At 37.8% G+C, this 57,671-nt stretch carries 60 protein-coding genes (1 of these 60 cut by a window edge); 37 read left to right on the top strand and 23 right to left on the bottom strand.

What is annotated here, in order from left to right:
- Window positions 1–131: 131 nt before the first annotated feature.
- The gene (locus V7161_RS13425; protein WP_335445623.1) at window positions 132–374 is read left to right on the top strand and encodes a hypothetical protein; all 243 of its coding nucleotides are present in this window, start codon (window positions 132–134) and stop codon (window positions 372–374) included.
- A 40-nt stretch (window positions 375–414) separates the two neighbouring features.
- Here the strand turns inward: V7161_RS13425 and V7161_RS13430 are convergent, their stop codons facing one another.
- From V7161_RS13430 to V7161_RS13465, 8 genes are all read right to left on the bottom strand, one after another.
- On the bottom strand, window positions 415–1,515 hold the full coding sequence (locus V7161_RS13430) for an ABC transporter ATP-binding protein (protein ID WP_335445625.1): 1,101 nt from the start codon (window positions 1,513–1,515) through the stop codon (window positions 415–417).
- Window positions 1,516–1,623: 108 nt separating this feature from the next.
- Entirely contained in the window at window positions 1,624–2,529 is a 906-nt protein-coding gene (locus V7161_RS13435; RefSeq protein ID WP_335445626.1) for a PucR family transcriptional regulator, read from the bottom strand.
- Window positions 2,530–2,645: 116 nt separating this feature from the next.
- Window positions 2,646–2,837, bottom strand: a complete 192-nt coding sequence (locus V7161_RS13440) for a hypothetical protein (RefSeq protein WP_223592967.1) — start codon at window positions 2,835–2,837, stop codon at window positions 2,646–2,648.
- A gap of 53 nt (window positions 2,838–2,890) precedes the next feature.
- A complete protein-coding gene (locus tag V7161_RS13445; RefSeq protein WP_335445627.1) occupies window positions 2,891–3,100 on the bottom strand; it encodes a YheE family protein in 210 nt (69 codons plus the stop codon).
- Window positions 3,101–3,175: 75 nt separating this feature from the next.
- A complete protein-coding gene (locus tag V7161_RS13450) occupies window positions 3,176–4,222 on the bottom strand; it encodes a YheC/YheD family endospore coat-associated protein (protein ID WP_335445629.1) in 1,047 nt (348 codons plus the stop codon).
- Window positions 4,219–5,583: a YheC/YheD family endospore coat-associated protein gene (locus V7161_RS13455; RefSeq protein ID WP_335445630.1), complete on the bottom strand. Its 1,365-nt coding sequence runs from the start codon at window positions 5,581–5,583 to the stop codon at window positions 4,219–4,221. Before V7161_RS13455 ends, V7161_RS13450 begins: the two co-directional genes overlap by 4 nt.
- Window positions 5,561–6,664 (bottom strand): YheC/YheD family endospore coat-associated protein, encoded by a 1,104-nt coding sequence (locus V7161_RS13460; protein WP_335445632.1) that lies wholly within the window; start codon window positions 6,662–6,664, stop codon window positions 5,561–5,563. Before V7161_RS13460 ends, V7161_RS13455 begins: the two co-directional genes overlap by 23 nt.
- Window position 6,665: 1 nt before the next feature.
- Window positions 6,666–8,045, bottom strand: coding sequence for a YheC/YheD family endospore coat-associated protein (locus V7161_RS13465; protein WP_335445634.1), 1,380 nt, complete (start codon window positions 8,043–8,045; stop codon window positions 6,666–6,668).
- A gap of 240 nt (window positions 8,046–8,285) precedes the next feature.
- Here V7161_RS13465 and V7161_RS13470 point away from each other — a divergent pair, with 240 nt between their 5' ends.
- The 5 genes from V7161_RS13470 (at window position 8,286) to V7161_RS13490 (ending at window position 13,960) form a co-directional block, all read left to right on the top strand.
- Window positions 8,286–8,636 carry a YlbF family regulator gene (locus tag V7161_RS13470; RefSeq protein WP_289982887.1) on the top strand — a complete coding sequence of 117 codons (351 nt, stop codon included), beginning with the start codon at window positions 8,286–8,288 and terminating at the stop codon, window positions 8,634–8,636.
- 127 nt (window positions 8,637–8,763) lie between these two features.
- Window positions 8,764–9,633 carry a Cof-type HAD-IIB family hydrolase gene (locus V7161_RS13475; protein ID WP_335445636.1) on the top strand — a complete coding sequence of 290 codons (870 nt, stop codon included), beginning with the start codon at window positions 8,764–8,766 and terminating at the stop codon, window positions 9,631–9,633.
- A gap of 128 nt (window positions 9,634–9,761) precedes the next feature.
- Window positions 9,762–11,273 (top strand): coproporphyrinogen III oxidase, encoded by a 1,512-nt coding sequence (locus V7161_RS13480; protein WP_335445638.1) that lies wholly within the window; start codon window positions 9,762–9,764, stop codon window positions 11,271–11,273.
- Between the two features lie 132 nt (window positions 11,274–11,405).
- A complete protein-coding gene (locus tag V7161_RS13485; RefSeq protein WP_335445640.1) occupies window positions 11,406–13,025 on the top strand; it encodes a long-chain fatty acid--CoA ligase in 1,620 nt (539 codons plus the stop codon).
- Window positions 13,026–13,174: 149 nt separating this feature from the next.
- Window positions 13,175–13,960, top strand: a complete 786-nt coding sequence (locus tag V7161_RS13490; RefSeq protein WP_335445745.1) for an enoyl-CoA hydratase — start codon at window positions 13,175–13,177, stop codon at window positions 13,958–13,960.
- A 34-nt stretch (window positions 13,961–13,994) separates the two neighbouring features.
- Here V7161_RS13490 and V7161_RS13495 read toward each other — a convergent pair whose 3' ends face one another.
- A complete protein-coding gene (locus V7161_RS13495) occupies window positions 13,995–14,180 on the bottom strand; it encodes a YhzD family protein (RefSeq protein ID WP_335445641.1) in 186 nt (61 codons plus the stop codon).
- A 124-nt stretch (window positions 14,181–14,304) separates the two neighbouring features.
- On the opposite strand from V7161_RS13495, the gene V7161_RS13500 reads away from it, so the two are divergent.
- The 6 genes from V7161_RS13500 (at window position 14,305) to V7161_RS13525 (ending at window position 22,083) form a co-directional block, all read left to right on the top strand.
- Entirely contained in the window at window positions 14,305–15,204 is a 900-nt protein-coding gene (locus tag V7161_RS13500) for an ABC transporter ATP-binding protein (protein ID WP_335445643.1), read from the top strand.
- Window positions 15,197–16,450 (top strand): ABC transporter permease, encoded by a 1,254-nt coding sequence (locus V7161_RS13505; protein WP_335445644.1) that lies wholly within the window; start codon window positions 15,197–15,199, stop codon window positions 16,448–16,450. Before V7161_RS13500 ends, V7161_RS13505 begins: the two co-directional genes overlap by 8 nt.
- A 115-nt stretch (window positions 16,451–16,565) precedes the next feature.
- Window positions 16,566–17,786: a metallophosphoesterase family protein gene (locus V7161_RS13510; protein WP_335445646.1), complete on the top strand. Its 1,221-nt coding sequence runs from the start codon at window positions 16,566–16,568 to the stop codon at window positions 17,784–17,786.
- Window positions 17,787–17,806: 20 nt separating this feature from the next.
- Window positions 17,807–20,809, top strand: a complete 3,003-nt coding sequence (locus V7161_RS13515) for an ATP-binding protein (protein ID WP_335445648.1) — start codon at window positions 17,807–17,809, stop codon at window positions 20,807–20,809.
- Between the two features lie 51 nt (window positions 20,810–20,860).
- Window positions 20,861–21,805 (top strand): 3'-5' exoribonuclease YhaM, encoded by a 945-nt coding sequence (yhaM, locus tag V7161_RS13520; protein WP_335445747.1) that lies wholly within the window; start codon window positions 20,861–20,863, stop codon window positions 21,803–21,805.
- Window positions 21,806–21,888: 83 nt separating this feature from the next.
- Entirely contained in the window at window positions 21,889–22,083 is a 195-nt protein-coding gene (locus tag V7161_RS13525; protein WP_420491622.1) for a sporulation YhaL family protein, read from the top strand.
- Between the two features lie 40 nt (window positions 22,084–22,123).
- Here the strand turns inward: V7161_RS13525 and V7161_RS13530 are convergent, their stop codons facing one another.
- Window positions 22,124–22,993: a peptidylprolyl isomerase gene (locus V7161_RS13530; RefSeq protein WP_335445650.1), complete on the bottom strand. Its 870-nt coding sequence runs from the start codon at window positions 22,991–22,993 to the stop codon at window positions 22,124–22,126.
- A 207-nt stretch (window positions 22,994–23,200) separates the two neighbouring features.
- Between V7161_RS13530 and V7161_RS13535 the strand changes: the two genes are divergently transcribed.
- Window positions 23,201–23,287 carry a YjcZ family sporulation protein gene (locus V7161_RS13535; protein WP_223593141.1) on the top strand — a complete coding sequence of 29 codons (87 nt, stop codon included), beginning with the start codon at window positions 23,201–23,203 and terminating at the stop codon, window positions 23,285–23,287.
- A 33-nt stretch (window positions 23,288–23,320) separates the two neighbouring features.
- Window positions 23,321–23,413 (top strand): YjcZ family sporulation protein, encoded by a 93-nt coding sequence (locus V7161_RS13540; RefSeq protein ID WP_223592945.1) that lies wholly within the window; start codon window positions 23,321–23,323, stop codon window positions 23,411–23,413.
- A gap of 106 nt (window positions 23,414–23,519) precedes the next feature.
- On the opposite strand, the gene V7161_RS13545 is transcribed toward V7161_RS13540, so the two are convergent.
- Window positions 23,520–23,699, bottom strand: coding sequence for a hypothetical protein (locus V7161_RS13545; protein WP_213116688.1), 180 nt, complete (start codon window positions 23,697–23,699; stop codon window positions 23,520–23,522).
- 209 nt (window positions 23,700–23,908) lie between these two features.
- On the opposite strand from V7161_RS13545, the gene V7161_RS13550 reads away from it, so the two are divergent.
- Window positions 23,909–24,247: a DUF1878 family protein gene (locus tag V7161_RS13550; RefSeq protein ID WP_335445652.1), complete on the top strand. Its 339-nt coding sequence runs from the start codon at window positions 23,909–23,911 to the stop codon at window positions 24,245–24,247.
- On the opposite strand, the gene V7161_RS13555 is transcribed toward V7161_RS13550, so the two are convergent.
- The gene (locus V7161_RS13555; RefSeq protein WP_335445654.1) at window positions 24,244–24,819 is read right to left on the bottom strand and encodes an HTH-type transcriptional regulator Hpr; all 576 of its coding nucleotides are present in this window, start codon (window positions 24,817–24,819) and stop codon (window positions 24,244–24,246) included. The genes V7161_RS13550 and V7161_RS13555 overlap by 4 nt on opposite strands.
- A gap of 221 nt (window positions 24,820–25,040) precedes the next feature.
- Here V7161_RS13555 and V7161_RS13560 point away from each other — a divergent pair, with 221 nt between their 5' ends.
- Window positions 25,041–25,232, top strand: a complete 192-nt coding sequence (locus V7161_RS13560; protein ID WP_335445656.1) for a hypothetical protein — start codon at window positions 25,041–25,043, stop codon at window positions 25,230–25,232.
- Window positions 25,233–25,300: 68 nt separating this feature from the next.
- Here the strand turns inward: V7161_RS13560 and V7161_RS13565 are convergent, their stop codons facing one another.
- Both V7161_RS13565 and V7161_RS13570 read right to left on the bottom strand, forming a co-directional pair.
- Window positions 25,301–25,828, bottom strand: a complete 528-nt coding sequence (locus V7161_RS13565) for a tryptophan transporter (protein WP_335445657.1) — start codon at window positions 25,826–25,828, stop codon at window positions 25,301–25,303.
- 136 nt (window positions 25,829–25,964) lie between these two features.
- Entirely contained in the window at window positions 25,965–26,384 is a 420-nt protein-coding gene (locus V7161_RS13570) for an HIT family protein (protein ID WP_223592936.1), read from the bottom strand.
- A gap of 595 nt (window positions 26,385–26,979) precedes the next feature.
- On the opposite strand from V7161_RS13570, the gene V7161_RS13575 reads away from it, so the two are divergent.
- The 3 genes from V7161_RS13575 to V7161_RS13585 all read left to right on the top strand — a co-directional run bounded on the left by V7161_RS13575 (window position 26,980) and on the right by V7161_RS13585 (window position 29,721).
- Window positions 26,980–27,720, top strand: a complete 741-nt coding sequence (locus V7161_RS13575) for an ABC transporter ATP-binding protein (protein ID WP_335445660.1) — start codon at window positions 26,980–26,982, stop codon at window positions 27,718–27,720.
- Window positions 27,713–28,936 (top strand): ABC transporter permease, encoded by a 1,224-nt coding sequence (locus V7161_RS13580; RefSeq protein ID WP_335445662.1) that lies wholly within the window; start codon window positions 27,713–27,715, stop codon window positions 28,934–28,936. Before V7161_RS13575 ends, V7161_RS13580 begins: the two co-directional genes overlap by 8 nt.
- Before the next feature lie 62 nt (window positions 28,937–28,998).
- Entirely contained in the window at window positions 28,999–29,721 is a 723-nt protein-coding gene (locus V7161_RS13585; RefSeq protein WP_335445664.1) for an EcsC family protein, read from the top strand.
- Window positions 29,722–29,742: 21 nt separating this feature from the next.
- Here V7161_RS13585 and V7161_RS13590 read toward each other — a convergent pair whose 3' ends face one another.
- Window positions 29,743–30,915, bottom strand: coding sequence for a M20 family metallopeptidase (locus V7161_RS13590; protein WP_335445666.1), 1,173 nt, complete (start codon window positions 30,913–30,915; stop codon window positions 29,743–29,745).
- Window positions 30,916–31,057: 142 nt separating this feature from the next.
- Here V7161_RS13590 and V7161_RS13595 point away from each other — a divergent pair, with 142 nt between their 5' ends.
- Window positions 31,058–31,693 carry a phosphatase PAP2 family protein gene (locus tag V7161_RS13595; RefSeq protein ID WP_335445668.1) on the top strand — a complete coding sequence of 212 codons (636 nt, stop codon included), beginning with the start codon at window positions 31,058–31,060 and terminating at the stop codon, window positions 31,691–31,693.
- 38 nt (window positions 31,694–31,731) lie between these two features.
- Here the strand turns inward: V7161_RS13595 and V7161_RS13600 are convergent, their stop codons facing one another.
- The gene (locus tag V7161_RS13600; RefSeq protein WP_335445669.1) at window positions 31,732–33,129 is read right to left on the bottom strand and encodes a hypothetical protein; all 1,398 of its coding nucleotides are present in this window, start codon (window positions 33,127–33,129) and stop codon (window positions 31,732–31,734) included.
- 480 nt (window positions 33,130–33,609) lie between these two features.
- Between V7161_RS13600 and hemE the strand changes: the two genes are divergently transcribed.
- The 11 genes from hemE to V7161_RS13655 all read left to right on the top strand — a co-directional run bounded on the left by hemE (window position 33,610) and on the right by V7161_RS13655 (window position 44,668).
- A complete protein-coding gene (gene hemE, locus V7161_RS13605) occupies window positions 33,610–34,656 on the top strand; it encodes a uroporphyrinogen decarboxylase (protein WP_335445670.1) in 1,047 nt (348 codons plus the stop codon).
- A 108-nt stretch (window positions 34,657–34,764) separates the two neighbouring features.
- The gene (gene hemH, locus V7161_RS13610; RefSeq protein WP_335445672.1) at window positions 34,765–35,697 is read left to right on the top strand and encodes a ferrochelatase; all 933 of its coding nucleotides are present in this window, start codon (window positions 34,765–34,767) and stop codon (window positions 35,695–35,697) included.
- A gap of 32 nt (window positions 35,698–35,729) precedes the next feature.
- Window positions 35,730–37,172, top strand: a complete 1,443-nt coding sequence (gene hemY / locus V7161_RS13615; RefSeq protein WP_335445674.1) for a protoporphyrinogen oxidase — start codon at window positions 35,730–35,732, stop codon at window positions 37,170–37,172.
- A gap of 115 nt (window positions 37,173–37,287) precedes the next feature.
- Window positions 37,288–38,022 carry an MBL fold metallo-hydrolase gene (locus V7161_RS13620; RefSeq protein ID WP_335445676.1) on the top strand — a complete coding sequence of 245 codons (735 nt, stop codon included), beginning with the start codon at window positions 37,288–37,290 and terminating at the stop codon, window positions 38,020–38,022.
- 16 nt (window positions 38,023–38,038) lie between these two features.
- A complete protein-coding gene (locus V7161_RS13625; RefSeq protein ID WP_335445677.1) occupies window positions 38,039–39,028 on the top strand; it encodes a lipoate--protein ligase in 990 nt (329 codons plus the stop codon).
- A gap of 143 nt (window positions 39,029–39,171) precedes the next feature.
- The gene (locus V7161_RS13630) at window positions 39,172–40,734 is read left to right on the top strand and encodes a fatty acid--CoA ligase family protein (RefSeq protein WP_335445678.1); all 1,563 of its coding nucleotides are present in this window, start codon (window positions 39,172–39,174) and stop codon (window positions 40,732–40,734) included.
- Between the two features lie 79 nt (window positions 40,735–40,813).
- Window positions 40,814–41,590 carry an enoyl-CoA hydratase-related protein gene (locus V7161_RS13635; RefSeq protein WP_335445679.1) on the top strand — a complete coding sequence of 259 codons (777 nt, stop codon included), beginning with the start codon at window positions 40,814–40,816 and terminating at the stop codon, window positions 41,588–41,590.
- A 303-nt stretch (window positions 41,591–41,893) separates the two neighbouring features.
- Window positions 41,894–42,625, top strand: coding sequence for an AzlC family ABC transporter permease (locus V7161_RS13640; RefSeq protein ID WP_335445681.1), 732 nt, complete (start codon window positions 41,894–41,896; stop codon window positions 42,623–42,625).
- Complete coding sequence (locus V7161_RS13645) at window positions 42,615–42,923, top strand: AzlD domain-containing protein (protein ID WP_335445682.1); 309 nt, start codon at window positions 42,615–42,617, stop codon at window positions 42,921–42,923. The genes V7161_RS13640 and V7161_RS13645 overlap by 11 nt, the downstream gene beginning before the upstream one ends.
- A 97-nt stretch (window positions 42,924–43,020) precedes the next feature.
- Window positions 43,021–44,289 (top strand): M48 family metallopeptidase, encoded by a 1,269-nt coding sequence (locus V7161_RS13650; RefSeq protein ID WP_335445684.1) that lies wholly within the window; start codon window positions 43,021–43,023, stop codon window positions 44,287–44,289.
- 139 nt (window positions 44,290–44,428) lie between these two features.
- Window positions 44,429–44,668 carry a hypothetical protein gene (locus V7161_RS13655; protein WP_335445686.1) on the top strand — a complete coding sequence of 80 codons (240 nt, stop codon included), beginning with the start codon at window positions 44,429–44,431 and terminating at the stop codon, window positions 44,666–44,668.
- A gap of 74 nt (window positions 44,669–44,742) precedes the next feature.
- Here V7161_RS13655 and V7161_RS13660 read toward each other — a convergent pair whose 3' ends face one another.
- Window positions 44,743–44,979: an IDEAL domain-containing protein gene (locus tag V7161_RS13660; protein WP_223592908.1), complete on the bottom strand. Its 237-nt coding sequence runs from the start codon at window positions 44,977–44,979 to the stop codon at window positions 44,743–44,745.
- 197 nt (window positions 44,980–45,176) lie between these two features.
- Here V7161_RS13660 and V7161_RS13665 point away from each other — a divergent pair, with 197 nt between their 5' ends.
- On the top strand, window positions 45,177–45,749 hold the full coding sequence (locus tag V7161_RS13665; RefSeq protein WP_335445688.1) for a competence protein ComK: 573 nt from the start codon (window positions 45,177–45,179) through the stop codon (window positions 45,747–45,749).
- Window positions 45,750–45,768: 19 nt separating this feature from the next.
- Here V7161_RS13665 and V7161_RS13670 read toward each other — a convergent pair whose 3' ends face one another.
- Window positions 45,769–46,134: a hypothetical protein gene (locus tag V7161_RS13670; protein WP_335445690.1), complete on the bottom strand. Its 366-nt coding sequence runs from the start codon at window positions 46,132–46,134 to the stop codon at window positions 45,769–45,771.
- A 261-nt stretch (window positions 46,135–46,395) separates the two neighbouring features.
- Between V7161_RS13670 and V7161_RS13675 the strand changes: the two genes are divergently transcribed.
- The 5 genes from V7161_RS13675 (at window position 46,396) to addA (ending at window position 56,068) form a co-directional block, all read left to right on the top strand.
- The gene (locus V7161_RS13675) at window positions 46,396–47,346 is read left to right on the top strand and encodes an LCP family protein (protein ID WP_335445692.1); all 951 of its coding nucleotides are present in this window, start codon (window positions 46,396–46,398) and stop codon (window positions 47,344–47,346) included.
- Window positions 47,347–47,394: 48 nt separating this feature from the next.
- The gene (locus V7161_RS13680; RefSeq protein ID WP_335445694.1) at window positions 47,395–48,063 is read left to right on the top strand and encodes a TVP38/TMEM64 family protein; all 669 of its coding nucleotides are present in this window, start codon (window positions 47,395–47,397) and stop codon (window positions 48,061–48,063) included.
- Window positions 48,053–48,607, top strand: a complete 555-nt coding sequence (lepB, locus tag V7161_RS13685; RefSeq protein ID WP_335445695.1) for a signal peptidase I — start codon at window positions 48,053–48,055, stop codon at window positions 48,605–48,607. The genes V7161_RS13680 and lepB overlap by 11 nt, the downstream gene beginning before the upstream one ends.
- Window positions 48,608–48,810: 203 nt before the next feature.
- On the top strand, window positions 48,811–52,296 hold the full coding sequence (addB, locus tag V7161_RS13690; protein WP_335445697.1) for a helicase-exonuclease AddAB subunit AddB: 3,486 nt from the start codon (window positions 48,811–48,813) through the stop codon (window positions 52,294–52,296).
- Window positions 52,289–56,068 (top strand): helicase-exonuclease AddAB subunit AddA, encoded by a 3,780-nt coding sequence (gene addA, locus V7161_RS13695; RefSeq protein WP_335445699.1) that lies wholly within the window; start codon window positions 52,289–52,291, stop codon window positions 56,066–56,068. Before addB ends, addA begins: the two co-directional genes overlap by 8 nt.
- A gap of 42 nt (window positions 56,069–56,110) precedes the next feature.
- Here the strand turns inward: addA and V7161_RS13700 are convergent, their stop codons facing one another.
- The 5 genes from V7161_RS13700 to V7161_RS13720 all read right to left on the bottom strand — a co-directional run.
- Complete coding sequence (locus V7161_RS13700; RefSeq protein ID WP_223592895.1) at window positions 56,111–56,329, bottom strand: spore germination protein; 219 nt, start codon at window positions 56,327–56,329, stop codon at window positions 56,111–56,113.
- Window positions 56,330–56,408: 79 nt separating this feature from the next.
- A complete protein-coding gene (locus V7161_RS13705) occupies window positions 56,409–56,816 on the bottom strand; it encodes a spore germination protein GerPE (RefSeq protein ID WP_335445700.1) in 408 nt (135 codons plus the stop codon).
- A gap of 2 nt (window positions 56,817–56,818) precedes the next feature.
- On the bottom strand, window positions 56,819–57,001 hold the full coding sequence (locus V7161_RS13710; protein ID WP_289982827.1) for a spore gernimation protein GerPD: 183 nt from the start codon (window positions 56,999–57,001) through the stop codon (window positions 56,819–56,821).
- Window positions 56,991–57,611, bottom strand: coding sequence for a spore germination protein GerPC (gene gerPC, locus V7161_RS13715; RefSeq protein WP_335445702.1), 621 nt, complete (start codon window positions 57,609–57,611; stop codon window positions 56,991–56,993). Before gerPC ends, V7161_RS13710 begins: the two co-directional genes overlap by 11 nt.
- Before the next feature lie 9 nt (window positions 57,612–57,620).
- Window positions 57,621–57,671: the 3' end of a spore germination protein GerPB gene (locus tag V7161_RS13720; RefSeq protein WP_335445704.1), read on the bottom strand. It continues 192 nt past the right edge of the window; only the last 51 of its 243 coding nucleotides appear in the window; its start codon lies beyond the right edge, outside the window; the stop codon is at window positions 57,621–57,623.

Here is a 57,671-nt window from a genome sequence, read left to right on the forward strand (position 1 = left end):
TTGCTTGTAATTTTATTATGATTAAAAAGTAAAGACTTATTCGAAAGAATTGATTAGTAATTTATTCCATTACTTAGGGGAAGTGAAGTAACACAAACTAAAGGTATCTACTATTCAAAAGGGTGAAGAATATGGCGATATGTCCGGTTTGTAATGGTTTGCGCGAAGCCTATTTAATGTGTTCAAACTGCGGAGATTCAATGATAGAGAGCGGCAGACTAATGGATTTTTATGATGATTACAGTCCGTATATGGAAATTGATTTAATGAAAATGGAGGATGGTTTTTCAGACACAAATTCTGGAGAGAAGTGTCCACATCTTTACCGCTGCCCAACTTGTCAAAAAGATGAAATTATTTTTATAAAAGAATAAGCCCCGTTGGTTAAAAACGGGACTTATCAATAATTCACTTTTATGGGCGGATTCTTCCTTCTGTTTCAGCATCAAAGAAATGTGCTTTATTTAAGTCGAACGCAAGCTCTAATTTATCACCTGGTTTAACATCTGCACGTGAATCTAAGCGGGCAACAAAATCTTGTTCTCCAAGACTTGAATATACCATCATTTCTGCTCCAGTTAATTCAGCTACATCAATGTTGGCAATAATCTTAGTACCTGTAGATGCCTCAATGAAGACTGGTTCATCATGAATGTCTTCTGGGCGTACGCCTAGAATAATTGATTTTCCAATATACCCTTGTTCACGTAAATACTTCATTTTCCCTTCTGGGACAGCAATTGAAGATTTTCCAATGATAAACTTGCCGTCTTCTAATTTTCCATTAAAAAAGTTCATCGCTGGTGACCCGATGAAGCCGCCAACAAACACATTTTCTGGCTTTTCATAAACTTCTTTTGGTGTACCAACCTGTTGAATGATACCGTCTTTCATAACAACTAAACGGGAAGCCATTGTCATTGCTTCTGTTTGGTCATGGGTAACATAGATGGTTGTTGTATTTAAGCGGCGGTGAAGCTTGGCAATTTCAGCACGCATCGCCACGCGAAGCTTAGCATCCAGGTTAGACAAAGGTTCATCCATAAGGAATACCTTTGCATCACGAACGATGGCACGACCCAAAGCGACACGCTGGCGTTGTCCACCTGAAAGAGCCTTTGGTTTACGTGTTAAATATGCTTCTAATCCTAAAATTCTTGCTGCTTCCTTTACACGACGGTCGATTTCATCTTTTGGAAATTTGCGAAGCTTTAATCCAAACGCCATATTATCGTAAACTGTCATGTGAGGATAGAGGGCATAGTTTTGGAAAACCATCGCAATATCACGATCTTTTGGAGCTACATCGTTCACTCTTTTGCCGTCAATGTAGAAATCACCTTTTGAAATATCCTCAAGGCCTGCGACCATTCGAAGTGTAGTAGATTTTCCGCATCCAGATGGTCCGACAAAGACGATAAATTCTTTATCTTCAATATGTAAATTGAAGTCTTGTACAGCGGTTACTTTATTATCGTAAATTTTATAAATATGATCTAATTTTAATTCTGCCATTCTTTTATTCCTCCCAATATCATTTTGTAACTTTAGTTTACAGGGGAGGGATTAAAATTTATATGGACAGTCTGCACAAAGAATGAAAACGCTTTTTTGGGCATATTGTTATTTTTTTTGCTGTTCAAACAAAAGACAGGCTAAAAAGACGGTAAAGGCACCGTAAAAATCCTTTAAGCCAATCCCGGTTTTTTCGGTAAATTTGTCAATTCGATATTGCAGAGTATTTCGATGGATAAATAATTTTTTAGCCGTCATACTGGCATTTAAATTTTGTTCTAAAAAAATCTTAATTGTGGAAAACATTTCTGTATCATTCGAAAATAGTTCAAATATTTCCTGGTTTATCTTTTGTTGTAATTCATCCGGCAAATGACGGGCTAAATAAGACGGAAATACTCGTTCAAACGAAAGGATATTAGAAAATCCAAGATCAGCAATTGCAAATGAAAAGTATTCTTGTTCTTGCTTAAATTTAGTCCGAAGTTGAATAGAAAATGGATTTAGTTTTCCAATAAAAAAAGAAATTTTAACGTAAAAATCACTTTCCAAAGTTTCGGCCATCGACAATAATTCTTCTTCTGAAAGAAAAATTTGTTTTTTTTCTTCGATGACGATACCCCTATTTTTGCTTTCCCAAATAATTAGAATCTCTTCAGAGAAGAACCCCTTTAAGGCTGATTCCATTTCTTCTTGATGATGATCATCACCAGTAATATAAAAATGAATAAATCGCAATGGTGTATCATCCTTGTATATAGGGGGAGGGCCATCAGATAATAGAAATTCAGACCAAGTTTTACCTATTCTCGAAAAGGAGACTGGCTGGATTTCGACTAATTCATAAATCGTTTTAAGAAGAGTTAACTCTTTTTCTCCTAATTCTGCTTTTGGTATGCCAATCCATTCGTTCGCAATCTCATCATAAAACGTATAAACTAACTCGGAAGGATGAGTGGGCCGACCGGGAAATAAAGTGGAATTCTTATATATAGATAATAATTTTCGTAGCATCGTACCTTCCCCGTCATTAAAATTTATTGGTTCTATTATAACAGTTGAGTTCTAAAGCATGAAATTAAAAAAGGCCGAGCCTTTTACGGTCCAGCCTGCCATTATATGCAAAGATTTTAATCACACTCATATGGTGGTTGTTCTTCAACCAAATCTCGTGCCTCTTCAATATTGGTTGAATCATATCGGGCGTGCACAGAACCGCCTGACATTCCCTCATTAATCATGCGGTCAACATCCATAAACGCCTTGTCTCTGCCCTCATGTGCAGAGCCTTGATTTGTTAACTGATCTTTCCCTTTTTCCATGATTATCCATCCTTTCCCTTTTATATCTTTATTGTGTGGGAAAGGATAAATTTTCATTCATAAACATGATAGAGCATTAGTTCATGAATCTGGCTTGTTAACGCTTCAATATCTACTTGTTCAGGAGTATTTGTGGTCCATTCAATTTTTCCGGTTTGGTGGTAAATTCCGGTGAATCTTTGCTTTTTATAATAAAAGGAAAAACTCCAGCCTGGTATATTTTTATTTTCAAATAAAGGCTTAAACTGAAAGTGCATGAGCATATGATAATCCCCCTTTGATTTCTCAGGTTATTTTTAGCTTACCTTGTTTTGGAGATTATTTAAATAGATATTCTGTTACTTTTTATAATTTGCCAGCTGGACGAATAAACGGCAAAGCTGCTCGATTTTCTTATCTTCGATTTCAGTTTCGTCAAAGCTCATTGGTTTGGAGTTTACTTCAAAAATATAATATTTTCCTGACTCACTTACTGCAGCATCAATCGAAAATTCTCCAAAAAAGCCAAACTGTTCTGATAATGCCTTTCCTATTTGAGGGACGATTGTTTGAATGAATTGGTCATGTGCGGTCGTTTGCAGAAGTTGGTAGGGGAGAAGCCTCCCACCTGATGGAATATGGGTCGTAATTTCTTGTTCATGTGATGAACGAATACCAATCCCTGTTAGGTTAAAATCATCTTTATATGCATGAGCTAGTATTCTAAAATCAAAACGTGCTCCATTATATTTGGCTGAGGATATTTCTTCTTGCGCAATATAATTTTTATCTTTCAGCTCTTTGTGCCAGTCTTCCCAAAAATGATGAAAGGAGGTATAGGTTTTCTTTTCTTTTACTCCCTCCATCTCAATTTCCCTTGAATTCATGATTCGTAAGCGGTATATGCCTTTTCCTTTGGAGGCTTGACTTGGTTTTAAATAAACATTCTTATACTTCTTTAGAAATAAAAAAAAATCATTTTTTGTTTGGACAAGAATGGTTTGTGGTAAGTAACGTTGAAGGCTCAAATGGTTTTTTAACAAATTAAACAATTCATATTTATCAATAAAACAAGGGTTAAAAAAAGGAATCCTTTTTTCATTTAAGTGGGAAAAAAAGTGTTTACATCGTTTATCTTGTTCTGATTTGCGAAAAGGGATTCGATTATAAACAAGGTCAGGATATGGAAATGTTTTCTGTATCCATCGATTTTCATTAGGTGAAAAGGAATATCCTTTAATTGTATCCTGTTCTACCCCTTCGATTGTAAAAATAAAGCTCATTCCGTTAAGGGAAATAAGCTTTTTTTGCAATTCTATAAAAAGCGGGCCATTGCCTGTTATTGCGCCATTAGATTTACGTGCAGTCATAATACCAATGAGGGGAGTTTTTTTATCGCTTTTCATTTGAAAAGTTCCTCTGGGTGGAATAGGGATTGTTCTGTCAGGAATACGGCAAAGGCTAGAGATAATCTTCGAGTTAATAAATCAAATGGTTTTAGTTCTGGATGACTGAAGATGGATCTTCCTGGCTTAGAATTTGCTTCGAAGAGCCATACCTCACCGTTTCGGTCGATACCTAAATCAAAACCAATCTCGCCAATAATTCCCGAAATATTTTTATCAATAGCCTTGCTTAATAAGAGGGCAGCATTCGATAATTTTTTAGTAAATAATTCGCATTCATCCTTCGGAAAAATCTCTTCTATCGTTTTTATCGCTCCACCGCTTCTAGTATGTGTTGTAACACTGCCTGCACCAGCAATTTTGGCTGCAATGGCGGTTACATGCCAAGTTCCTGAATCGTCCTTATTCGTATGAACACGAAAATCAATGGACCGACTGTCATGCCTTTGTAAATGAATGCCTTGTTGCACCAGCATTTTTTCAAGTGATTTATTACCAAAAACGGATTGAAACAATCTTTCTAAGCTTGAAAATTTGCGCAAGCGGTTAATGCCTTGGTCGTCTTGGTACCGGCAAAAATATTCAGATGTAGATTTATCAAAAATAATTTGGTGTACACCTAGTCCAAGGCTTCCGTTTTTAGGTTTAATATACACATGACCATAATTTGAAAGCATCCTTTCAACTAAGGAAAAAGAGGTTAACGGATGGCTTTCTGGAAGATAGGCTTCGACTGAACCATCCTGCTGCAGTCTCTCGTATATATCTAGCTTATTAAAGAAGCCAGGATTATACCAGGGAATAAGGCATTCTTTTTGTAATCTGTTTTTCACTTTGATTAATTTTGGATTTCCTTCACTTCTGCGATTTGGCAGACGGTCGTAAATAACATTTGGAAAGGGCACTTCGAAATGATGCCAAGAGGAATCATGAAAAAAGACCCCCTCAATTATCCCGCGTTCCCAATCAATATGCTGCTCTCCAAAAAGATAGGCAATTGCCCCAACCTCTTTATTTACTGATAAAAGTTTTGAAAAGAATAACGTTCTTTCTCCAATGGGCTGTTCCGGAATTTGTGTAAATCCGGCAGTGAAGATTCCAACGAGCGGTCCAATATAAAGTATTTCTTTTTCTAAAAAAATATGGAGCGGAATACTAAAGGACGGGAAATGTATAGCCTTTTGAATTTCTTTACTAATCACAATTCGGTCATTTTTGTCTGGATGGGGGCGGAAATCAACTTCCATCGATTTTGACCCGAAGGCTATTCTTTTTATAGTTTTTTCTTTAATTAGTGAAGGCGGACAAAAAACGATCAATTGATTATTTGGGGCAATTTCAATGAGATAACGTTTTCTCATGAAAGTTCTTCCTTTCTGATTGACCGGTCTGAAATAAATGTTTTCCATATAGAAGTGGAGCTAAGTAGAGTGATTCTTTTAAAGTTGGCTGAGTTTCTAAAATAACCTTTCTCCCTGGCTTGGAATTAATGTCTAGAATCCAAATAGATCCGTTTTTAGCGATACCTATATCGACACCAAGCTCAAATAATGGCAAAAATTCTTTTTCAAGCAGAAGGGGGAGCTGGGAAAGGATATATTCTAACTCCTCTCGGATATACTTTCCTTTTGCCGGCTGCAATGATGATGTCCAATCCGAAAAGGTAATAACGGAACCTCCGGCACTTAAATTTGATAAGATGCCTCCAGAATTACCTAATCGAATACCTCTGCCAAGTTCACCCCAAACTCCCTGAATATTCTTTTGCATGAGAATGCGAATATCAAAGGGCTGAAGTTCATCATTAGATAATTCCAGAAACGGCTGGATCAGGTAATGGCGGGTAGCTATCAATGGATCCAGCCACTTGATAAGCTTGGACTCATTTGGAAAAATCCGCGAAATAATCTTTTTTTGTTTCTCTGTTTTGACATGAAAGGTCTTGTCATTTTTCTTCAATGAATAAATGCCAAATCCTTGAGACCCATTAATTGGCTTTATAATAATTTTCTTTAACTTATTCAGTTCTTTTAAGATGATCCTTGAATCATCTGCAAATTTTGTCGGTGGTAAATAGGCAGATAATGCTGTGTTTTTAAGTGAATGGTAGAGTTCAAGCTTGTTGGGTAATCCGTAGCCTAAAAAAGTAATATCGTTTCTGCTTTTAAGCCATGAAACAATTGGCAGGCAAAGCTTGGAATGTTCATCATCACCATAAAAACAACGATCATATATAATGGGCGGCATTGGAAACTCTAAATCTATCCACTGAGAAGTTTTTGCATTAAATTTTTTACCTCGTACCTGAAGTGTATGGGGATTAATTTCAGTAGGGATAAAACGGTAACACTCCATTTCACACGATTCCGCAAGTTTAGCGATATCGTTAATATAAGAATCTTCACTATCCAGCTTTAGGGAAATGATTCCAAATGAAATCAATTTATTCAACCTCCTTTTCAGAAATAACGTCTTTGGCCAGCTTTGTACAAAATTGGATAATCGCTTTTGCTGACGGTCTAATTTTACCGGGATTGTCTTCAAATAGTTTGGAAGGTTTTGAGTTTACTTCTATTAGCCAAGGTTTTCCTCCTTCGTCAACCCCAATGTCAATTCCAAGCTCTCCGGTTATACCCGTTGAGCGTCGGCCTATGTTTTCCGCAATTTCAATTGATAATTCCTTCATAAGGGAGAGAGTTTGAAGAGCATTCCTTCGATCCATACATGTTAATAAGGCCTGGAGCGGCCGAAGTAATGTTCCGCCTCTAGCTAAATTGGAAACGAATTCTTGTTCATTTGCGACTCTTGCTACCATAGAAGTCACACCCCAAACGTCATTTTCATTTCTATGGCATAACACCCGAAAATCTATAGATCGGGAGTCTTGGGTAATTAAGCAAATTCCTTGTTGAATAAGAAAGATTCGATTGGTGAGCAGGGGCTTAATTCGTTGATAGATATCCTCTAGCGAATAAATACTTTCAATTTTGGCGGTATGTGTGGTAAACGATGTTTGAAAACGATATAGGTTTTCCTTTTCCCTTACTATTTTGATAATGTTTTTTCCTTGACTTCCATGAATAGGTTTTATATAAACTGTTTGATATTTTTGAACAAATTCAAAAAGGCTTTCTTTTGAATAAATTTTAGTCTCAGGTGTATAGGGGATTAAGTGGTTCTCCTCCCTAATATGTTTATACACTTCCCATTTAGAGAGAAAACGGTCATTAAACAATGGGATGTTCAGCTTTTCAATTCTGTTACGGAAGTCCTGAAATTGATTTTTTTGTTCAAGAAGTCGGGAATGAATGCGGTTATAGATGACATCAGGTAAAGGAAGCTTTGCAGGACTCCATTTTCCTGCGTTAAAGTAATATCCTTGTGATGAAAATTGTTCTAATGAAAACACATAGAATAAACCACCATTTTCAGAAATTCCTTGATGAAGTTCTTCACAAAAACCATGGATAGAACGAAAATGCGGTTGGTTTATTTCATCAGTTGCGAAATCGGTTAGCAATCCTACGACTGGGCCGAGCTGAAGTGTTTGTATGTCACGACGGTAAAAGGCCTGTAACTTTATTTTTATGGAAGGTAAATCTAATGCCGTCATGATAGAATCGGGTATTAGCACTATGTTGCTATCCATTTCTACAATTTGTATGTTTACCTTTTTAGATGACCTGCCAATGGTGATTTTTATTTCCTGATTGTTATTAATTTGAAAATGTTGAAACAGTTGGCGGGATATTTGTATGAAGCGGTCATGTTGTTTTGAAGACACTATTGGAATAATTGAAATGGTTGAAAATGAAAAAGACATAATCACTCCTCATTTATTTTTCAAAAATGGGCATTAGTTGATATAGGTATCGTATGTTTTAACGTTATGGATGGTGAATTGAACATTCTCGCATTTATTTGAATAGTTTGTTATAGTTGAGTGGAATTGTTTATCAATTGGCTGTGTTAAATGTTACTGTTGATTTTTTAACCCTGTTGATTGGAGTGGAAATCAACAGGCTGGTTTAACACAGGCAATAAATAAAGGGAGTGGTTTAAAATGGCAGTTAATTTATTTGATTCCGCCTATGCACTTGAAACAGCTATTCGTCAAAGCGATGAATATACAGCATTAAAAAATGCCTACAATGAAGTAAATGCAGATCCAGCAGCTAAAAAGATGTTTGACCAGTTCCGGCAAATGCAAATGAACCTGCAGCAAAAGCAGATGATGGGACAGAATATTTCTGACCAAGAAGTGCAACAGGCTCAGGCAACGGTTGCCCAAGTTCAACAGAATGCAAAAATTGCCAATCTTATGCAAGCTGAACAACGGATGAGCATGATTATTGGGGAACTTAACCAAATTATTATGAAACCATTAGAAGAGCTTTACGGGAAAATGCAATAACATTACTTTCAAACCTTCGGTGCCAAAACCGAAGGCTTTTTTCTTGTTCTTGGGTTAGTCATATAAATGGATAAACTGTCATAAAAGTGATATAAGGGTAATTTCACCAAGAACAGGAGGCAACAAAATGATTTATCGTTTGCTTGCTTTAAATATTGATGGAACACTATTACAAACGAATGGAAAAATTCATAAGTCAACGAAGGATGCCATAGAATATGTTCAGCAAAAAGGGATTTATGTTACACTCGTTACTTCAAGAAGTTTTCCATCAGCGAAAAAGGTGGCTAAGGCATTAAAGATAAAATTACCGCTCATTACACATCAGGGTGCTTTAATTGCAAGCGAATTAGAAAAGCCGATTTATGTTAAACGGATTAATGAGGATATTACCTACGATACAGTAAGATTCCTAGAGGGCATCCCGTGCCAAATAAGGCTGGTACATGAACAATATTCGCTGGCAAATAAGTTCAAGCTCCAAAATAATTTATTAGCAAAAACGGTTTTTACCTCAGGCGACCCTATCTTTTATTCCCAGCAGTTTGTTTCTTCCTTAAGTGAACATTTACATGATCAGCCTGTAACACCGCCAAAGATTGAGGTATATTTTGAAGAAAAAAGCGATTTAATTGATGCCAAAAAAGTGCTTAGTAAAATGTTTACTGAGATTGAAATTATCGAACTAGATTCATTAAGAGTAGATATTGTCCCTTCTGGTGTTTCCAAACTTGCCGGATTAACCAGCCTTGCTAATCAGCTTGGGCTTAAAGCGAGAGAAGTGGTTTATATAGGTGACGGACTAGACGATATACCATTAATTGAGGCAGCCGGATTAGGGGTCGCGATGTGGAATGCTGATTTTGCTGTAAAAAAAGCCTCAGATTGGGTCACGAGGTCGCAAAATGAACAGGGTGTAGCCTATATGGTAAAAGAACACTTTAGAAAACAACAGCCGATTGAGTTTTTACGGAAGATGAAAATCATAAAAAATTGACCATACAAAGATATCATCGGCGGAAGCCATTGATATCTTTTTTGCTTTTATGGAATAATTTCCACTATATTGACCTTAGATTACTGATTTTGTACACTTAAGGAAGTTTAATTTGAAAGGTGATATACTTGCGGATTTCAATAATAGGATTAGAGGATGAAAGATTCAATCGGCCGCTCCAGCTGATAGCCAATTTGTTTTTTGAAGAGTCTCAGATTTTCAAGTCAGTCGGTGAAGAAGCTGATATACAAATAAATTTTAACTTGCAGGTTCAGGATAAAATACTGGTTTCAGCTGAATTGAAGAGTAAAGACGATAAAGTCTTTGCCTCAGAATATCAAAGAGCGATACAAATAACAGATTCAGAAAAAGAACGTTTTAAGCAGATAAAAAATGCTGTTTCCCACGTTTATTTAACAGTTTTGCAGGATTACACAGGTATTACCCAAAAATGGGGCATTTTAACTGGGGTTAGACCGACAAAACTGCTGCACAAAAAAGTTCAGGAAGGGATTCCATTTGAAGCTGCGCATCAACAATTAAAGGCAGATTACTTGATTACAGATGAAAAAATCGAACTTATGCAACAAATCGTTGATCGTCAATTGACAGTAGTTCCGGACCTATATTCACTGCAAAAAGAAGTGAGTATTTATATCGGTATCCCTTTCTGTCCAACAAAATGTGCTTATTGCACCTTCCCGGCCTATGCGATAAACGGACGTCAAGGCTCCGTTGACTCTTTCTTGGGCGGTCTTCATTATGAAATGAAAAAACTCGGTGCATGGTTAAAGGAAAAAGGAATCAGGATTACAACCGTCTATTATGGAGGCGGAACCCCAACAAGTATTACCGCTGAAGAGATGGACATGCTCTACGAGGAAATGTACACATCCTTCCCGGAAGTTGATAAGATTCGCGAAATTACGGTTGAAGCTGGTCGTCCTGATACAATCAGTCCTGAAAAATTGGAAGTATTAAAAAAATGGAAGATTGATCGTATCAGCATTAATCCTCAGTCATATACACAAGAAACCTTAAAAGCAATCGGCAGACATCATACGGTAACAGAAACTATTGAAAAATATCATCTTGCACGACAGATGGGCATGAACAATATTAATATGGACTTAATTATAGGCTTGCCAGGTGAAGGGATTCCTGAATTTACCCACTCCTTGAATGAAACTGAAAAACTGATGCCTGAATCTTTAACCGTTCATACCTTGTCGTTTAAGCGTGCCTCTGAAATGACTAAGAATAAAGAAAAATATAAGGTCGCAGACCGCGGCGAAGTGGAAAAAATGATGGAACTCGCTGAGAACTGGACATCTAGCCATGGCTATGTACCCTATTATTTATACAGGCAAAAGAATATCCTAGGCAATTTGGAAAACGTTGGTTACTCTTTGCCAAGTCAAGAAAGTATTTATAATATCATGATTATGGAAGAAGTTCAGACCATAATTGGTCTTGGCTGTGGTGCAGCAAGTAAATTTGTTGATCCTTTGACAGGAAAAATTACACACTTTGCCAATCCAAAGGATCCAAAATCCTACAATGACGGTTTTGAAGCTTATACAGAAGAGAAAATCAAAATTTTAGATGAATTATTCTCGGAAAAAGGGTCTCCTGCTTAATGAAGCGGGAGAATTTTTTTGGCTTCGTTCTTAATAAAGGTTTATTAAACTAGAATGTCGAATATTTTATAGGATATTCTTCATAGAATACTATAAAATTAAAACGCTTTCATTAATGGAGGGGATAAATTTATGATGCAAACACCTTTAACGATGACGCAAATGATTGAAAGAGCAGAAAATTATTTTCCAAAGAAACAAGTGGTTTCAAGAACGGCAAGCGGCATCAATAGATTTACCTATAAACAAATTGCCGAAAGAACTAGAAGGCTCGCCGACGCCTTGATTACGTTAGGCGTTACTAAAGGTGATAGAGTAGGAACTTTAGCCTGGAATCATCACCGCCATTTGGAAGCCTATTTTGCCATACCATGTATGGGAGCGGTACTTCATACTATCAATATTCGTCTTGCCCCGCAGCATATTACCTACATCATTAATCATGCAGAGGACAAGGTCCTGCTAGTTGACGCAGACATCCTGCCATTACTTGAAAAATGTGCGCATGAATTACCAAACGTTAAAGCTTATGTCGTCATGACCGATGAAAAGGAACTTCCGGAAACAAAGCTTTCCCCTGTCTATCACTATGAGGACCTATTAGCTGAAGCAAATCCTGCCTACCAATACCCAAATGATATCGATGAAAATGATCCAGCAGGCATGTGCTATACATCCGCAACCACTGGAAATCCAAAAGGTGTGGTCTATTCGCATCGCGGCATCTATCTGCACAGTATGGCTTTAGGTCTAGCGGATACCGCGGCCTTAAGCGAAAAGGACATCGCCCTTCCTGTGGTACCAATGTTCCATGCCAACGCTTGGGGAATGCCATTTGCCGCCGTTTGGTTTGGCACTTCTCTAGTTTTACCAGGGCCAAATTTTACACCAAAATTGCTGGCTGAGCTTATCGAACAGGAAAGGGTAACGATTACAGCAGGGGTCCCTACAATCTGGCTGGGACTATTAAAAGAACTGGATGAAGGCTCTTATGATTTGAGCAGTTTAAGAGGGGTTTTATGTGGAGGATCTGCTGCACCAAAAGGCATGATTAAGGCATATGAGCAGCGCCATAAAATTCCTTTTATGCATGCCTATGGGATGACAGAAACAAGCCCGCTAGCCGTAATTTCTACTTTAAAAAGCTACCAAAAGGAGTTAGATCCTGAGGAGAAACTAAATATTAGAGCGAAGCAAGGGACCCTTGTTCCAGGTTTAGAAATGAAAATTGTCGGCAAGGATGGCGAAGTAGCCTGGGATGGAAATGAAATGGGAGAACTATGTATTAGAGGACCATGGATTGCCTCCGAATATTATCGCGACGAACGGACCTTGGATGCTTTCAGGGATGGCTGGCTCCATACGGGAGATGTAGTGACAATTGATGAGGAAGGATTTGTGAAAATCGTGGATCGGACAAAGGATCTGATCAAGAGCGGCGGCGAATGGATTTCCTCAGTTGACTTAGAAAATGCCTTGATGGCACATGATGCTGTGTTTGAAGCAGCCGTTGTCGCGGTTCCTCATGAAAGGTGGCAAGAGCGTCCGGTTGCCTGTGTTGTTTTAAAAGATGCTTTTAAAGGAAAAACAACGTCGGATGAGCTATTTGAGTTTTTAATACCACAGTTTGCTAAATGGTGGATTCCAGATGATATCCTATTTGTTTCGGACATTCCAAAAACTTCAGTTGGCAAATTCCTGAAAATGGCATTAAGGGAACGGGTCCAAAAAGATATTCTTCCAAAAAATTAGAATTAAGGACAAAAGGTTCAGCCTTTTGTCCTTTTGCTGTGCACTTAAATATTAGAAGAAGATTCAATATATTAAGAAAGTTTGTTTTTATTCCTTCCATTTCCAGCTATAATGGAACTGAATGAACTATTAGGGGGGAGTTTAAATTGATGAATTTTGTTACGGATAAGATCAATGTGAAAATTGAAGGCCGTGTGGCAACGGTAGAAATGAATCGTCCAGATTCAATGAACGCAATGGATACAGATGTTATTAAAGGGCTCGTCTGTAAACTAAAGGAAATTAGCGAATCTGATGATATTGATATCGTTGTCCTAACAGGCAAGGGGAGAGCCTTTTCGGCTGGCGGAGATATTAAAACCATGCTCTCCAACATGAATGAAAGCGATTTTTTGCCGGTTATGGATTGCATCAGTGAATTGATTATCACGCTTTATAGCATCCCAAAATTAACGATCAGTGCTGTATCAGGAGCTGCTGCCGGATTAGGGTTCAGTTTAGCATTAGCGACTGATTATATTATTGCAGATAAGGCAAGCAAGCTGGCAATGAATTTTATTGGAATTGGCCTTATTCCTGATGGCGGGGCGCATTTCTTTTTAGAAAAGAGATTAGGTGAAACGAAGGCAAAGCAAGTGATTTGGGACGGTAAAATGATGAGTGCGGAAGAAGCATATAAGCTGGGTCTTGTTCAGGAAGTAGCGGAAGAAGATCTTCAAGAGACATTACATACACGAATTACCGACTGGCTAGGCCGCCCAGTCCAAGCAATGATTAAAACAAAAAAGATTTTAGCAGAAAAGAACCGGCCGCAATTATTAAAAATTTTGGAATTAGAAAAATACGGCCAGCAGAAAATGCGGGAAACCTTAGACCATAAAGAAGGAATTAAGGCCTTTATTGAAAAAAGAAAGCCAACTTTTATCGGCAAATAAAAAACAAAGAAGCTTTCGAGCTTCTTTGCTTTTTCTAAGAATGAAATAACAATAACTTACCGCTTGGTGAGACGCAGCGATGTGTTTTTTCTAATAAGTTTTTCTCTGATAATAGTTTTTCACCTTGCTTCTTAGCAGCATCATCATTTTCTGCCTGAAAGGCTTCATCTAAAAGCTTTTCTCCATTTGCTTCAAAGGCTGTTAGTTTATAAGTTTTCATCACACATACCCCTTTATTTAAAAATAATCACTATTATTTTCACATAATTCTTAATATTTTTCAAAGGAAAAAATTTAAAACTTTTTCCTGTTTGAAACGTATGAAATTGGAAGGAGTGATTTACATGGTACTCAAACTTGAAGGAGTGACGAAGCGTTTTGGGCAATTTACAGCTGTCAATCAATTGTCCTTAGAAATTCCCGATAGAGAAATGTTTGGCTTCTTAGGAGCTAACGGGGCGGGCAAAACCACGACCTTTCGTATGATTCTAGGCCTTTTGGATTCGACCGGCGGAAGAATCACATGGGATGGAAATGCGATTGATTATTCTGCCAGCCACTTAGTCGGTTACCTTCCTGAGGAAAGAGGCTTGTACCCAAAACTGAAAGTCCGTGACCAACTCGTTTATTTAGCTAGATTAAGGGGGATGCAAAAAAATGATGCTCTAATTGAATTAAAATCATGGCTAGAGCGATTTAAAATACCAGAGTATGAGAATAAGAAGGTGGAGGAGCTTTCCAAAGGGAATCAGCAGAAAATCCAATTTATTGCTGCAGTTCTACATAAACCAAAATTATTAATTCTCGATGAACCATTCAGCGGCCTGGATCCTGTTAATGTGGAAATGTTAAAGGAAGCCGTTCTGACTTTAAAGGAAAACGGGGCGACCATTGTGTTTTCAAGCCACAGGATGGAGCATGTCGAGGAAATGTGTGAGCACCTCTGCATTTTGCATAAGGGAAGTCCAGTCGTACATGGTTCATTAAAAGAAATCAAGCGGGCATTCGGCAAAAAGAATCTTGTAATCCATGCTGATTTTGAATTAGACCAGTTAAAAAATTTCCCTGGAGTTGTAAGGGCGAAATCAACAATGGAAGGAGTTCATTTGCAGATTGAAGGGGAGCCAGTTGCAGAAAAAATATTAAAAGAAATAGTAGGGAAAGGATTCATTCGAAAATTTGCCCTTGAAGAACCTTCTTTAAATGATATTTTTATAGAGAAAGTAGGTAATTCATATGAATAATTTTTGGATTATCTTATTTCATACTTATCTTAACAAACTGAAAAGCAAATCGTTTATTATCACCACCCTTTTAACCGTTGTGATTGTGCTCGCCCTCACAAATTTAAATAATATCATTTCAATATTTGATAAAAATGGCGGTAAAGAAACAGTAGCCGTGCTCGATGAAACAGGAAATCTTTATGAACCTTTCAAACAACAAGCTGCTGCAATAAATAAAGATATAAAACTTACTAAGTATAATGGAACAGAAAAAGAAGCGGAAAAAGCTATCGAAAAAGGCGAATTTAAAGGACTTATTCAATTACGCTTTAATGATGAAAAGCTTCCGGAAGCAACCTATAAAGCTAGGAGCATTGCAGATTCGTCTTTGTTTACGGACTTGCAGACTAGTTTGCAGCAGGTAAAAACCATGCTTGCCGCAACGCAAATAAATTTGACTCCCACTCAACTTGAAAAGCTATATGAACCAGTGACTTTTGAAAAATTTGCCCTAGAAAAAAATGCGAAAACGGAAGAGGAATTGAACCAAGCAAGAGGCCTTGTCTATGTTCTTCTTTTCATCATTTATTTTAGCGTTATTATGTATGCCAATATGATTGCGATGGAGGTTGCGACCGAAAAATCCTCAAGGGTCATGGAAATCTTAATATCAAGCGTTTCGCCAATTAAGCAAATGTTTGCCAAAATTATTGGCATCGGTTTATTAAGCCTAACGCAGCTGGCGGTATTTTTAATCGTGGGTTATTACTCATTAACCAAGAATATGGATTCATTAAAAGACGGCTTTTTTGGGGTCTACGGCTTTAAAGATATACCAGGGGTAACGATTATGTATGCGGTCATCTTCTTTATTCTCGGTTATTTCCTTTATGCAACACTGGCGGCCTTTTTAGGTTCTCTCGTCAGCAGAATTGAAGATGTCCAGCAGATGATCACCCCAATGACACTGCTAGTGGTTGGAGGTTTTATGATTGCCATGTTTGGGCTTGGAAAGCCGGACGCCCCGTTTATTACGGCAACGTCCTATATTCCATTTTTTACACCAATGATTATGTTTTTGCGTGTTGGGATGCTGACCATTCCAGCATGGGAGGCGATATTAGGAATATCCATCCTTGTAATCACTATTGTTGCTTTAGCCGTATTCGGTGCCCGTGTATATCGTGGCGGAGTGTTAATGTATGGGCAGTCAAATTCCTATAAAGATATTAAAAAAGCGTTACAATTAACTAAGAATAAATAGAAGGTTTAAGCCTTGCCGTTTTTGGTAAGGCTTATTATTATTTTTATTACAGAACGTGCATTCGTATTTTAAAGGTGTTAAAATGAAAGAAAAGAGGAAGAAAGGAATATTTTTGATGAAAAAGATAACGTTTATTCATGCAGCGGATCTGCATTTAGATAGCCCAATGGTTGGATTAAAACATTTGCCCCCAGACATCTTTTCAAGAATTAAAGAAAGTACTTTCACGGCCTTAAAAAAGCTTACAGCTGCAGCGATCTGCCATCAAGTCGATTTTGTCATAATAGCCGGTGATTTATTTGATGGAGAAGACCGCAGCCTGCGTGCCCAGTCACGGTTTCGAACAGAGATGCAGAAGCTTTTAGTGCATCATATTCCTGTTTTTGTTATTCATGGAAATCACGATCACTTAAATGGTTCATGGGTCCATTTGGATATGCCGGCAAATGTCCATATTTTTGATAGTGAGGTTGAGGTTAAGGATCTACATACAAGAAGCGGTGAAAAGGTTCACCTTTATGGGTTTAGTTATCCAACCAGGCACGTGTTCGATAGAAAAATAGATGAATATATGAAAGTAGAAGGGGCCGATTTCCATATCGGTATTCTTCATGGCAATGAGAGTTCTGGCACGGAGCACGATAACTACGCGCCTTTCTCCATCCAAGAACTAAATGAAAAAGGTTTTGATTATTGGGCCTTAGGACATATCCATAAGCGGGCAGTTTTATCGGAAACCCCACCTATTATATATCCGGGAAATATTCAGGGGAGAAATAAGAAGGAAACAGGAACAAAAGGCTGCTATTTAGTAGAGCTTTCAGAATCGGATGTAAATATGAAATTTATAGAAACCTCTGATATTGTATGGCAGGAAGCATTCCTAGATGCTGCACCAGCAAATTCTATTGACGAAGTCCTTAAGCTCTTGTCTGCAAAAATAAATGACATCCGACAGGATAAAACAGGAACACTTTTAACTCTTCATTTAGAAAATGTTCATTTGAATGATGACCGGGAGAAAAGGGCGTTAAGCGAGGAACTATTAGAACTGCTTATTGCGGATGAACGAGAAGAAGAATCATTTGTATGGACTTTCGAGTTAACGATGATGGCATCACAGCAATTTGACAAAGAACACTTAAAAACGGAAGCAAATTTTTATGCCGAGCTTTTTGAGACGATAGATAATTACCAAGAAATAAACCCGGCCATTACTCCATTATATAATCATCCATTAGGGCGGAAATATTTATCCCATTTAACAGAGGAAGAGCAAGATACTCTAATCAAACAAGCTGAGAAACTATTAATCGAATTACTTTATCAATCTTAAAAGAAGGGAGTGTATCCATATTGAAAATTGTCGAGCTGCAGATTTATGGCTATGGTCAACTTGAGAATGTAAAAATCAATGACATATCCGAATTCCAAGTTTTTTTTGGTGAAAACGAAGCCGGAAAATCGACGATAATGGCCTTTATTCATGGTGTCTTGTTTGGGTTCCCTACGAAACAACAAACTGAACTTCGCTACGAGCCGAAACATCATCATAAATATGGGGGGAAAATAAAAGTTTATCATGAAGATTACGGATATGCAGTCATTGAACGAGTAAAGGGCAAAGCAGCAGGTGACGTAACGGTTATCATTGACAATGGGAAGGTTGGCGGCGAGGAACTGCTGAAAGAAATACTTGTAAATTTCGATAAGGGTCTATTTCAAGCGATTTTTTCCTTTAATTTACAAGGACTGCAGAATATTCATCAAATGAAGGGTGAAGAAATTGGAAGGTTTTTATTTTCCGCAGGGACCTTAGGGACGGAAAAATTAGCGAAAACCGAATACATTTTGCAAAAAGAATTAGATTTTCGCTTTAAACCATCCGGAAAGAAACCTATTATAAATGAAAAACTTCAAGAACTTCATGAAATTAGTGCAGAATTAAAAAAAGCGGCAGCAAAAAATAAGGACTACGAACTTCTTGTCGATAAAAAAGAAAAGCTCCAGCAGGAAATGGAAAATGTAAATCATTCCCTTGTGGAAATGCATGAAAAGGTAGAAAAACTATCCGAATGGAAAAGAATTGAGGCAATCGTAAAAGAGGAAAAATGGACGAAAAAAGATCTCGGTGAACTAGGAGAAATAGCCTTTCCTACCCGTGGAATTGAAAGAATAGAAAAATTAACTTCGCTCATTCATCCCTATAATGCCCAAATTGCCAGCCTAGAGGAAAGAATTATCCAAATAAAAAAAGAACTAGAAGATATTCAGCCTGAGCATTCTATTTTGGAAAATGAAGCAGCAATTTTATCATCACTCGATCAAGTACCTCTTTATGATCAATTGAAACTTGAAAAGCAGCAATGTGAAACAAAATTGCTAGAAATTGAAGAAAAGCTTGCGGCTATTAAAGAAAGACTTCATTTGAATATTAATGAAGAAGAAATTCTCTCGATTAATACTAATATTTATATAAAAAATCAGGTAGAAAGGGTCTCGCGAAAACAGCTAAAGCTAGAGGAAGCTAAAGAAGACCTGGAGGCGCAATTTAGAGAAGAAAAAAACAATCTGCAGGAAATTGAAAAAGAAATCCGCTTAACAGAATCCGTTTGTTTACCAAAGCAAAAAAGAGACCTGCTTGCTGAACAAGTTAACCAAGGAAATGATAAAAAAAGCTTGGAGGCAGAATTAAAGTCTATACATGATAAATTTGAATTTTACCAACAGGCACTTGAACGGGAAAAGAATGAAAAGGAAAGGTTTGTTAAGCAGAGAAGGTTTCAATTTGTTATTTTTGATCTAATATTACTAGCAATAGCTTTATATGGATTGTTAACCAAGCAGGTTGCTTTATTAGCATTTGGGGGTCTTGGATGCTTGATGATCACCTATTTCATGATTAGTAGCCTTAATAATTCCAAACAAAAGACTGTTGATCCAATGCTAACGGAATTAAAAGAAAAGGAAAAAGCAATCCTTCAAAAATTACAATCAGCTGAAATTAAAGATTTTTCACAGTTGGAGGAACAATTAAGGCTGGATAATCTCCGTCTAGAGCAGCTGCAAAAGTCGAAAATTAAGTTAGAACAACAGCAAAAGCATTATGAAAAGGTAATTACTAAGTTTGAGGAATGGGAACTAGAAGCGGCACAAAATAAGGAACAGCTGTTTTCCATAAGCAGTGAATTAAAGATTCCTGAATATATTGCCAATACTTTCTTACAGGAAGCCTTCCATTTAATTGAACAATATAAATTAGTATTACGTGAGAAAAAACAAATGCTGGAAAGACTTGAGCACATTAATCAACAGCAGGCTAAAATTGTGAAAGACCTAAATATAATTGCAAGTAGGTATTTGCCGGAGATGAGTTTGGAATTACAAAAAACAGCTTATTTAGTGCGAAATAAGCTTAAGGAAGAGCATGAAAAACAGATTAAGAGTCAAGAAAGAGTTTCAAAATTAGCCGACCTTGAAGCTGAATTGCTGCTAAAAAAGCAAGAACAAGGCCATCTTCAGCTTGAATACCAAAAGCTCATAGATGATGCTGAGGTAGATTCAGAGCAAAAATACTATGAACTTGGTGAAAAAGCAGCAAAGCAGGGAAAGCTTCTTGAACGTCTTGAATCCATTCAAAACCAACTGCATTTCTCCATACTTTCAGAGCCGGAAAGAGACAGCTATTTAAAACTTCAAAATGGTGAAGAATTATTGATTGAATGTAATCGCCAAATACAAGGTTTACAAGCAAAATTAAAGAACCTCCAAGAGGAGCTGGCATCAATAAAATACGAAATCCAGGCACTTGAAGAAGGGGGTTTGTATTCTGATATTCTACATCACTATAAACAGAAAAAATTTGAATTAGAAGAAACAGCCAAAGAGTGGTCGGTTTATAGTTTGGCGCAGGATATTCTTGTAAGTACAATTGAAAGGTACAAGAAAATTCATCTACCAAGGATGTTATCAAAGGCAGAAGGATATCTATCATTTCTAACAAATGGCAGCTATCAAAAGATTCATCTGCAAAAATCAGGTACTGGCTTTTTAGTTGAAAGGGAAGACCATACATTATTTGAAGCGAATGAACTAAGTCAAGCGACGACAGAACAGCTTTATTTAGCAGTTCGGCTTGCCTTGGCAACTACACTTTATGAAAACTACCATTTCCCAATCATCATTGACGATAGTTTTGTAAATTTTGATGCCGGCAGGACTGAAAAAGTTCTTCAGCTTCTTAATCAATTGGATGGTAATCAGATTTTATTTTTCACGTGCCATAGTCATATCCTTCCTTATTTTAAAAAGGAAAATGTTCTTCGGTTGGAAAAAGGTGCTGTTCAGATTATTTCATAGAGTAATAGCTAGGTATGTTATACTCGTACTATAAGAAGGAGCGTGGATATGTTGGCTAAAGGTGTATTGCATTATGAGATTGGGGAACAGGTTGAATTATTTTTATTAATAAAAAGTTCAACAAAAGGAATTGCGAGTAATGGCAAGCCGTTTTTGACGTTAATCCTTCAGGACCAAAGCGGTGAGATAGAGGCAAAGCTCTGGGATGTTGGTGAAGAGGAAGAAAAAACCTACGCAGCCCAAAATATTGTCAAAATTCAGGGGGATTTACAAAATTATCGCGGAAAAAGCCAATTGAAAATTCGTCAGATTCGACGATCCGCACCATCAGATGGCGTTAAATTGGATGATTTTCTCGAAACAGCTCCGCTTAGTCAAGATGAGATGGTCAGCAAGCTGACCTCATATATTTTTGAAATGAAAAATCCAAACATCCAACGAATTACCCGCCATTTAATCAAAAAACATCAAAAGGAGTTCCTGGAATACCCAGCAGCAACAAAAAACCATCATGAGTTTGTCTCAGGGCTAGCCTATCACGTCGTTAGCATGCTGGACCTAGCGAAGGCAATTGCATCCTTGTACCCTAGTCTTGATAAAGACTTACTCTATGCAGGAGTGATCTTGCATGATATGGGAAAAGTAATGGAGTTATCCGGACCCATTTCTACCGTCTATACGATCCAAGGTAATTTACTAGGGCACATCACCATTATGATCAATGAAATCGGCAAAGCAGCCGAGGAACTGGGAATTACAGGAGAGGAAGTGCTTATACTTCAGCATTTGGTTCTAAGCCATCATGGTAAAGCTGAATGGGGCAGCCCGAAACCGCCACTAATTAAAGAGGCGGAGATTCTTCATTATATTGATAACCTCGATGCAAAAATGAATATGCTTGACAGAGCTCTCGAAAGAGTAAAGCCTGGTGAATTTTCTGAGCGAATTTATGCATTGGATAATCGGTCATTCTATAAGCCAGTTTTTCATAAATAAAATAACCCATCATGGGTTATTTTTTTTTATCGTAATGAATATGTTGTTAATAAAAAGTGGACAGCCACTAATGAAAGGAGCAAATGATATTGACTATTCCTATTTGGATTTATGCAGTTGTGGTTGGAATTGTAGTAAGTGCACTGATGGCCATTAAAACAGGCAGAGAAGAGCGAAGGCTTGAATTAGAAAACATTGAGCAAGAAGGAGAAATCTATATAAAACGTCTTGAACGCGAAAAAGAAAAGAGAGAAGAACTAAAGGCAACAGGTGAATAAAAAAAGCGGAAACGCCAAATTGGGCGCTTCCGCTTTTTTATTATTGTCCAGCAGCTGCTGAAGTTTGTGGCTTCAGTGCATCTTTAAGGTCTTTATCATTTATTTTTACGTTTGCAGCTTTAAGCTCGCGCTCCATAGCTTTGTTAATGTCATCACTAGTTAATTTAGATGATTTTACTTGATATTCAATTTCTTTTTTCATGTCAGCATAGGATTTTTTCTCTTTTTTGTCGGTAACCTGAATAATATGATAGCCAAATTGTGTTTTCACTGGAGCACTAATTTCATTCACTTTTAATGCATAGGCTGCTTTTTCAAAATCAGGATCCATTTTTCCAGAGCCAAACCAGCCTAAATCACCGCCGTTTTGTGCTGATGCTGTATCTGTTGAATATTCTTTAGCAACATCTTCAAACTTTGCACCGCCATCAAGCTTTTTCTTTACTTCATTTGCAGTTTTTTCATCAGCAACAAGAATGTGGCGTGCCTTAATTTCTGGCTTATAGTTATCATAGTAGTCCTTCATTTCTTTTTCTGTTGCTTTGACATCCTTGAGCGCAGCTTTTTCTTGAAGCATGCCAAGCTTCATCGTTTTCTTTAAGTCATCTTCACTTTTGTACCCATATTGAGCAAGGGTAGTTTCAAAGTTTGCACCAAGATCCGATTTTAATTGGTCAATCTTGTCATTTAATTCTTTATCGGTTACCTTGTACTTCTTAGAAAGAACCTTTTCATAAACAAGCTGCTGGAGGGCTTGTTCACCATATTTTGTCTTCATCGAATTGTAAAGATCTTCTTGGGTAACATTACCAACCTTACTCTCTGCAACTGTATCAGATCCGCTTTGATTACAAGCACTTAAAGCAAGAACCCCGCTTGCTAAAGAAAGGGCTAAAATCCATTTTTTCATGTTGAAATCTCTCCTAAACAGTATATTCTTGTCCACAATCTCTACTATAACATAAATGCGAACTACTGCAAAAAATTAAACTGTGTTTGTTTTTTGAATATTGCACAAATCCACTCTAGACTTTTCCAAAAAATTTTGGCAAATGCCTAAACGAAATGAATACCGGTTGAATAGTATATGGTAGCAAATGAAAAAGGAGGTATTACGATGAGTGGTGGATATGGAGCTGGCTTCGCTCTAATTGTAGTACTTTTCATACTATTGATTATTGTTGGAGCTTCCTGGATTTACTAAAAAATTTAAAGGTTGCTGAAAGGAGGTAAAGATATGTCTGGTGCAGGTGGATATGGTGGAGGATTTGCGTTAGTCGTTGTTCTTTTCATTTTATTAATTATTATCGGAGCATCTTGGGTTTATTAATTTCAAAATGGTAAACTAAAAGCGATGAGATTTCCTCATCGCTTCTATTTTTTAATGTTTAGGGTCCATTACATATCCTTTGTCCCGCAATACGATAACAGTTGGATTATGTATATAAAATTTCCAAATATGAAGAAATCAGAAGGATAGTGACTAGAACATTAATGGTACGAAAAACCTTATGCTGGCGTTCTTCAGGAATTTCTTTTTGAATACAAAGGGAACTGGTCATTTTATTTACATAAAACAAGATAAAAATAGCGAAGACAATAAAAATGGAGATCATCAACGATTCCCTCCTTGTTGTTCATTATGATACCTACATTATCAAATATTACGAAAAAAAGATAGTCAAAAAGAGTTGAAGAATATTAGACTTTTTATTCATTTGCATAAAATTTCAGTCAGTGGCTTAAAAAAAGGGTTTACCCTTATTTAAAAAAGGTGAATAATGTTATTAAGCTAACATTAAAGTTCCGAAATGAGGGCTTGATTATGACAGAATACGAATTACTATTAAAAAAAGTTTCCCTGCTTGAATACCATCAAAAGCTGCTTTTAGAACTCCTTAACAATCCAAAGCTAGAATTTTATAAGCTCATTATTGAAAAGGGAATATCTAAACAGGAAGTAAAAAAATTCTTTCAATTATGTGATGAAATGAGCATAAAATTGGAAGAACAAAAAGCGGAAGGGTATGTATACTTTCATCCGCTTTTCGACGAAATTTCTGCTTCTTTACCTGGATCACTGGAGATAAAAGAAGTACTTAATGCCTGCATAAAACAGGGCCTTTTCAAGACATTATTTCTGGAGTTCAAAAAATACATCTAAGCAAGTTCTTGTTCGGGCTTCTCAGCCTTACGAAGTTTACCATTTTCTTCGGTAAATTCACTTTCTATGTTATGGAAAGAACGTTCGAAAATCTCCATAAAATCCGCCCCATAAATATTGCGGACAATTGCCATCGTTTCAATAAAATCTGGGAATTTTCCATACAGCTCTCTTAGTGGAAGGGCACCAGAAAAAGCAGAATTGCTATCCGGCTCATAGGTTTCCATTAATTGCAGTAAAATGTCATCCCCTTTTTCTGTTAGTTGAATGTAGGTGTTCCGCTTATCATTTTCTTTTTTCGAAAATTGAAGCAAACCTCTTTCTTCTAACTTTTTTGAAAAATTAAAAGCTGTAGAAACATGCATCACACCGAACTTTGCCACATCCGAGATTGAAGCACCATTTAAATGATGGGCAATCCATAGAATATGATGTTCGTTAATATTTAAATCAAACGGTTTAATCCATTGTTGCCAATCTTTCTCAATCGATTTCCATAGTGCTTTACTTAATTGAGCAATTCGTTGACTAAAAAAGAAAGCTTCCTTCATTGAATATTGTTTCTCTGTCATCCCCATTTTCACCTACTTTATTATTTCTCTATTATCATTATGCCAATAAAATAAAAATTAATAAAGATATAAATTCACAAAATTTTTAGAAATTATGAAAATTTTATCTTGAAATTTCATTTTTATGCAAAAAATATGCCTTGTTCATAGGAATGGACGATCTATCATATAAATAGTTACAAGAATAATGCGAAAATTTTAGTATTTAAAGGGGGCAAAAAATGAAGAGTGCAACTGTATTTTTCTTTATCCTTAGTGCCATCCTTTTTTTGGGCACATTTAAATATTTATTAGCATATAAAAGACCTGGTGTCTATCCACCGAAACAAGTTATAAAGAAAAGAATAACGGCATTAGCTGGAGGGTGTGGAATCTGTCTTCTCGTTGCTTCCATGCTTTCTTATTTTTTATAAAATCTGGTAATATTTGAATTTAAGAAAAGAACCCTGTTGGGTTCTTTTCTTAAAAAGGATCCCGACCATTATTTTTGAATGACGGAAGCTGTAGATAATTTAGTTCTTTTAACAATTGAAAGAGCCACTGGATACAAAATAAACATAGTAATGGCATTTAGTGCGATTGCGGGTAATACACCTGCTGAGAATAGCAGTGCGAATGAATTAGGTAAGCCGACAATGAAATAAGCCGCTGTTAAAAAGACAGTCCCTGAAACAGCTGTACCCGCTGCAGTTAAGACAGCAACACTCACAACAGAATTTCTGTATTTTTTTAAGGCCAAAAATAAACCAAAAAAGACTAATGCAGTAATAGGTTTATCGATAATATTTGGAATTTGGCCGCCAGGAAAACCAGTTGTTAATGCAGACAGCACACCAGTAACAATAGCTAATAGCATGGCACTTTTTAATTCTGGAATAAGGACGATTCCTAAAAACATCATAGCCAGCATCATGTCAGGCTTAATTCCAAAGAATGATGGCATTACCGTGTGTAAAACTACCCCAATCCCCGCTAATAATGCTAAAACAACAAGATTTTTTGTATTCATTTCTCATCTCTCCTCTGCTCTTCTAAGCTATTTGTTTCTCCTGCAGTGCACTCATTGCCTGCAGCGAAAAACTTAAATTCATTATAACATAATAATATAATTTTAATAAAGAAATAATTTTCTGATTATTTTAAAATTAAAGCTGTTTTGAAATTTTTGCTGCCATTTCCTGCAATTGTTGCGGCGTATAATCACTTTGATTGTTCTTCCAAACAGCGCCAAAGCCATCACCTTTACCATAGCGCGGAATTAGGTGCATATGGTAATGAAACACAGATTGGCCAGCATGCTCACCATTATTGTTGATCGAGTTAAGTCCGATTGGTTCATATTCACGTTTTAAAGCGTTGGCAATAGAAGGGACAACCTCAAAAAGATTTCTGGCAATCTCAGGTGTTAATTCAAATAAATTTTCCTTATGTACTTTCGGAATAACCAGCGTATGTCCTTTTGTCACCTGGCTAATATCCAAGAAAGCCAAAACATGTTCGTTTTCAAATACTTTTGCTGCAGGAATATCTCCATTGACAATTTTACAAAAAATACATTCACTCATTAATTTCACAGCCTTTCATAAAACGTTTGTCTTATTTTACCATACTAAAGCAGGATAAAAAAGAAAAGAACAGGATTCGCATGGAATCCTGCCCTCTCGAAGGGGACCTGCTTCAATTTGACGTTCAATTAGGAGTGTTCTTTGATAAACACCTCATTTTTCGTAGAGTGTTTTTATAAAGAGACATCATTGTTCAAGCTGACCATCCCCTATATGTGTTTTTATATGTTTTCCCAACTTATAAAAACAGGTGGCGATCTGCGGTAAACACCTCATTTGCCGTTTATTTTTTTAAGATAAACAGTGGTGTTACTTGAACTCCAAATGGTTACCATGCACATTGTACAAAACAACCATCCCCTTATCTGATACGATTGAGAAGCTCACTTGTTTGAATGGAAAATGTCTTTAACAGACACCTCATTTCAAATTTTGATGAATTGCTTCACCGAAGTAAGTTGTTTCCCCTTCGAATATTATGATGTCCGGATATGAAAGAAATATACAAAAAAATATTGAAAAATTGAATTCCTATTTTTATTGAACTCATTTTGATAAAATAAACCTTAATCATGCTATGGAAGGACGTTAAAAAATGTCTTTATTAACAATTGAAAATCTTATCGGGGGATACACAAGAAACCCGGTATTAAAGGATGTTTCTTTTGAAGTAAAAGAAAAAGAAATGGTTGGTCTCATAGGACTAAATGGAGCCGGAAAAAGTACGACCATAAAACATATCATCGGATTAATGGAACCGCACAAGGGGTACATAAAAATTAATGGAAAATCTTTTACTGAGGATAAAGAGGCATATCGTCATTTGTTCACCTTCGTTCCCGAAACTCCTGTTTTATATGAGGAGCTTACATTGGACGAGCATTTAAAATTAACAGCTATGGCCTATGGACTGGATGAATCGACGTACAAATCAAGAGTTGCCCCTTTGTTATCTGAATTTCGAATGGAAAAACGTTTAAACTGGTTTCCAGCCCACTTTTCAAAAGGCATGAAACAAAAAGTAATGATCATGTGTGCCTTTTTAGTGCAGCCAGCTCTTTATATTGTTGATGAACCTTTTGTTGGGCTAGACCCCCTCGGAATTCAATCCTTGCTTGATTTAATGAAAAAAATGAAGGAAAGCGGTGCAGGTATTTTAATGTCAACCCACATTTTGGCAACTGCTGAAAAATATTGTGACCGTTTTGTAATCCTCCATGAAGGAAAAATTAGAGCAAAGGGAACATTAGCGGAATTAAGGGAACAATTTTCGATGCCTGCCGCTTCATTAGATGATTTATATATCCAATTAACGAAGGAAGAAAAATATGTTTGATGAAAAAAGACTTTGGAAGGATCGGGCAGGGGCTCGTGTAAAAGATTTAGGCAGGTATCTAAGATATATTTTTAATGGGCATCTTGTTATTGTTTTGTTATTTCTTATTGGTACAGCAGCCTTTTATTATCAAAAATGGATTGAGGGACTTTCTTCTGGATTTCCGGCAGAAATCATCATGGCCATAATTTTGGGAGGATTCTTAACCTACAGTCCGGTTTATAATTTTTTATTGGAAGCGGATAAAGTGTTTTTAATACCGCTCGAAAGTAAATTAAAAGGATATTTTTTTCGCTCAGGAATAGCCAGCCTTTTTTTTCAAGGATATGTTCTATTAATGGCTCTTGCCATATTAATGCCAATGTATGCACATATAAGCAGCGACGGATTCCACCGCTTTTTCCTGTTTTTCGTGGTCTTGTTAGCTTTAAAGGCATGGAATCTTGCTTCAAGCTGGAAAATCCACTTTTATGTTCAATCGTCTGTGCATAGATGGGACTGGGTTGTCCGTTATTTTTTGAATGCGGTCTTTACCTATTTATTATTTAAGCAGGCAAACGTTTTGCTTCTTTTCCTTATCGTTTTAATCATGGCCTTTTATTATTACTCCTTTTATATGCGAACAAAAAGAATGGGTCTGAAGTGGGATTTATTGATTGATGGTGAAGAAAAAAGAATGGCTTCATTTTATCGGCTGGCTAATCTTTTTACCGATGTCCCTAAGTTAAAGGATACGGTTAAAAGAAGAAAATGGCTTGATTTCATTATTAAGGGAATAAGCTTTTCGCAAGACAAAACATACCTTTATTTGTTTACAAGAACGTTCCTTCGATCGTCTGATTACCTTGGTCTTTTTATCCGCCTTACAGTAATTGGAGCATTAGCCATTTATTTTATATCGTTTGGGCTGGGGCAAATTCTTTTAAGTGTTTTATTTTTATATTTAACCGGTTTTCAGCTTCTTCCATTATGGAACCATCATCAAAACAAGCTATGGGTTGATTTATATCCAGTTGCTCCTATGTACAAATCAGCTGATTTCCATTCATTATTAAGGACTATTATGATTGTACAGGCTGTGATTTTCGCTTTGTTCATTTTAATTAAAGGTGAAGTGGTTATTGCATTGCTAACGTTACTTGGAGGAATTTTGTTTACCTTCATGTTTGTAAATTTTTATAGTAAAAATCGTATAAAAGATGTATCCTCCATTTGAAACCAGTGGGCAGATTCCACCGTAAATAAGCATAAATTATTATGGAGGGGTGGGTCATAAAAATGAATGAATATGAATTGACAGTCTATGAAGAAGTAGAAGAATGGAAAAGAAAAATAATGAGACGGTCAGGAATGATGAATCGTCTCTCCAAAAAAGCTCAAGGAAAAATAAATGAATTCATTCCGGAAAAGGTCCATGAGGTGATGACGGAGAGTATTAAAGCGATGGTCAAAGCAACATTATTCGGATCGCAGGTAACGACAAATATGGATCAGGCACGCGGGATGACATTAGCCGAACGAGATGACTTGGCTCGAAAAAAAATCTCTACGTTTCAAAAGACTGCTATAATCGAAGGAGCAGGTACAGGTGCAGGAGGGATTTTACTCGGACTGGCTGATTTTCCATTACTGCTTACCATTAAAATGAAATATCTTTTTGAGACAGCAGCTGTTTATGGATTCGATACCAAGAATTATGATGAAAGATTATTTATTCTTCATGTTTTTCAGCTTGCTTTTTCAAGTGATGAAATTCGGAAAAATACTTTATATGAGATTGAAAATTGGGAAACACGAAAACAAGCGCTAGTGGAAATGGATTGGCGCCAGTTTCAGCAGGAATATCGCGATTATATTGATCTAGTTAAAATGTTGCAGCTTGTCCCGGGGATTGGAGCTTTTGTTGGTGCCTATGCCAATAACAATCTCTTAAAGCATTTGGGAGAAACAGCGATGAATGCCTTCAGGCTAAGGATTTTGCAAAAAGCCCCTGAACTATAAATTGTTCAGGGGTTCTTTTAATTATTTCTGAAATTTTATTGCGGCAGTTCCGAGGGTTTTCGCAGCAATTAGCATTGCTTTTTCATCTATATCAAACTTAGGATGGTGATGCGGGTAACCGGCATCATCCTGCACTGGTTTTGCTCCTGTATAAAAGAATGTCCCCGGAATTTCCTGTAAATAATAAGCGAAATCCTCGCCGCCCATTTGAGGCTCGGTTTCTTCAATAGTTACAACCTCAGGTACATCTTCAGCACATGAAATTAAAAATTCTGTTTCATTCGCATGATTTAAGACCGCAGGATATCCTCTGAAATAATGATATTCATAACCGCATTCCGACAAATAACATGTACCATGTGTAATTCGTTTCATTTCATCCTCGATGAACTGGCGGATATCTTCATTAAACGTGCGGACGGTACCAATCAGTTTTGCTTTATCTGCAATGACATTAAAAGCATTTTGAGCCGTAAAAGAGCCAACTGTTACAACAGCGGATTCAACCGGATTAACCTTGCGGCTAACGATTTGTTGTAAATTTAATACCAGCTGTGAGGCAGTAACGATAGCATCCTTCGTTTTATGAGGCTGGGCTCCATGTCCACCCTTTCCTTGAATATCAATTTCAAACCTGTCAGCCGCTGCCATAATCGGTCCAATTCGATACTGTATCTTCCCTGTCGGTTCGCTTGCCCATAGATGTGTTCCGAAAATGACATCTACTCCCTTTAGACATCCAGCCTCAATCATCGATTTCGCCCCGCCCGGTGCATATTCTTCGGCATGCTGGTGAATAAAGACGTAGTTTCCTACAAGTTCATCTTTTAATTCATTTAAGGCTTTCGCTAGTACTAGGAGAGTGGCGGTGTGACCGTCATGTCCACAAGCGTGCATCACTCCAGGTACTAATGACTTGTAGGGGACATCCTTTTCGTCCTGAATTGGCAGGGCGTCGAAGTCAGCTCTAAGTGCAACAGTTTTACCAGGCCTTTTCCCATAAATCCGTGCCACCACACCATTTCCACCAATATTCCCTTCGACTTCAATATTTAAATTTTCATAATAGGATTTAATAAATTTTGCTGTTTCATATTCTTCAAAGGAAAGTTCTGGATGCTGGTGCATGTGCCTTCGAATCGAGACCATTTCATCATAATAGTTTTCTAATTTAGCAAAGAGTGTATTTAACATATGGAACCCCCCCAAAAACATTTGATTATTAAGAATGTATTTTCAAACTATTTTAACATTTTTAGCTTGAAATGTAGATTTTTATGTATTCTTTCATTATACTTTTAAAAGTAATTTAACTAGTAAGAAAGGGTTTTGCGAAATGGATCTTAAAAATAAATGGAATTATTCTTATACATTTATCATCCTCGCTGTGTTAATCACGTTATACATCTCCATTAAAGTTGCATTAAATAGTCTATTTTTTATTGATGACACCGTGGCAGGATGGGCAGCCCATGTCCCTGATTCAGTCATTCCCTTTTTTGTTCAGATAACAGAAATGGGCGATAAAAAAGGGATTGGGGGTGTTGCCTTACTAACTCTTGCCTGGTTATTCCTGAGGAGAAGAAACTATTTGGGCGCTGCTGTTTTTGCCTTGTCAGTAGCATTAGGAAATGAAGCTAGTAAGCTTCTAAAAAACCTTTTTGACCGGCCAAGACCTGACCTGGAGCATCTTGTCCAAGTAAAAAGTTATAGCTATCCAAGCGGACACGCAATGGTGGGGATGATTGTTTATTTTTTAATTGCTTATCTTTTAATAGAAGCAGCCAAATCAAAAACTGTGAAGATCATTATAATCTGTGCTGCCGCCATTTTACCTCTTTTAATAGGGGCGAGCAGAATCATTCTGCAGGTTCATTATCCTTCTGATGTATTAGGTGGATATGCTTTAGGGTACATATGGGTGTTTTTCTCACTATTAATCTATAAATATTTTAAAAAGCGGGTAAAATAACTAGAGGCAGAATAAATTTCTGCCTCTAGTTATTTTGGTTATATTAAAAACATAGCAACTATCGTTGTGACAACAAGACCAATGCATACTGGGACAAGGTTTCGTCTGGCTAAGTCGAATGGATCTACTTTACAAATGGCGGCCGCTGGGATTAGAGCCCAAGGTACGAGTACTCCGCCGCCAACCCAAATCGCTGCTATTTGTCCAAGTGCCGTCAAGGTAGCAATACCTTTGCCGATGGCTGCGCCAAATAGGGCAGCAACTGAACCAGCTAGAGAAATCCCAGAGAATCCTGAACCATCTAATCCAGTAATTGCCCCAACTGCAGTTAATGTAACCGCTCCTACTTCTTTACTTAATGGCACAACATTGGCAAGAGCAACACCTAAATCGTTGACGATTCCTTGTGAAGCTTTCGGTAAGAAATCACCGATAATTTTTCCAAAACCGGCATCGCCTAAATAGAAGAAAGCGGCAATTGGAATAACCGGACCGAACACTTTAAACCCAAATGTGAATCCTTCTATTAAATATTGAGTAGTTTTTTCAAGCCCCTTATTTTTATGGCTCGTTAATGTGATTAACAATAAAATGAGGATGGAGGTTCCGCCAATTAATGCGGTTGCATCGCCGCCAGTTAAATCTAACATAGTCATAGCGGCCACATCAGCAGCAAATAATAAAGGTACTAAAATAGCGAAGAATCGTTTTTGGGCAACTGATAAAAGTTCTGGTTGATTGATTTCTTCTACATGAGTGTCTTGTATGACAGAGTCTGTTATTTTTAGGACGCCCCGCTTCATATCTCTCCTTAAAAAGAAGTATGCCGCAACGGTTGTAACAATCCCCATTGTGAATACTAAAGGAACGCTGGCATTAATAACATCTTGTATTGGAATACCTGCTGCATCAGAAGTTAGCTTTGGAGCAGCCTGAATAACGAAATCCCCAGATAAAGCAATCCCATGACCGAACAAGTTCATTGCCATGGCAGTGCCCAGTGCAGGCAAACCAGCTTCATAAGCGACTGGCAGAAGAACAGCTCCGATGAGGGCGACTGCAGGGGAGGGCCAGAAGAACCAGGATATGACCATCATCAGAATACCAATGGTCCAAAAAGCAAGCGTAGGGTTGCGAATTAACTTTCTAAAAGGTGAAATCATGACAGCATTAATCCCTGTTGAGGTTAAGGTGTTACTCATGGCAACAATAATGGAAATAACGAGAATAGTAGACAATAATTCTGTAATGGCATAACTAAAACTGTTGAAAATACTGCTAATGGAATGACTTAAGCTGCCAGTTGCAGTAATGGCGATTAAGAATATCCCAGCAATACAAACAATGGTTGTATCCCTTCTCATTACCATGAAACCGATAATTAGTGCAATAAAGACAACATAAATCCAATGGAGAGCGGTAAGCTCAACAATCATATAATTACCCCCCTTCTTTTATCCACTGGGCTCTAGCCCTGTTGGATGTAATACAGAATATGAAAAACACCCAAAGTGGTGAAAGGGATTAAAAAAATTCTTTCTTATATTTAAACAATACTTTAAACCGAAAGCTGTGTTAAAGGACCATGTTGATTATTAACACTGTTGATTGGAGTGGAAGGCGCGAAGACTCCTGCGGGAGTACGGGGCAGGGGAGACCCCGCAGGCGCCAAAGCGCCGAGGAGGCTCCCCGGCACGCCCGCGGAAAGCGAAGCGCCTGGAGCGCAAATCAACAATCAAGTTTAACAGAACCAAACGTAAAAAACGAATTTTTTTTGACAGATATGCACGTTATCTATACAGAAATAGGATTAATAGATATAGTGAAGACAGTCTATATATTAGAAAGTTTTTAAAATCCTCCAATATATATTAAAATGGAAAACAGACATGTCTTTGAAAGGTGGACTTTTTTTTATGACCAGACCGATTAATGAAACATTTTTAAAAGCTGCAAGAGGGGAGAAAACCGACTACGTTCCAGTATGGTATATGCGGCAGGCAGGGAGGTCCCAGCCAGAATATCGAGAAATTAAAGAAAAGTATTCGCTATTTGAAATAACGCATAAGCCAGAGCTATGTGCGTATGTAACGCGTTTGCCGGTTGAGCAATATAACGTCGACGCAGCAATTCTATATAAAGATATCATGACGCCCCTTCCGGCGATCGGAATGCAGGTAGAAATAAAGGGTGGAATTGGACCAGTGATTGACAATCCAATCCGTTCTTTAGCCGATGTAGAGAAACTAGGCGAAATAAATCCTGAGGAAGACGTTCCCTATGTGCTCGAAACCATCAAATTACTGACAACTGAACAATTATCCGTGCCATTAATTGGTTTTTCCGGTGCGCCATTCACCCTAGCCAGTTATATGATTGAAGGCGGCCCATCGAAGAACTATAACAAAACAAAAGCTTTTATGTATACGGAGCCAAAAGCTTGGTTCGCGTTAATGGATAAGCTAGGTGATATGACCATTACATATGTGAAGTCTCAAATAAAAGCGGGGGCAAAAGCGATCCAAATATTCGATTCTTGGGTAGGTGCCCTGAATGTAGAGGATTATCGTTACTTCATTAAACCAGTAATGAATAGAATCTTTACTTCATTAAAAGAAGAAAATGTCCCATTGATCATGTTTGGTGTCGGGGCAAGTCATCTGGCATTAGAATGGAATGATCTTCCGCTCGATGTTGTTGGTTTAGATTGGCGCTTGCCGATCAAACAGGCTAGAGAGTTGGGTATCCATAAAACCGTACAAGGAAATCTTGACCCTGCGATTTTGCTTGCTCCATGGGAAGTCATTGAGGAAAGAGCTAAAGCGATCTTAGACCAAGGCATGGATCAGGATGGATACATCTTTAATTTAGGTCATGGAGTATTCCCTTCTGTCAACCCGGAAACATTGAAAAAATTAACTTCATTTATCCATGAGTATTCAGCATCAAAATTAAGTCGATAGGACTCACGGTTAAGTGTTAAAATTGGTAAGTCGTCCAATTTTTTGGCACAATAAAGTGATACCTCCATCACCGGAGAAAGTGAAAAGACTTAAAAATGAGGTGCGAACATGACTAAAAAGAAAATGGGACTGCTCGTAATGGCATACGGTACCCCATATAAATTAGATGATTTAGAGAGATATTATACCCATATTCGACATGGCCGGAAACCAACTGATGCAATGCTTGAAGACCTTCGCAATCGGTATGAAGCAATTGGAGGCATCTCTCCATTAGCAAAAATAACTCTAGAACAAGCGGAGAAGCTTGAAGCGCATTTGAATAGAATCCAGGATGAAATCGAGTTTAAAATGTATCTGGGATTGAAGCATATCTCTCCATTTATTGAGGATGCTGTTAAACAAATGCATGAAGATGGAATTGAAGAGGCGGTTAGTATTGTCCTTGCCCCGCATTTTTCAACCTTCAGTGTACAATCCTACAATGGACGTGCTGTTGAAGAAGCAGCAAAATTGGGGAATCTTAAAATTAAAACCATAGAGAGCTGGTATCAGGAACCGAAATTTATCGATTATTGGACAGATAAGATAACACAAGTATTTGAATCCATGCCCGAGGAAGAAAAAGACGAAGCAATGCTAATCGTTTCTGCGCACAGTCTGCCAGAGAAAATTTTACAATTTGGTGACCCATACCCAAAACAACTGCAAGAAACAGCGGATTTAATTGCGAAACGTGCAGGTGTTAAAAATTATATGATTGGCTGGCAAAGTGCCGGAAATACACCGGAACCGTGGCTGGGGCCTGATGTCCAGGATTTAACCAGGGAATTATTTAATGAACATCAATATAAAGCATTCGTATTTGCTCCTGTCGGGTTTGTCTGTGATCACCTTGAGGTCCTTTACGATAACGATATCGAATGCAAAGCAGTTACTGACGAATTAGGAGTCAGCTACTATCGTGCTGAAATGCCAAATTCTAAAGAAGAGTTTATTGATGCTGTTTCCAGCGTCGTCCTTAAAGAATTGGAGCGGTAGGATAGGAAATACAATGGAAGAAGGTGACGTCCGTGGCGGAAGAAAAACAAAAGGTTGTCATTATCGGGGGAGGAATAGCGGGGCTTACGTCAGCATTTTACCTTCAAAAAGCAGCTAAGGAGCTTTCACTTCCTATCGAAATTAAATTAGTTGAAGCATCCCACCGTCTCGGAGGCAAGTTGCAAACGGTTGTCAGGGATGGATTTACGATTGAAAGAGGCCCAGATTCCTTTTTAGCAAGAAAGACAAGTATGATAAGGCTGGCAAAAGAAGTGGGGATGGATGATCAATTAGTCCATAATTCCACAGGAAAATCCTATGTTTTAGTAAACGAAAGGCTTCATTCCATGCCGGGAGGTTCGATTATGGGAATCCCAACAGAAATTGGACCTTTTATCACGTCGGGTCTATTTTCGCTTCCCGGCAAATTAAGAGCTGCGGCTGATTTTGTTCTACCACGGTCGGAAAGCGGGAAAGACCAATCTTTAGGAGAGTTTTTTAGAAGAAGGCTCGGCGATGAGGTGGTAGAGAATTTAATTGAGCCATTATTATCGGGGATATATGCCGGCGATATTGATCAATTAAGCTTAATGTCAACTTTTCCACAATTTTATGAAGTAGAGCAAAAATACCGTAGCTTGATCCTAGGGATGAAAAAATCAACTCCTGCTCAACAAAAAAAACCTGTAAGTACCGAAAAACCAAAAGGGGCATTTCTAACTTTTGTCAGCGGTCTCCAATCGTTTGCCGAAGCGATTGAAGCGAAATTAGACCCTGCATCAATTTTAAAAGGGCATCGTGTGGATAAAATCATGAAAACTGACAATCAATATGAAATTTATTTAAATAATGGGGAAACCATTTATGCAGATAGTATAATTGCAGCGACACCTCACCAAGTGACGCAAATGATGTTTTCACAATATCACTTTTTTGAACCTTTTAAATCTGTGCCGTCTACATCGGTTGCAACTGTTGCTTTGGCCTTTCCGGAAGAGGCTGTTAAACAAGATATCGATGGAACAGGGTTTGTTGTTTCTAGAAATGGTGATTATTCTATAACAGCCTGCACATGGACTCATAAAAAATGGGCCCATTCCACTCCAAAAGGAAAAGTACTGCTCCGCTGTTATGTTGGAAGAGCAGGGGACGAAACAATTGTTGACCTTTCGGATGACCAAATTACAAAGATCGTTCTTGACGATTTAAATAAGACGATGAAAATAACGATGAAGCCGGACTTCGCAATTGTTTCTCGTTGGAAAGATTCGATGCCGCAATACACGGTCGGCCATAAACAGCGTCTTGAAACCATTCTTGCTTATGTAAAAGAAGAGCTTCCAGGAGTGTTTTTGGCAGGTGCATCCTATGGGGGTGTAGGAGTTCCTGATTGCATTGACCAAGGAGAAGCAGCAGTAAAATCCGTTTTGGATTATTTAAAAGGGACGGGAATATCTAAGGAAGCTGTTCACTGATAACAGCTTTCTTTTTTCATTTAAGACCAGCCGAATCAATGATCCGGCTTTTTTTGTTTGTGAAAGGATGGTGTATAGTATAGTTAATTAGTTTAATTTGATGGAGGAGTTCGTAATGAAACTAACAATAATTGGATATTGGGGCGGTTACCCGAAGAAGAATGGTGCAAGCTCTGGATATTTACTTGAACACGAAGGTTTTCATTTATTAATCGATTGTGGAAGCGGCGTCCTTGCAAAATTGCAAAATGTCATAGAGCCTGAAGACCTTAATGCGGTCATCATTTCTCACTACCATCCTGACCATATAGCGGATATTGGTGTTCTGCAGCATGCTAGATTAATTCAAGGTTTCTTGGGAAAAGATTTTCCTACCCTGCCGATATACGGACACCATTATGATCAATATGAATTTGCCAAGCTTACCTATAAAAACATAACAAAAGGAATCCCATATGATCCAGCTGAAAGTCTTACTGTTGGACCCTTCCAAATCTCCTTTTTAAAGACCGAACATCCGGTTCCATGCTATGCGATGAGAATCGAGGCAGGCGGCAAGGTTATTATTTATTCAGCTGATGGTGCTTTTAAAGAAGAATGTATTGAGTTTAGCCAAGGTGCCGATGTTTTATTGTGTGAGTGTAATTTTTATGGCCATCAAAATGGAAAGTCAGCCGGCCATATGAATAGTCTTGAGGCTGGCAGACTCGCGACCGATTCGGGTGTTAAACAATTAATACTTACACACCTCCCGCATTATGGAAATTTATCTGATTTACTTAGCGAAGCATCGGGTGAATTTGCTGGTATAATTAAACTTGCAGAGGAATTCCAAACTATTTCACTATAAGGGGGCCCTTACTTGTATGTTATTTATCAATAATAAAGGTATCACAGATCCACGGATTAATCTTGCAATTGAAGAGTATGCACTGAAAAATCTTGATATCAATGAGACATACCTGCTATTTTACATAAATGAACCTTCCATCATTATTGGAAAGAATCAAAACACCATTGAAGAAATTAATACCGAGTATGTTGAAGGTAATGGTATTCATGTTGTACGACGTTTATCAGGCGGCGGCGCAGTGTACCATGATCTAGGGAACTTGAATTTTAGTTTTATAACGAAGGATGATGGGGAAAGCTTCCATAACTTCCGTAAATTTACCGAGCCCGTTATTAAGGCACTGCAAAAATTAGGGGTAAATGCGGAGCTTAGCGGAAGAAATGATATTGAAGTCGAAGGCAGAAAGATTTCTGGAAATGCTCAATTTTCAACAAAGGGCAGGATGTTCAGTCATGGAACACTATTATTTGATTCAGAAATGGACCATGTCGTCTCTGCTCTAAAGGTGAAGAAAGATAAGATTGAATCAAAGGGAATTAAATCTGTCCGCAGCCGGGTAGCCAATATATCTGAATATCTAACGGAAAAAATTACGATTGAGGAATTTCGCTCCTTGATTCTAAAATATATTTTTGAAGGAGCCGAAAAAATTTCCGAATATGTGCTTACCGAAGAGGATTGGGAGAAAATTCATCAGCTTTCAAAGGAACGCTACCAAAATTGGGAGTGGAACTTCGGTAAATCGCCAAAATTCAATCTGAAGCATTCACACCGCTTTCCTGTAGGTTCTATCGATGTCCGTTTGGAAGTTAATAAAGGAACGATTGAGAATTGTAAAATCTATGGTGACTTTTTTGGTGTAGGCGATGTTAGTGATCTTGAAAACATGTTAAAAGGTGTTAGATATGATAAAAGTGAAATAGATAAGGCTCTCATAGGGATCGATACGACCTACTATTTTGGCAAAATTTCAAAAGATGAATTTATCAATTTGATTTATTAAGATTGAAACGCGATGTTTTTAGCATCGCGTTTTTTCATTTTTTGCATGTTATACTTGAATACATAAAATACTTTAAATATAATATATTTAGAAAATTTATATGATTAAATGAATGAATATTCATTCATAAAAGGAGGAGAGTTATGAATCTATCATCACAGCTTTATCAAACAGCTAAGGACTATGCGAATAAACCAGCCTATTATTTTATGGGACAGTCCAGTACCTATGCCGAATTGGATGGTGCGATTACAAAGTTTGCATCAGGGTTAGAGAAATTGGGAATCAAGCAAGGGGATCATATTGCTTTATTGTTGGGAAATTCTCCGCATTTTGTCATCAGCTTATACGGGGCATTAAGACTAGGAGCAACGGTTATTCCCGTTAATCCAATCTATACAGCGGAGGAAATTGGCTATATTTTAAATAATGGCGATGTTAAAGCAGTTGTAGCCCTTGACTTAGCGATTCCTTTGGCAGAAAAAGTGCATACTTTGCTGCCAAAAGTTGAACATTACGTATTTTGTGAGACGAATCCAATTGGTATGGTACAGTCAGAATTGGAAAATCTATCAGTGATTTCAAAATTGAAATCGTTTACAGATGTAGTGGCACTCGGTGATTTAAGCTTTAAAGGGCCTGAGCTAAATGACGATGATACAGCCATCATTCTCTATACTTCAGGAACAACAGGGAAACCCAAGGGAGCCATGCTGACCCATAAGAATTTATATAGCAATGCTAATGATGTTGGGGAATATTTAAAAATGAACAACGATGACCGGGTTATCACAACTCTGCCAATGTTCCATGTTTTTTGCTTAACAGTAGCCTTGAATGCACCATTATTGAACGGTGCGACACTATTGATTGCCCCAAGGTTCAGCCCTAAGGAAATTTTTAGTCTTGCAAAAGAATATCAAGCTACTGTTTTTGCAGGCGTCCCAACTATGTATAATTTCCTTTATCAATTTCCAGAGGGGAGTCCAGAAGATTTAAAAACATTGCGTTTATGCATTTCTGGCGGTGCATCAATGCCGGTTGCCCTTTTAAAGAATTTTGAGCAGAAATTTAATGTTTTAGTTTCTGAAGGATACGGCTTATCTGAGGCATCCCCGGTAACATGCTTTAACCCACTGGATCGTCCACGGAAGCCTGGTTCGATTGGAACTACTATTGTTAATGTAGAAAACAAGGTGGTGAACGAGCTGGGTGAAGAGGTTCCTTTTGGAGAGGCAGGGGAGTTAATCGTTCGTGGTCCGAATGTAATGAAAGGCTATTATAAAATGCCTGAGGAAACAGCAGCCACAATTAAGAATGGATGGCTTTATACTGGTGATATAGCTAGAATGGATGAAGATGGCTATTTTTATATTGTCGATCGAAAAAAAGATTTAATTATTGTTGGCGGATATAATGTTTATCCGCGTGAGGTAGAGGAAGTCATCTATAATCACGAGGATGTTGTAGAAGCAGCGGTTCTTGGTGTTCCTGACCCTAATCAAGGAGAATCCGTAAAAGCTTTTGTTGTTAGTAAAAATCCTGAGCTTACACCTGAACGCTTACTTGAGTATTGTAAAGAACACCTGGCTAAATATAAAGTTCCATCATCTATTGAATTTTTAAATGAGCTTCCAAAGAATACAACCGGGAAAATATTAAGACGTGCATTAAAAACACAACTAACAGAAACGGCAGTAAAATAATATATTTTTTAAATATAAAGGCAGGCTTTTTGCTTGCCTTTTTCGAATTTTTAAAGAGGATTAAAAAGGAGTGGAAGTTATGGAGCAAATTTTAGTGAATTTAGAGAATCATATTGCCGTTGTTACGATTAATCGTGCGGAAGCACTAAATGCTTTTAATTATGAAACTTTACTTGAGCTGCAAAGAAAGGTAGAAGACATTCGTATCAATCCAGAAATCCGCGCTGTTATTTTTAGTGGAGCGGGGGAAAAAGCCTTTAGTGTGGGGGCTGATTTAAAAGAGCGAAAAAACCTTACTGATGAACAAGTGAAACGAAATTTATACAAAATTAATGAGGTATTTAATGCCATTGATCAACTGCCGCAGCCGACTGTAGCTGCTATTAACGGCTTTGCCTTTGGCGGTGGAATGGAGCTCGCCCTTGCCTGCGATTTTCGCATTGCAGCAAATGTTGCGGTAATGGGATTAACGGAGACAAGTCTAGCGATTATACCTGGTGCAGGAGGAACTCAGCGCCTGCCAAGATTAATCGGTCAAGCCAAAGCGTTGGAGCTCATTTTGACCGCACGCAGGCTTACTGCTGACGAGGCGTGTAGTTTTGGGATTTTGACAAAGGTTGTTGATCGTAAACAGCTTCTCTCAGAAAGTATCGCTTTTTGTTCCGGGCTGCTTGCAAATGGGCCAGTAGCTTTACAGCAAGCGAAATTTGCAATTAAAAATGGTATGAATACTGATCTAAGCACTGGTCTGCAAATCGAGCGAAAAGCCTATGAAGTGACACTTCCAACTGAAGATCGGATAGAAGCTTTGCAGGCCTTCGCTGAGAAAAGAAAACCAGTATTTAAAGGCAAATAAACATGGCATTTATCCCATAAAAAACACTCTGTTGATTGGAGCGAAGCGACGAGGAGGCTCCACGGCACGCCCTAAGGTGCGCGAAGCGCCTGGAGCGTAAATCAACAGACCCGTTGAAAAGCCTTTATATTCTAACAAATTAACGCTAATAATTTAAAAAGATGCAAATCAAATAAATGGCTGTCAAGAGTTTTTCGAGTAGCATGTAAACATGGCTGTCTGCCATGTTTTTTATTTATTAATTTCTAAAAATTTGCTAAAATTTATGCTTAATTGTGTGATTGAAACAAGGGGGGAATAAAGTTGGCAGATCTGGCTTTAGGAAAGGAATCATCAGATTTTAAAAAAGGGCTTCAAGCAGGAATCAGTATCGGGATTGGCTATTTTCCGATTGCACTGACTTTTGGTCTCCTCGCAAAAACTTCGGGGCTATCAATTTATGAAACAGTATTAATGAGTCTTATTGTGTTTGCCGGCGCATCTCAATATATTTCATTAAGTTTAATTGCCTATGGGACAGGGATTTTCGAGATTATCTTAACGACTTTCATCGTAAACATTCGCCATTTTTTAATGAGTACATCTTTAAATGAAAAATGTGAAGAAGACCAATTAATTAATAAGTTAATCTATTCTTTCGGCATAACAGATGAAACTTTTTCTGTCGTAGCCACTAAAGAGGGCACTGCATCGACAGGCTTTATGTTTGGGGTTATATCCGTTTCCTATACGAGCTGGGTTGTTTTTTCTGGCGTAGGTCATTTAATTGGAGCAAACCTTCCTCAAACTTTGCAAGAAAGTATGGCTGTGGCTTTGTATGCGATGTTTATTGGTCTTTTGGTTCCTTCGATGAAAAATAATGTTAAAGTTATTTTTCTGGCGGTCTTTGGGGCCACTTTTAATTCTATTTTTACTATTGGACACATCTTGGCGCAAGGTTGGTCTATTGTGACGGCAACCCTTTTATCTGCCATCCTTATTGAGTTAGCAGAAGTCATAAAAGCTAAATACAGAGGTGCTGGACATGAGAAGTGAAATCATTTGGATGATTGTTGGTATGGGATTGGTTACCTATATTCCCCGCATGCTGCCCTTTGTTCTCTTTAAGGGGAAAGAGCTTCCCCCTTTTATTCAAGGCGTATTAAAAAATGTGCCCTATGCAACACTAGGTGCACTAATTTTTCCTGCGATTATCTTTATTCAAAAAGATGATATTTGGTATGGTATTTTAGGGGCCGCCGCCGCATTTATTGCCGCTTTTTTAGGTGCTAATGTCATTGTTGTTGTGCTTGGTTCTATAGCCGCTCTCGCCCTATATTCTTATCTATTGTAGCCAGTAATTTGCTGGCTTTTTTTTATGTCCAGTTCTAAAACAACGATTTTTTACTACACTATGTATAGAGAGGTTGTACACAAAGGGGGACAAAATCATGGTCAGAAAAATGGGGTTCTATGCGGTTTTGGCCTTTTGCCTATATGGGTTGTTTTTTTATTGGTATTTATTCCATCTTGCCGACCCAAAGCTGCCATTTGAATATCAAGGAACTAAAGCGGATCCTGCAACTTTTTTAAATGGCAGAGAGCTTATGTTGAGTGAAGAGTATTCAAAAATACGAAATTTATTATTTTTCCTTTCAACGCCTTTTGAATGGCTTTTCTATTTTCTAATTTTATTATTTGGTTTTTCCAAGGTCTTTAAGCGGTGGGCAGAAAGCTCTGCAAAGTACAAATTCTTGCAAACTCCCATCTATTTGATTTGGTTATCATTTTTTGCCTTCTTGGCCACTTTACCTTTAAATTATATAAGTTATTCTTTATCCAAAATCTATCATATTTCTACCCAGACCTTCCCATCATGGATGAAGGATGAGCTAATTGACTTTTGGCTTAATTACGGAACATGGTTGATTATTGTGCCAGTCTTATACTGGCTGATGAAAAAAAGCCAAAAGCGCTGGTGGCTATATGGCTGGCTGTTATCCATACCTTTTACCTTATTTATGATGTTCTTGCAGCCTGTTGTCATTGACCCGCTTTACAATGATTTTTATCCGTTAAAAAATAAAGAATTAGAAACAAAAATATTAGCACTCGCTGATAAGGCTCATATACCTGCCCAACATGTTTTTGAAGTGAATATGGCGGATAAAACGAATTCATTAAATGCTTATGTTACCGGGATTGGCTCAAACGCCAGGATTGTTCTTTGGGATACGACCTTGAATAAGCTGACAGACGACCAAATCTTATTTATCATGGCACATGAAATGTGTCATTATGTTGAAAAGCATATTTATTGGGGGATAGCAGGGTACTTATTAATTTCACTATTGGGTTTATATCTGACGTATAGATTTATGAATTGGACAGTTAAACGCTGGGGAAAAGAATTGAAAATCTCAGATGTTAGAGATATAAGGTCTCTCCCGTTATTTTTTATGATCATATCCATGCTGCTATTTGCGGCAAGTCCGCTGACAAATTTGGCGTCACGGTATCAGGAAACACGGGCAGATCGGTATGCTATTGAGATGACCAAAAACCCTGAAGCTGCCATTACTTCATTTCAGGAATTGACCCGATCTGGTTTAAGCCAGGTAAAACCTCCGCTACTAGTGAAAATTTTTAGATATACCCATCCTTCCATGCTTGACCGGATTTCAATGCTGGAAGAATATCAAATAAAGAATGAAAAGTAACAATGTAATTTCAGGCTGATGACTAACACTTTGTCATCAGCCTATTTATGTAAATTTAGGAAAAAAGTAGATATTTTCATTAGACAAGCCTTTTCCCCCTTTCATTTAATATAGAAACGGAACGAAAGGGGGTGCTATAGTGAATAATTCACCAGATATTGTGTTCATTTTTTGGGAAAGAAACCAAAGTGACAGAAGAGCCCCTCGGAGAATTGTACAAGCAACTGTTATCGGCAGCGCGAATCCATGTAGGAATCTTTTAAACCCTAATGATCGTTTTTCACGTGCTCAAAGATGCTTATTAGATAACGGCTTTGAGAGAGAAATTCAAGAAGAATTTGGAAACTTTGGGGTTTCCGTATTTGTTCGTAGTTCCTAATTGCAATACAATCAAAAAAGTGCCAGCCTGTCACGTTTAGATGATAGGCTGGCACTTTTTATTAATCCGAAGGCTTAAGTTCCAAATCGTTTGTTAATTTCTTTTAGCTGTCCTGATAGATGGAGAAATGACTTTTTGTCCCGATGGTCAATGGCATAGTCGATTTTTCGTAATAATTTTTCCTTTTCAACTGTTAGCTGGATTTCTGATAAGAGCATATCAATGTATAAATCCTGGACGAAATTTTCCTTCAGTCGATTCCGTTTCATGGCACCAAGTTTCATTAATTCCGTGTATGATTTTTCACTCATGAAAATCACCTCTGATGCTTTTTTTTATTATATGGGCTTTTTTGAATAATATCATTAAATTATTTTAATTTTCAGAAACATTTTACTTGACAGATAAAATGTGAATAATTAATAACAATTCAGAAAAGTAGAGGAATTGGAAAAATAAAAGTGGTAAGATATGGTGGAATTAGGAGTATGAAAAGGAGTTGAATGGATTGAAAGAGCAGCAAATTGAAGAATATGAGATTAGTTCATGCACCATGTTTTTGAAGCCTGTCGTTTATGGAAGTAAAATTTATTCCCAGATTTATGAAGTGGAGGATTGTTTCCTGTCTCCGTTTAAACCATTAGATATTATAAAAAATAGCTGTGATTACTTTGGTGTCGATTATGAAAGCCGGAAAAGGGGAACGCGAAAATTAACTGGTTATAATCGCAAAAACCCAATTGCCATTGAACCGACTAATCACATTTTCTTTTTTCCAACTGCCTCACCTAGCATTCCTGAATGTATTTGGCTCTCACAGGCGCATATTAAGGACTACCGTCGTGCAGGGGCAAACCAAACACTGATTACTTTCCATAATAAACAATCTTATCTTTTTCCGGTTTCATGCTCTACAATTGAAACTCAATTATTAAGAACGGCATTATTAAAATCAACCATTTTACAAAGAATTGAACATAAGGGAAGAAAGCTAACTTACTTGCTGCACGTTCCCAAGACGTTACAAGCCTCAGAAAGTATCCATGAATATGCTGGTGAATTCTCGAAGGGTGAAGAGTAAACCGGTTAATTATTATCCTCTAACGGGACAGGTGTTTTTTTAATAAATATAGCTCCATTAATTCTTGAACTTTATTGCGAATTCTAGGATTAAAGTAATTATGGTTTTCTTCATATCCTTTATAAATAAACATGAACATTGTAAAGGCATCGTCCCGTTTTGTTTCATTTACCTGAAGATTGTTCTTTTTCATATATTGTTTTACCTCCGAGAGTTCCCTCTGGATTTCTTTCATTGTCTCCTCAATTAAATCCAAATAAGGTTTTTTTAATTTGAAGGGGCTTTTATCCACAACTTCTAAGTCCCGATTTAAGACGATTAAAACCATCGGTAAATAGATGGCTTTTTCCATGATATCGCGATCATTCTCTGGAATCCTGGTCATTTACCACCACACCTTTCTGTCTAAAAAAGAACAAATGTTCTTATTTTATTTTACATAAAAGCTTCATTAAAAGCAATACTGCATTACTTTTTAGAAAACTCGCTTAAAAGCGAGCTTTTTTATTGCAAATTTTCTCATTTTCGTGAGAAAGTTTTTATTAATAGAAGGATATCTGATAGGGGAAAATGAATTAAAGAAGAAACCTTGAAAAAGTAAAATAAGGCTATAGATAGATGAACTGAAAATACATGGACGAGATAGGTGATTACATTGAGGTCTGAAAAACATCAAAAAAAGAAAAAGAGAAGATGGACGTCCATTTTGCTTGTATTCTTATTACTAATTGGCGGTGTGGCAGGATATGCTTATTATCAATTTAAGCAAGGAGTTAATCAATCTTTAAAAAAAATAAATAAAGACCAGAAGGAAACGAAAGTTGTTTATACATTTGAAGGCAAGAAGGATCAGTATGGAGACACCAATATCTTATTGCTTGGAAGTGATGCACGAGGAAAAGAAAAAGCCAGAGCCGATACGATTATGATTGCTCATTATAACGAAGATAAAGGCACCTTTAAGCTTACCTCGATTATGCGTGACAGTTATGTGGAGATTCCGGACCATGGAAAACATAAAATAAATTCTGCCTTTGCCCGTGGAGGTCCAGAATTAATGAGACAAACAATCAAACAAAATTTTGATATTGACTTGCAATATTATGCGATTGTTGATTTTCAGGGCTTTGTGCAGCTTATCGATGAAGCTTTCCCAAATGGGGTAGAAATTGATGTTGAGAAAAAAATGGAAAAGAATATTTACATGACGCTAGAGCCCGGTCTGCAACGATTAAATGGCACACAGATGCTGGGATATGTTCGTTTTCGACATGATGCCATGGGGGATTTTGGGCGAGTAGAGCGGCAGCAAAAGGCAGTAAAAGCGATTAGAGACCAATTAAGTGGATTTCAAACAATTACAAAACTCCCAAAACTAGTTGGAGTTGTTGCCCCGTACGTTAATACAAATATGAAAACTTCTGACATGATTTTTATGGCAAAAGATTTCTTTTCTGATAAAAGAGGAAACGTTGAAACATTTAGGATTCCTGTCGAAAATAGCTTTACGGAACCACGTATAGAAGGAGAGGGAGCGGTATTAGATATTGATATCGAAAAAAATAAAGAAGCGCTGCACCAATTTATTACAAATTAAGCCCCAAAACATCATCTAAAATAATGGAAATAGAATAAGGAGAAACGGATGGATTTCGAAACGATTAGAGCATGGTTTACAATTGAGAATTTAATGAATCTTATCCAGGAATATCGGGCTCTTGGTCCCATCCCTGTCATATTGCTTATTGTTATCGAAGCCTTTTTGCCGTTTCTCCCTTTATTTTTGTTTGTGATGGCTAATGCCAGTGCATTTGGGCTTTGGCTGGGGTTTCTATATTCCTGGCTGGGTGCCTGCATTGGTGCGTTACTGGTATTTACTTTAATCAGAAAATATGGACAAAAAAGGCTTTTATCCTTTTTGCCTAATCACCCGAAGGTTCGAAAATTAATGGACTGGGTTGACAGGCATGGCTTTGGTCCTCTCTTCATATTACTATGTTTTCCCTTTACACCCTCAGCAGTCGTGAATATTGTCGCCGGACTTTCGAAAATCAGCGTTGCTCAATATATGCTTGCGGTATGTATTGGAAAACTAGTGATGATTTTCACTCTAAGCTTTGTGGGTTATGACATTCATTCCTTGATAACACAGCCGTATCGAACGGTTATTGTATTAATTGTTATTTTCATCCTGTGGTATGTAGGTAAACGAATCGAGATTAGATTGAATAAACCATTAGAAAATGTCCATACTGGAGAAATAGATAGAATGAAAGAACAGGAGAAACGGAGGAGGAATGTCAGTGAAGATTGAATGGAAACAAGAAGGAATGGAATGGGTGAAGGCTTTTGCCATTGGTATCATCATTTTTGCTTTTATTCGAACCTTTTTCTTTTCAAATTATGTAGTCGAAGGCGAGTCAATGATGCCAACTCTTCAGGACGGAAATAAGCTGGTAGTGAATAAACTTGGATACCAAGTCGGAGAATTGCATCGTTTTGACGTAATTGTTTTTCATGCAAATGAAAAAGAAGATTTTGTAAAACGAATTATTGGATTACCTGGCGATAAAATCGAATACCGTGATGATACCTTGTACATTAACGGGCATAAGTATGATGAGCCATTTTTGAATGTGTATAAACAAAAGTCACCTGGTGTGAAAATTACAGGCGATTTCAGTTTAAAAGAAATTACGGGTGTAGAATCCGTGCCTAACGGAAAATTATTTGTACTCGGGGACAACCGATTAGGCAGCTGGGACAGCCGGCATTTTGGTTTTATTAATGCCCAACAAGTAGTCGGTAAGGTGGATTTGCGCTACTGGCCATTAAACGAAATGGACGTGCATTTTTAAGTAAATAAATGGAATAACACTGTTGATTGGAGCGGAAATCAACAGACAATATTAAAAAGGAAAACACGATTTTGCGATCGTGTTTTTTTATTACCAATTTTGGTATGAATCTGTCTTCAGCAATCCAAACGTTTGTACTCATATTATGATAGAATGAAAGATACAGAGTTTTTTTGAAGGGATAGGAAAGGAGAGGTTCATGCATGTCATTAAGAATGGTAATTGGGCGATCGGGAAGCGGAAAAACGACGATGTTTTTTGACGAAATTCATAATCAACTTTTGGAAGACCCAAAAGGAAATCCCATTATATATATTGCCCCAGAACAGATGACCTTTTTGTCTGAATACCGTATGGCTGTGAATCCAGAGATTGGCGGAATGATTCGGGCCCAAGTGTTTAGTTTTCCCCGCTTGGCATGGCGCATCCTACAAGAAACGGGTGGAATAAGCCGGGTTCATTTAAGCAGTGTCGGGATGAATATGCTGATCCGAAAAATAATTGATGACCAAAAGGATCAATTAAAATTGTTCCACCGGGCTGCCGATAAGAGTGGCTTTGTTCAGCAGCTAGAACAAATGATTACAGAATTTAAACGTTATTGTATTCGGCCGGAAGAGCTAATTCAAGATTCATTAAAGTCCGGAGGGGCCACCAAAGCCCTGCAGGATAAGTTGAATGATTTAGAACTAATTTATCAAAAATTTGAAGACGAGGTTTTTGGGAAGTACATTGATTCGGAAGATTATTTTAGACTTCTTGCAGAGAAAATCCAAGTCTCGGATTATCTCAAAGAGGCTGAAATCTATATAGATGGCTTTTATAACTTTTCACCGCAGGAATACCAGGTTATTCAAGAATTAATGAAGCACTGTAAACGCGTTTCGGTCGCCTTGACAACCGATCGGATATTGTTCGATGCTGTACCGGACGAATTGGAATTGTTCCGTTTAACTAGTGATGCCTGCTTTTCAATTTACGAAATAGCAAAAGCCTGCGGAATTGAAATCGAACGACCAATATTCCTAAAAGAACAAAAAAAATGGCAAACGATGTCATTGGCTCATTTAGAGGAAAAGTTTGATGTCCGCCCAGCGGAAGCTTTTCATGGGGATACAGCCATTACGATTTTTCAGGCAGTAAATCGGCGCGCCGAAATAGAGGGGATTGCAAGAGAAATTCGCCAATTAGTTCGAACAAAGGGGTACCGCTTTCGAGATATGGCGGTATTGATAAGAAATGGTGCCGATTATCATGAGACGGTTGAACCTGTTTTCGCTGATTATCAGATTCCTTATTTTATCGACCAGAAAAGGACAATGCTAAACCATCCTCTAATTGAGCTCATTCGTTCAAGCCTTGAAGTCATTAATTCTTATTGGCGCTATGAGTCTGTCTTCAGGGTAATAAAAACTGAATTAATCTACCCTTTGCAGGATAATCCCGCAAAAATGCGAGAGAAGCTTGATAAATTGGAAAACTATGTTTTAGCATATGGAATAAACGGCAGTAAGTGGACGAAAAAGGATCGATGGAGTTATCGGCGAATAAGAGCATTGGAGTTGGAAACAAATGTTCAAACAGATGCAGAAAAAGAAATGGAGCAGGAATTAAATGAGTTAAAACTTATGATAACTGCTCCAATACTGCGTCTAACACGCCGCTTGAAAAAAGCAGATACAGGAAGAAAGCTTTGTGAAGCCGTTTATTTATTTTTAGAGGAGTTAGATATTCCTGCGAAGCTGGAAAACTGGAAAATAGCGGCTGAAGAGCAAGGGAATTTAGTTAGAGCAAGAGAACACGAACAGGTTTGGAATTCTGTAATTGATTTACTTGACCAATATGTTGAAATATTGGGAGAAGAGTCTGTTTCATTAAAAACGTTTGCTTCCATTTTAGAAACGGGCTTTGAATCAATGCATTTTTCCCTAATTCCGCCAGCACTCGACCAAGTATTAATTGGAGATTTGGAGAAATCACGCCTGACTGAAATCAAGGTGGTCTTTGTAGTGGGTGTTAATGAAGGCATCTTGCCTGGTAAAATTTCTGGTGATGGAATTTTAGCAGATGAAGATAGAGAAATGTTAGTAGACGCAGGCATTAAGGTGGCTCCTAGCAGCAGGACGCGCCTGCTGGACGAGAACTTCTTGGCCTATAAAGCTTTTACAGCACCTTCCGAAATCCTATACGTAAGTTATCCCTTAGCAAATGATGAAGGAAAAGCTTTGATTCCGTCTTCGTATATTAAAAGAATAAAAGATATGTTTCCAGACGTCCGAGAGGATTTCTATGTTACAGACCCTGCTGAATTAACGGAGGAGGGTCAATTAAGCTTTGTATCGAATGTAACAACTGCCTTATCCTATCTTAATTCCCAGCTGCAATTAAACAAACGTCATTATCCGATTTCTGATTTATGGTGGGATGTTTATAACTTTTATATGAAGAGCAAGTGGAAGGGACAGGCTTTTAAAGTTTTCTCAAGTCTTTTTTACACTAATCAGGCTGTGAAGCTTTCGAAAGAAGTAGCAGATGAACTATATGGTGAAGCAATTCAGGCAAGTGTTTCCAGAATGGAACTTTATAATGGTTGTGCTTTCTCACATTTCGCCCAGCATGGACTAAAACTTCGTGAGCGGCAGGTATTCCGTTTAGAAGCACCAGACATTGGGGAATTATTTCATGCTGCTTTAAAGCAGATTGCGGATATCGTCAATGAACAAAATTTAACATGGGCGCAGTTAACGCGTCAGCAATGTGAGGAACTTTCAAAAGAAGCAGTTAAGACATTGGCACCTAAGCTTCAAAATGAAATTCTTCTCAGCTCAGAGCGCCATCTTTATATCAAGCGAAAATTGGAGCAAATTATTACTCGTGCTTCTCTTGTTTTAAGCGAGCATGCAAAAGTGAGTGGATTCTCGCCAATCGGTTTGGAATTAGCTTTTGGACCGAATGGCAAGCTGCCACCGTTGTCCTTCACTTTGAAAAATGGAAAAAAGATGGAGTTAGCAGGAAGGATTGACCGGGTTGACCAAGCGAAAGGTGAAGATGACCAGGTATTTTTACGAGTGATTGATTACAAATCTAGCGAAAAGGATGTCAATTTAACGGAAGTGTATTATGGCCTTGCCCTTCAAATGTTAACCTATCTTGATATTGTTATGACGCATTCAAAAGAATTGGTAGAGATGCAAGCAAGTCCCGCTGGTGTTCTATATTTTCATGTTCATAATCCATTCATTAATACTACCAAAATGCTGACAATTGATGAAATTGAAAATCAAATCATGAAAAAATTTAAAATGAATGGGTTAATGCTGAGTGATCAAAATGTCATCCGCATGATGGACCAATCCCTTGAATCCGGCGATTCGCAAATAATTGCTGCTGGCATTAAGAAGGACGGTAATTTGTCCAAAAAATCTAAGGTTGCCAGTTTAAATGAATTCAACAATCTCAAAAACCATATCCGTAAGTTATATCAAAAAACAGGAAATGCCATTATCGATGGCGAGATTGGCATCACACCATACAAACTGAAGGATAAAACACCTTGTACATTTTGCGTCTATAAATCAGTATGTCAATTTGATGAATCGATTGAAAACAATCAATACAAGATTCTAACACCATATTCGAAGGAAGAGGTATTGGGATTAATACGGAAGGAGGTTGATTCAAATGAGTAATTATGTTATTCCGCCAAAGCCGGAAAACATGACATGGACTGATGACCAGTGGAAAGCGATAATGGCGAGAGATAAAGATATTCTTGTCGCCGCGGCGGCAGGGTCTGGAAAAACTGCTGTTTTAGTCGAGAGAATCATTCGAAAAATTCTTTCGGAGGATAATCCAATCGATGTTGATGAATTATTAGTCGTGACATTTACAAATGCTTCGGCAGCTGAGATGCGACACCGGATTGGCGAGGCATTGGAAAGAGCACTCGATGCAGATCCAAGCTCCCGCCACTTAAGAAAACAGCTTAGTTTGCTGAATAAAGCATCCATTTCAACACTTCATTCTTTTTGCATGGAGGTAATCCGGAAATATTATTATTTAATCGATGTTGACCCAGGATTTAGAATCGCGGATGAAACTGAAGCGCAACTAATCAGGGATGAAGTAATGGACGAGTTGTTTGAAGAAGAATATGGAAAAGGGGAGAATGAGGTTTTTTTTAAATTGGTCGATTCATTCACGAATGATCGGAGTGATTCGGCATTAATGGATATTGTTCGATCCATTTATGATTTTGCCCGGTCCAATCCTCTCCCTGATGAATATTTACATGGGATTGTTTCTATGTATGATGTAGGCGGGATTACCAATATAGAAGAACTTCCTTTTACCCATGCGCTCCTTTTTGATATTGAATTACAGTTGGATGCAGCCAAGGAAATGATTAAAAAGGGGTTGGAACTAACAAAGCTGCCAGGAGGTCCCTCCCCGAGGGCGGAAAATTTTATTGATGATTTACAGGTCATTGATACGCTTATTTTAGCTAAACAAGATTCATGGGCAGTTCTATATCAGGCAATGCAGAACTGGTCATTTTCTACTGCCAAAAGGCTGAAAAAAGGCGAATATGATGAAAGTATGACAGAAAAGGCACAAAAGCTAAGGGAAAAGGCAAAGAAGAAAATTCAAGATATTAAAGAAGAGCTCTTTTCTCGGAGGCCGGAAAGTTTTTTACATGATATGGAGGAAATGCTGCCTCTAATTGAAACACTTGTCCATCTCGTTAAAGAATTTTCCGTACGGTTTGAAAAAGCAAAAAAAGTGAAAGGTCTTGTGGATTATGCGGATTTAGAGCATTATTGCCTTTATATTTTAACAGGTCATATTTCGCCAGAAGGAGAATTTTTCCCCTCTGAAGCAGCCCTCGCTTTTCGAAATCATTTTAAAGAGGTCTATTGTGACGAATATCAGGACACGAATATGGTGCAGGAAACGATTTTAAAGCTGGTAGCAAAGCCGGAGGAGGCAAGCGGCAACCTATTTATGGTCGGGGATGTTAAGCAATCGATTTACCGATTTCGCTTAGCTGAGCCAAATCTGTTTTTAGGAAAGTATAATCGTTTCCGTCTTGGTGGGGACTCGACAGGTCTTAGAATTGATTTAGCCCAGAATTTCCGCAGCCGGAAAGAGGTTCTCGATGCCACCAATTATTTATTTAAACAAATTATGGGTGTTAAGGTCGGGGAAATTGCTTATGACGAAGCTGCAGAATTGAAAAATGGTGCACCGTATCCCGAGGAAGTTCCCTATCCCGTAGAGGTTATGATGATTGACCAAACAGCAGAAACAGCCGAATCGACTTCAGACAGCGAAGGTGAGTCCAATGATGTGGCGCCTGAATTTGATCAGGCAGATCTTGAACAGTCTCAGCTGGAAGCGAGAGTAATCGCCGCCAAAATAAAGGAATTAGTTGCAGAAGGAGCACCAGTTTATAATACAAAAACGAAATCGGAACGGCCTATAATGTATCGGGATATCGTCATTCTCCTCCGTTCCATGACGTGGGCACCTCAAATTATGGAGGAATTCAAGCAACAAGGAATTCCAATTTATGCCAATTTATCCACTGGCTATTTTGAAGCTACCGAAGTGGCAATAATGCTTTCTCTACTCCGGGTTATTGATAATCCTTACCAGGACATTCCTTTAGCGTCGGTACTGCGTTCGCCAATTGTTGGTATAAATGAAGAAGAGTTATCAAAGATTCGTATTCATCAGAAAAGGGGATCTTTTTGGGAGGCTGTTTCTGCTTTTTGCCGGAGTAGGGAAACTGAAAGTAATGAAGCTTTTTATGAAAAAGTTCGCCTGTTTTATGACTCCTTAAAAGTTTGGCGGGAATTAGCACGTCAAGGCTCGCTTTCCGAATTAATCTGGCAGCTTTATCGGGACACACAGTTTTACGATTTTGTTGGTGGCCTCCCAGGCGGTAAACAAAGGCAGGCGAATTTGCGGGCCTTTTATGATAGGGCGCGAGGTTATGAACAAACCTCATTTCGCGGATTGTTCCGCTTTTTACGTTTCGTAGAACGAATGATGGAAAGAGGGGATGACCTCGGTGCAGCACGAGCACTTGGGGAGCAGGAGGATGTTGTGAGGATTATGACGATTCACAGCAGTAAAGGATTGGAATTTCCGATTGTTTTTATGGCTGGTATGGCGAGAAACTTTAATATGATGGATATACGAAAATCATATATGCTTGATAAGGAATTCGGATTTGCCTCAAAGTATGTCAATTCTGAAAAAAGAATATCCTATCCGTCCTTACCGCAAATTGCGTTTAAGCGAAAAAAGAAAATGGAAATGCTTGCAGAAGAAATGCGGGTGTTATATGTGGCCATGACAAGGGCGAAGGAGAAGCTTTACATGACAGCTACATTAAAGGAAGCGATAAAAAAGATTGAGCAATGGATAGACATGTCCACGAATCAAGAATGGCTGTTAAAGGATTATGAGCGCGCAAGCAGCACTAGTTATATTGATTGGATAGGACCGGCACTTATCCGTCATCAGAACAGCAAGATGTTAAACCCTACTGCTGACGCAAATGGGTTTATACCGGAGGAAATTACACATCATTCCTCCCGTTGGAAAATTTCCATTATGTCTGCAGAAGAAATAAAAAAACAGGAAGTAAATTTAGAAATAGAAGAGGACCATAACTTAGAATTGGTTCAAAAGGGAAATGTCGTTCCGGTAACATCTGCTTACTCAGAAGAAATTAATTCGAGACTGTCGTGGGAATATTTATATCCAAATGCGTCATCTCATCGCTCTAAGCAAACCGTCTCTGAAATGAAACGCCAGCGGGAGATAGCTGATGAGCAAAGTGGTACAGACCTTGTTCGCCGAATTAAAAAGCCAATTTTAAGCCGGCCTAAATTTATGCAGGAAAAGTCAATAAGCCCTGCAGAGCGTGGTACTGCCATGCACATGGTGATGCAGCACGTGGATTTGACAAAGCCAATTACGAATGAGTCTGTTCTCAAGCAGCTAGGCCGGATGGTTCAGAATGAATTACTAACAGAGGAGCAAGCGGGAATTATCGACACCAATTTGATTTGTCAATTTTTTAAAACAGAATTGGGGCAAAAATATTTTTCGGCTAAGACTATTTATAGAGAAATTCCGTTTACACTTACACTGCCAGCAAATGAAGTTTATTCAGATTGGAAGGACGAGAATGAATCTGTTTTTGTTCAAGGGATTATTGACTGCATTCTTGAAGATGAGAATGGACTAATCCTAATCGACTATAAATCTGATGGAATTAATGACAGATATAAGGGCGGGTTTATCCAGGCAAGACCAATTCTTGAAAATAGATACAGACTGCAAATTGATATTTATTCAAAAGCTATCGAACAAATTTGGAGAAGAAAGATTTCGCAAAGATATTTATTTTTCTTCGACGGGGCTCATATATTGAAACTTGAATAATACAAAAAATGACATAGACCAATGTATTGGTTTATGTCATTTTTAATTATTGCCCGCTATAGGCTGATCAATTAAATTAGTATCAAGAACATTGGTTCCATTTAAACCGTTATTTGTTACAATTAATCCACCAGTATTAAATGCCCCTGAACCTGCTGCAGTTTTAGAGGCGCTTTTTGGAGATATATAAACAGTATCTCCGAATTGAACAATTCCCCCGCCTACGTTTACAATTTGTACTGGACCAATAATTGCTGGCATAAAAAACATCCTTTTGGGTTTTTACTCCATTAATATGATTCTACTGGTAACCTATTCGTTTATCGTTGTCCCTGTTCGTTTATTTTTCACTCTGCCTCTCCTTATCCTCCTCCGAACTAGGAATAGGAAGGAGCTGTCTAATATGCTTAACTCTTGCCTCCATGGATATATGATTACTGTTTCCAACGTGAAGAAGAGAAGAAGAAGATACGCCGATAATATCGATTGTGTTAACTTTAATTTTAGGACTTTGATTGTGAGTATAGAAAGTAACAGCTTCAGTAATTGGTTGGAAAGGAATAGGCTCAGAAAATACCCGATAGGGGGAGAGAGCTCCTTCATCCCCATAAAAAATTTCTGCTTCCCTTTGAACTGCTAAAGCTCGTGACAATCCATTCACAATGCAAGAATCCCCCAATTGAAAAATAGAGGCAAAAGAAAAAATCTCAACGTTTATTCTGTCCACACAAGAAGTCCGTTCAAACATAATTATCTCCCTTCCGGTGCTAAAGGAACAAACGGTCCAATGATTAACGATTCTGCAGGGGTATCGAATGTAGACGCAAGCTGGATTGTTTCAGTATCGCCTACGAAGACTAATGAGGAACTCGCTACCCCAATAATGCGGATACTTCCTACACAGAGTTCCCTATTATAGACTTCAAAGTTCATTCTTTCCCATTCCTTTCACATGTTCTGGCAAATTGTTTAAAAATAAATGTACGCCATTTTGGATTTCCTGCTTTAAGGTTTCAATGATGAACTCCTCAAAATTGGCATGTTCTGAAGAAGTGTTCCTAGTTTTATGGGTGTTTAGATGGTATTCAATTCTATTGGGAAGCTGTTTGATGATATCTTGTTTAATAAAGGATAAATACGATTCATTCGGCTGCAGGCCTAATTCCTTCTCAGTATTTTCTACTAAGAGTGGTAAATCTGTTTCTAAATATCTATAAATTGCTTCTTCAATTTTCATTGATCGTTGCATTTGAGCTTTTGGGGCGATGGGAGTGGTTAATGATTGATTTTGTACCGCAAAGTCTTCGACTTCGGATAAATCGGATGGATTTAGGCCAATGTTTAAGGTTCCTTCAAGAGTTTCGACTTTCAATTGATCAAATTTATATTCGATTTTATCGACGTGTATAGCCTTCCTTTCATTTAATTGCTTCATTTCTTCTTTCATTCTTTTTAGAGAAGACTCTAGCGCCGCAATTCTTTGTTCTTGAGCTTGAAGAGTCATTTGTAGCCATTGAAGGTATTGGTGAAAATCCTGATACATTCAATCACCTCACAATTTTCCTGTCGTTCGTACCGGCGCCTGTAAAGGGACGGCAGGGGC

This window comes from Neobacillus drentensis (genome assembly GCF_036965425.1).
Lineage (GTDB): Bacteria > Bacillota > Bacilli > Bacillales > Cytobacillaceae > Neobacillus > Neobacillus drentensis_F.

Coding starts and splice junctions, on each gene's coding strand:
- V7161_RS13425 (WP_335445623.1), top strand. CDS start 132: ATGGCGATATGTCCGGTTTGTAATGGTTTGCGCGAAGCCTATTTAATG.
- V7161_RS13430 (WP_335445625.1), bottom strand. CDS start 1,515: ATGGCAGAATTAAAATTAGATCATATTTATAAAATTTACGATAATAAA.
- V7161_RS13435 (WP_335445626.1), bottom strand. CDS start 2,529: ATGCTACGAAAATTATTATCTATATATAAGAATTCCACTTTATTTCCC.
- V7161_RS13440 (WP_223592967.1), bottom strand. CDS start 2,837: ATGGAAAAAGGGAAAGATCAGTTAACAAATCAAGGCTCTGCACATGAG.
- V7161_RS13445 (WP_335445627.1), bottom strand. CDS start 3,100: ATGCTCATGCACTTTCAGTTTAAGCCTTTATTTGAAAATAAAAATATA.
- V7161_RS13450 (WP_335445629.1), bottom strand. CDS start 4,222: ATGAAAAGCGATAAAAAAACTCCCCTCATTGGTATTATGACTGCACGT.
- V7161_RS13455 (WP_335445630.1), bottom strand. CDS start 5,583: ATGAGAAAACGTTATCTCATTGAAATTGCCCCAAATAATCAATTGATC.
- V7161_RS13465 (WP_335445634.1), bottom strand. CDS start 8,045: ATGTCTTTTTCATTTTCAACCATTTCAATTATTCCAATAGTGTCTTCA.
- V7161_RS13470 (WP_289982887.1), top strand. CDS start 8,286: ATGGCAGTTAATTTATTTGATTCCGCCTATGCACTTGAAACAGCTATT.
- V7161_RS13475 (WP_335445636.1), top strand. CDS start 8,764: ATGATTTATCGTTTGCTTGCTTTAAATATTGATGGAACACTATTACAA.
- V7161_RS13485 (WP_335445640.1), top strand. CDS start 11,406: ATGATGCAAACACCTTTAACGATGACGCAAATGATTGAAAGAGCAGAA.
- V7161_RS13490 (WP_335445745.1), top strand. CDS start 13,175: ATGAATTTTGTTACGGATAAGATCAATGTGAAAATTGAAGGCCGTGTG.
- V7161_RS13495 (WP_335445641.1), bottom strand. CDS start 14,180: ATGAAAACTTATAAACTAACAGCCTTTGAAGCAAATGGAGAAAAGCTT.
- V7161_RS13500 (WP_335445643.1), top strand. CDS start 14,305: ATGGTACTCAAACTTGAAGGAGTGACGAAGCGTTTTGGGCAATTTACA.
- V7161_RS13505 (WP_335445644.1), top strand. CDS start 15,197: ATGAATAATTTTTGGATTATCTTATTTCATACTTATCTTAACAAACTG.
- V7161_RS13510 (WP_335445646.1), top strand. CDS start 16,566: ATGAAAAAGATAACGTTTATTCATGCAGCGGATCTGCATTTAGATAGC.
- V7161_RS13525 (WP_420491622.1), top strand. CDS start 21,889: ATGATATTGACTATTCCTATTTGGATTTATGCAGTTGTGGTTGGAATT.
- V7161_RS13530 (WP_335445650.1), bottom strand. CDS start 22,993: ATGAAAAAATGGATTTTAGCCCTTTCTTTAGCAAGCGGGGTTCTTGCT.
- V7161_RS13535 (WP_223593141.1), top strand. CDS start 23,201: ATGAGTGGTGGATATGGAGCTGGCTTCGCTCTAATTGTAGTACTTTTC.
- V7161_RS13540 (WP_223592945.1), top strand. CDS start 23,321: ATGTCTGGTGCAGGTGGATATGGTGGAGGATTTGCGTTAGTCGTTGTT.
- V7161_RS13545 (WP_213116688.1), bottom strand. CDS start 23,699: ATGATCTCCATTTTTATTGTCTTCGCTATTTTTATCTTGTTTTATGTA.
- V7161_RS13550 (WP_335445652.1), top strand. CDS start 23,909: ATGACAGAATACGAATTACTATTAAAAAAAGTTTCCCTGCTTGAATAC.
- V7161_RS13555 (WP_335445654.1), bottom strand. CDS start 24,819: ATGACAGAGAAACAATATTCAATGAAGGAAGCTTTCTTTTTTAGTCAA.
- V7161_RS13560 (WP_335445656.1), top strand. CDS start 25,041: ATGAAGAGTGCAACTGTATTTTTCTTTATCCTTAGTGCCATCCTTTTT.
- V7161_RS13565 (WP_335445657.1), bottom strand. CDS start 25,828: ATGAATACAAAAAATCTTGTTGTTTTAGCATTATTAGCGGGGATTGGG.
- V7161_RS13570 (WP_223592936.1), bottom strand. CDS start 26,384: ATGAGTGAATGTATTTTTTGTAAAATTGTCAATGGAGATATTCCTGCA.
- V7161_RS13575 (WP_335445660.1), top strand. CDS start 26,980: ATGTCTTTATTAACAATTGAAAATCTTATCGGGGGATACACAAGAAAC.
- V7161_RS13580 (WP_335445662.1), top strand. CDS start 27,713: ATGTTTGATGAAAAAAGACTTTGGAAGGATCGGGCAGGGGCTCGTGTA.
- V7161_RS13585 (WP_335445664.1), top strand. CDS start 28,999: ATGAATGAATATGAATTGACAGTCTATGAAGAAGTAGAAGAATGGAAA.
- V7161_RS13590 (WP_335445666.1), bottom strand. CDS start 30,915: ATGTTAAATACACTCTTTGCTAAATTAGAAAACTATTATGATGAAATG.
- V7161_RS13595 (WP_335445668.1), top strand. CDS start 31,058: ATGGATCTTAAAAATAAATGGAATTATTCTTATACATTTATCATCCTC.
- V7161_RS13600 (WP_335445669.1), bottom strand. CDS start 33,129: ATGATTGTTGAGCTTACCGCTCTCCATTGGATTTATGTTGTCTTTATT.
- hemE (WP_335445670.1), top strand. CDS start 33,610: ATGACCAGACCGATTAATGAAACATTTTTAAAAGCTGCAAGAGGGGAG.
- hemH (WP_335445672.1), top strand. CDS start 34,765: ATGACTAAAAAGAAAATGGGACTGCTCGTAATGGCATACGGTACCCCA.
- V7161_RS13620 (WP_335445676.1), top strand. CDS start 37,288: ATGAAACTAACAATAATTGGATATTGGGGCGGTTACCCGAAGAAGAAT.
- V7161_RS13625 (WP_335445677.1), top strand. CDS start 38,039: ATGTTATTTATCAATAATAAAGGTATCACAGATCCACGGATTAATCTT.
- V7161_RS13630 (WP_335445678.1), top strand. CDS start 39,172: ATGAATCTATCATCACAGCTTTATCAAACAGCTAAGGACTATGCGAAT.
- V7161_RS13635 (WP_335445679.1), top strand. CDS start 40,814: ATGGAGCAAATTTTAGTGAATTTAGAGAATCATATTGCCGTTGTTACG.
- V7161_RS13645 (WP_335445682.1), top strand. CDS start 42,615: ATGAGAAGTGAAATCATTTGGATGATTGTTGGTATGGGATTGGTTACC.
- V7161_RS13650 (WP_335445684.1), top strand. CDS start 43,021: ATGGTCAGAAAAATGGGGTTCTATGCGGTTTTGGCCTTTTGCCTATAT.
- V7161_RS13660 (WP_223592908.1), bottom strand. CDS start 44,979: ATGAGTGAAAAATCATACACGGAATTAATGAAACTTGGTGCCATGAAA.
- V7161_RS13670 (WP_335445690.1), bottom strand. CDS start 46,134: ATGACCAGGATTCCAGAGAATGATCGCGATATCATGGAAAAAGCCATC.
- V7161_RS13680 (WP_335445694.1), top strand. CDS start 47,395: ATGGATTTCGAAACGATTAGAGCATGGTTTACAATTGAGAATTTAATG.
- addB (WP_335445697.1), top strand. CDS start 48,811: ATGTCATTAAGAATGGTAATTGGGCGATCGGGAAGCGGAAAAACGACG.
- addA (WP_335445699.1), top strand. CDS start 52,289: ATGAGTAATTATGTTATTCCGCCAAAGCCGGAAAACATGACATGGACT.
- V7161_RS13700 (WP_223592895.1), bottom strand. CDS start 56,329: ATGCCAGCAATTATTGGTCCAGTACAAATTGTAAACGTAGGCGGGGGA.
- V7161_RS13705 (WP_335445700.1), bottom strand. CDS start 56,816: ATGTTTGAACGGACTTCTTGTGTGGACAGAATAAACGTTGAGATTTTT.
- V7161_RS13710 (WP_289982827.1), bottom strand. CDS start 57,001: ATGAACTTTGAAGTCTATAATAGGGAACTCTGTGTAGGAAGTATCCGC.
- gerPC (WP_335445702.1), bottom strand. CDS start 57,611: ATGTATCAGGATTTTCACCAATACCTTCAATGGCTACAAATGACTCTT.